At 54.5% G+C, this 57,671-nt stretch carries 48 protein-coding genes and 2 pseudogenes (2 of these 50 running past the window's edge); 37 read left to right on the forward strand and 13 right to left on the reverse strand.

The annotated features are described in order from the left end of the window. Positions 1 to 446: pseudogene (locus F1728_RS18110) on the reverse strand (SulP family inorganic anion transporter); it reaches 1,236 nt to the left of the window's first position. Between the two features lie 663 nt (positions 447 to 1,109). On the opposite strand from F1728_RS18110, the gene F1728_RS18115 reads away from it, so the two are divergent. From F1728_RS18115 to F1728_RS18125, 3 genes are all read left to right on the forward strand, one after another. Further along, complete coding sequence (locus F1728_RS18115; protein WP_155365274.1) at positions 1,110 to 1,376, forward strand: hypothetical protein; 267 nt, start codon at positions 1,110 to 1,112, stop codon at positions 1,374 to 1,376. Positions 1,377 to 1,396: 20 nt separating this feature from the next. After that, positions 1,397 to 1,621, forward strand: coding sequence for a hypothetical protein (locus F1728_RS18120; RefSeq protein WP_155365275.1), 225 nt, complete (start codon positions 1,397 to 1,399; stop codon positions 1,619 to 1,621). Positions 1,622 to 1,755: 134 nt separating this feature from the next. Then, on the forward strand, positions 1,756 to 3,345 hold the full coding sequence (locus F1728_RS18125) for a sulfatase family protein (protein ID WP_155365276.1): 1,590 nt from the start codon (positions 1,756 to 1,758) through the stop codon (positions 3,343 to 3,345). A gap of 1,574 nt (positions 3,346 to 4,919) precedes the next feature. On the opposite strand, the gene F1728_RS18130 is transcribed toward F1728_RS18125, so the two are convergent. Beyond that, positions 4,920 to 5,231, reverse strand: coding sequence for a hypothetical protein (locus F1728_RS18130; RefSeq protein WP_155365277.1), 312 nt, complete (start codon positions 5,229 to 5,231; stop codon positions 4,920 to 4,922). 1 nt (position 5,232) lies between these two features. Beyond that, positions 5,233 to 6,315: a DUF1559 domain-containing protein gene (locus tag F1728_RS18135; protein ID WP_155365278.1), complete on the reverse strand. Its 1,083-nt coding sequence runs from the start codon at positions 6,313 to 6,315 to the stop codon at positions 5,233 to 5,235. 871 nt (positions 6,316 to 7,186) lie between these two features. Here F1728_RS18135 and F1728_RS18140 point away from each other — a divergent pair. Together F1728_RS18140 and F1728_RS18145 are read left to right on the forward strand one after the other, a co-directional pair. Next, the gene (locus tag F1728_RS18140; RefSeq protein WP_155365279.1) at positions 7,187 to 7,483 is read left to right on the forward strand and encodes a hypothetical protein; all 297 of its coding nucleotides are present in this window, start codon (positions 7,187 to 7,189) and stop codon (positions 7,481 to 7,483) included. Between the two features lie 87 nt (positions 7,484 to 7,570). After that, positions 7,571 to 8,869, forward strand: coding sequence for an MFS transporter (locus tag F1728_RS18145; RefSeq protein WP_155365280.1), 1,299 nt, complete (start codon positions 7,571 to 7,573; stop codon positions 8,867 to 8,869). Between the two features lie 21 nt (positions 8,870 to 8,890). Here F1728_RS18145 and F1728_RS18150 read toward each other — a convergent pair whose 3' ends face one another. Next, positions 8,891 to 10,594 (reverse strand): LamG domain-containing protein, encoded by a 1,704-nt coding sequence (locus F1728_RS18150; RefSeq protein ID WP_155365281.1) that lies wholly within the window; start codon positions 10,592 to 10,594, stop codon positions 8,891 to 8,893. After that, a complete protein-coding gene (locus tag F1728_RS18155; protein ID WP_145442849.1) occupies positions 10,591 to 11,130 on the reverse strand; it encodes a sigma-70 family RNA polymerase sigma factor in 540 nt (179 codons plus the stop codon). Before F1728_RS18155 ends, F1728_RS18150 begins: the two co-directional genes overlap by 4 nt. A 295-nt stretch (positions 11,131 to 11,425) precedes the next feature. Between F1728_RS18155 and F1728_RS18160 the strand changes: the two genes are divergently transcribed. Both F1728_RS18160 and F1728_RS18165 read left to right on the forward strand, forming a co-directional pair. After that, positions 11,426 to 14,413 carry a PSD1 and planctomycete cytochrome C domain-containing protein gene (locus F1728_RS18160; RefSeq protein WP_155365282.1) on the forward strand — a complete coding sequence of 996 codons (2,988 nt, stop codon included), beginning with the start codon at positions 11,426 to 11,428 and terminating at the stop codon, positions 14,411 to 14,413. Positions 14,414 to 14,432: 19 nt separating this feature from the next. After that, a complete protein-coding gene (locus F1728_RS18165; protein WP_155365283.1) occupies positions 14,433 to 15,881 on the forward strand; it encodes a DUF1501 domain-containing protein in 1,449 nt (482 codons plus the stop codon). A gap of 105 nt (positions 15,882 to 15,986) precedes the next feature. Here the strand turns inward: F1728_RS18165 and F1728_RS18170 are convergent, their stop codons facing one another. Continuing rightward, positions 15,987 to 17,144 carry a DUF1559 family PulG-like putative transporter gene (locus F1728_RS18170; RefSeq protein WP_155365284.1) on the reverse strand — a complete coding sequence of 386 codons (1,158 nt, stop codon included), beginning with the start codon at positions 17,142 to 17,144 and terminating at the stop codon, positions 15,987 to 15,989. Positions 17,145 to 17,876: 732 nt separating this feature from the next. Between F1728_RS18170 and F1728_RS18175 the strand changes: the two genes are divergently transcribed. Both F1728_RS18175 and F1728_RS18180 read left to right on the forward strand, forming a co-directional pair. Next, positions 17,877 to 20,984, forward strand: a complete 3,108-nt coding sequence (locus tag F1728_RS18175; RefSeq protein WP_155365285.1) for a PSD1 and planctomycete cytochrome C domain-containing protein — start codon at positions 17,877 to 17,879, stop codon at positions 20,982 to 20,984. A 54-nt stretch (positions 20,985 to 21,038) separates the two neighbouring features. Continuing rightward, entirely contained in the window at positions 21,039 to 22,472 is a 1,434-nt protein-coding gene (locus F1728_RS18180) for a DUF1501 domain-containing protein (protein ID WP_155365286.1), read from the forward strand. Between the two features lie 83 nt (positions 22,473 to 22,555). On the opposite strand, the gene F1728_RS18185 is transcribed toward F1728_RS18180, so the two are convergent. After that, positions 22,556 to 23,500 (reverse strand): sugar nucleotide-binding protein, encoded by a 945-nt coding sequence (locus F1728_RS18185; protein WP_155365287.1) that lies wholly within the window; start codon positions 23,498 to 23,500, stop codon positions 22,556 to 22,558. 644 nt (positions 23,501 to 24,144) lie between these two features. Between F1728_RS18185 and F1728_RS18190 the strand changes: the two genes are divergently transcribed. The 10 genes and pseudogenes from F1728_RS18190 to F1728_RS18235 all read left to right on the forward strand — a co-directional run bounded on the left by F1728_RS18190 (position 24,145) and on the right by F1728_RS18235 (position 32,039). Beyond that, the gene (locus F1728_RS18190; protein WP_155365288.1) at positions 24,145 to 25,155 is read left to right on the forward strand and encodes a hypothetical protein; all 1,011 of its coding nucleotides are present in this window, start codon (positions 24,145 to 24,147) and stop codon (positions 25,153 to 25,155) included. 85 nt (positions 25,156 to 25,240) lie between these two features. After that, a complete protein-coding gene (locus F1728_RS18195) occupies positions 25,241 to 25,540 on the forward strand; it encodes a hypothetical protein (protein ID WP_155365289.1) in 300 nt (99 codons plus the stop codon). Positions 25,541 to 25,826: 286 nt separating this feature from the next. Next, a complete protein-coding gene (gene def / locus F1728_RS18200) occupies positions 25,827 to 26,417 on the forward strand; it encodes a peptide deformylase (protein WP_145044313.1) in 591 nt (196 codons plus the stop codon). 115 nt (positions 26,418 to 26,532) lie between these two features. Then, positions 26,533 to 27,525: a methionyl-tRNA formyltransferase gene (gene fmt, locus F1728_RS18205; RefSeq protein ID WP_155365290.1), complete on the forward strand. Its 993-nt coding sequence runs from the start codon at positions 26,533 to 26,535 to the stop codon at positions 27,523 to 27,525. Positions 27,526 to 27,654: 129 nt separating this feature from the next. Further along, positions 27,655 to 27,984: a hypothetical protein gene (locus F1728_RS18210; protein ID WP_155365291.1), complete on the forward strand. Its 330-nt coding sequence runs from the start codon at positions 27,655 to 27,657 to the stop codon at positions 27,982 to 27,984. Between the two features lie 53 nt (positions 27,985 to 28,037). Beyond that, positions 28,038 to 28,910: a DUF1570 domain-containing protein gene (locus F1728_RS18215; protein WP_145044310.1), complete on the forward strand. Its 873-nt coding sequence runs from the start codon at positions 28,038 to 28,040 to the stop codon at positions 28,908 to 28,910. 148 nt (positions 28,911 to 29,058) lie between these two features. Continuing rightward, the gene (locus tag F1728_RS18220; RefSeq protein WP_155365292.1) at positions 29,059 to 29,922 is read left to right on the forward strand and encodes a UbiA-like polyprenyltransferase; all 864 of its coding nucleotides are present in this window, start codon (positions 29,059 to 29,061) and stop codon (positions 29,920 to 29,922) included. A gap of 101 nt (positions 29,923 to 30,023) precedes the next feature. Beyond that, a pseudogene (gene mqnE, locus F1728_RS32605) lies at positions 30,024 to 31,168 on the forward strand (aminofutalosine synthase MqnE). A gap of 30 nt (positions 31,169 to 31,198) precedes the next feature. Further along, positions 31,199 to 31,615 (forward strand): VOC family protein, encoded by a 417-nt coding sequence (locus F1728_RS18230; protein WP_155365293.1) that lies wholly within the window; start codon positions 31,199 to 31,201, stop codon positions 31,613 to 31,615. Positions 31,616 to 31,850: 235 nt separating this feature from the next. Further along, on the forward strand, positions 31,851 to 32,039 hold the full coding sequence (locus F1728_RS18235) for a hypothetical protein (protein ID WP_145044306.1): 189 nt from the start codon (positions 31,851 to 31,853) through the stop codon (positions 32,037 to 32,039). A 284-nt stretch (positions 32,040 to 32,323) separates the two neighbouring features. Here F1728_RS18235 and F1728_RS18240 read toward each other — a convergent pair whose 3' ends face one another. Next, complete coding sequence (locus tag F1728_RS18240; protein ID WP_155365294.1) at positions 32,324 to 34,339, reverse strand: coiled-coil domain-containing protein; 2,016 nt, start codon at positions 34,337 to 34,339, stop codon at positions 32,324 to 32,326. Positions 34,340 to 34,530: 191 nt separating this feature from the next. Next, positions 34,531 to 34,857 carry a thioredoxin gene (gene trxA / locus F1728_RS18245; protein ID WP_145044304.1) on the reverse strand — a complete coding sequence of 109 codons (327 nt, stop codon included), beginning with the start codon at positions 34,855 to 34,857 and terminating at the stop codon, positions 34,531 to 34,533. Positions 34,858 to 35,351: 494 nt separating this feature from the next. Here trxA and F1728_RS18250 point away from each other — a divergent pair, with 494 nt between their 5' ends. Beyond that, positions 35,352 to 36,302 (forward strand): hypothetical protein, encoded by a 951-nt coding sequence (locus F1728_RS18250; protein ID WP_155365295.1) that lies wholly within the window; start codon positions 35,352 to 35,354, stop codon positions 36,300 to 36,302. 43 nt (positions 36,303 to 36,345) lie between these two features. Beyond that, entirely contained in the window at positions 36,346 to 36,984 is a 639-nt protein-coding gene (purN, locus tag F1728_RS18255) for a phosphoribosylglycinamide formyltransferase (RefSeq protein ID WP_155365296.1), read from the forward strand. Here purN and F1728_RS18260 read toward each other — a convergent pair. After that, complete coding sequence (locus tag F1728_RS18260) at positions 36,981 to 38,342, reverse strand: multicopper oxidase family protein (RefSeq protein ID WP_228030228.1); 1,362 nt, start codon at positions 38,340 to 38,342, stop codon at positions 36,981 to 36,983. The two genes, purN and F1728_RS18260, sit on opposite strands and share 4 nt — an antisense overlap. A gap of 62 nt (positions 38,343 to 38,404) precedes the next feature. After that, the gene (locus F1728_RS18265) at positions 38,405 to 39,910 is read right to left on the reverse strand and encodes a TolC family protein (RefSeq protein ID WP_194242425.1); all 1,506 of its coding nucleotides are present in this window, start codon (positions 39,908 to 39,910) and stop codon (positions 38,405 to 38,407) included. 494 nt (positions 39,911 to 40,404) lie between these two features. Between F1728_RS18265 and F1728_RS18270 the strand changes: the two genes are divergently transcribed. The 16 genes from F1728_RS18270 to F1728_RS18345 all read left to right on the forward strand — a co-directional run bounded on the left by F1728_RS18270 (position 40,405) and on the right by F1728_RS18345 (position 53,309). Further along, entirely contained in the window at positions 40,405 to 41,166 is a 762-nt protein-coding gene (locus F1728_RS18270) for a DeoR/GlpR family DNA-binding transcription regulator (protein WP_228030229.1), read from the forward strand. A 50-nt stretch (positions 41,167 to 41,216) separates the two neighbouring features. After that, positions 41,217 to 41,927, forward strand: coding sequence for a phosphate propanoyltransferase (gene pduL, locus F1728_RS18275; RefSeq protein ID WP_145191603.1), 711 nt, complete (start codon positions 41,217 to 41,219; stop codon positions 41,925 to 41,927). 127 nt (positions 41,928 to 42,054) lie between these two features. Beyond that, the gene (locus F1728_RS18280) at positions 42,055 to 42,354 is read left to right on the forward strand and encodes a BMC domain-containing protein (protein WP_145191600.1); all 300 of its coding nucleotides are present in this window, start codon (positions 42,055 to 42,057) and stop codon (positions 42,352 to 42,354) included. A 136-nt stretch (positions 42,355 to 42,490) separates the two neighbouring features. After that, entirely contained in the window at positions 42,491 to 42,760 is a 270-nt protein-coding gene (locus F1728_RS18285) for a BMC domain-containing protein (RefSeq protein ID WP_044238516.1), read from the forward strand. A 96-nt stretch (positions 42,761 to 42,856) separates the two neighbouring features. Further along, entirely contained in the window at positions 42,857 to 44,047 is a 1,191-nt protein-coding gene (locus F1728_RS18290) for an acetate/propionate family kinase (protein WP_155365298.1), read from the forward strand. A gap of 51 nt (positions 44,048 to 44,098) precedes the next feature. Then, on the forward strand, positions 44,099 to 44,410 hold the full coding sequence (locus F1728_RS18295; RefSeq protein ID WP_145044296.1) for a EutN/CcmL family microcompartment protein: 312 nt from the start codon (positions 44,099 to 44,101) through the stop codon (positions 44,408 to 44,410). A 26-nt stretch (positions 44,411 to 44,436) separates the two neighbouring features. Beyond that, complete coding sequence (locus F1728_RS18300) at positions 44,437 to 44,958, forward strand: hypothetical protein (RefSeq protein ID WP_155365299.1); 522 nt, start codon at positions 44,437 to 44,439, stop codon at positions 44,956 to 44,958. Between the two features lie 70 nt (positions 44,959 to 45,028). Further along, entirely contained in the window at positions 45,029 to 46,453 is a 1,425-nt protein-coding gene (locus tag F1728_RS18305; protein ID WP_155365300.1) for an aldehyde dehydrogenase EutE, read from the forward strand. Positions 46,454 to 46,492: 39 nt separating this feature from the next. Beyond that, positions 46,493 to 46,777, forward strand: a complete 285-nt coding sequence (locus tag F1728_RS18310; protein WP_155365301.1) for a EutN/CcmL family microcompartment protein — start codon at positions 46,493 to 46,495, stop codon at positions 46,775 to 46,777. 4 nt (positions 46,778 to 46,781) lie between these two features. Next, positions 46,782 to 47,138 (forward strand): hypothetical protein, encoded by a 357-nt coding sequence (locus F1728_RS18315; RefSeq protein ID WP_155365302.1) that lies wholly within the window; start codon positions 46,782 to 46,784, stop codon positions 47,136 to 47,138. Then, complete coding sequence (locus F1728_RS18320; RefSeq protein ID WP_155365303.1) at positions 47,123 to 47,470, forward strand: hypothetical protein; 348 nt, start codon at positions 47,123 to 47,125, stop codon at positions 47,468 to 47,470. The genes F1728_RS18315 and F1728_RS18320 overlap by 16 nt, the downstream gene beginning before the upstream one ends. Positions 47,471 to 47,516: 46 nt before the next feature. Further along, positions 47,517 to 47,798, forward strand: coding sequence for a EutN/CcmL family microcompartment protein (locus F1728_RS18325; RefSeq protein WP_145044291.1), 282 nt, complete (start codon positions 47,517 to 47,519; stop codon positions 47,796 to 47,798). Positions 47,799 to 47,857: 59 nt separating this feature from the next. Then, complete coding sequence (locus F1728_RS18330) at positions 47,858 to 48,748, forward strand: class II aldolase/adducin family protein (protein WP_145191580.1); 891 nt, start codon at positions 47,858 to 47,860, stop codon at positions 48,746 to 48,748. Between the two features lie 90 nt (positions 48,749 to 48,838). Next, on the forward strand, positions 48,839 to 49,765 hold the full coding sequence (locus F1728_RS18335) for a malate dehydrogenase (RefSeq protein WP_155365304.1): 927 nt from the start codon (positions 48,839 to 48,841) through the stop codon (positions 49,763 to 49,765). A gap of 73 nt (positions 49,766 to 49,838) precedes the next feature. Beyond that, positions 49,839 to 51,056 (forward strand): beta/alpha barrel domain-containing protein, encoded by a 1,218-nt coding sequence (locus F1728_RS18340; protein WP_155365305.1) that lies wholly within the window; start codon positions 49,839 to 49,841, stop codon positions 51,054 to 51,056. A 114-nt stretch (positions 51,057 to 51,170) separates the two neighbouring features. Then, positions 51,171 to 53,309, forward strand: coding sequence for a YfhO family protein (locus F1728_RS18345; RefSeq protein ID WP_155365306.1), 2,139 nt, complete (start codon positions 51,171 to 51,173; stop codon positions 53,307 to 53,309). On the opposite strand, the gene F1728_RS18350 is transcribed toward F1728_RS18345, so the two are convergent. Further along, complete coding sequence (locus tag F1728_RS18350) at positions 53,293 to 53,859, reverse strand: FHA domain-containing protein (protein WP_145442831.1); 567 nt, start codon at positions 53,857 to 53,859, stop codon at positions 53,293 to 53,295. The genes F1728_RS18345 and F1728_RS18350 overlap by 17 nt on opposite strands. A gap of 368 nt (positions 53,860 to 54,227) precedes the next feature. Then, positions 54,228 to 57,671 carry the 3' portion of a leucine-rich repeat domain-containing protein gene (locus tag F1728_RS18355; protein WP_155365307.1) on the reverse strand. It continues 333 nt past the right edge of the window, so 3,444 of the gene's 3,777 nt are visible here — the last part of the coding sequence; the start codon falls outside the window, past its right edge — the gene reads right to left on this strand; the stop codon is at positions 54,228 to 54,230.

Genomic DNA, 57,671 nt, shown 5'->3' on the forward strand with positions numbered 1-57,671 from the left:
AAACGTCATCGTTCCGTCAGAACCCAGTGTTTTGAAACTGCCGATCTGGGCCAGACCAATCACGATCGCCAGCCCATTCACAAATCCCAGCATCACCGAATGGGGCACCAGCCGGATCAGTTTCCCCATCCGCAACAGGCCCACCGTGATCTGCAGCAACCCGCAGAGAATTACCGCGGGAAACAGATATTCAATTCCGTGCAGTGCGACCAGCGATACGACAACCACGGCCATCGCTCCGGTTGCTCCCGAGATCATCCCCGGTCGGCCACCTGCCAGCGCACTGATCAGTCCAATCCAGAATGCCGAGTACAGACCCACCGTCGGGGAACACCCGCCACAAATGCAAACGCCACGGCTTCCGGTACCAGTGCCAGTGCCACTGTCAGGCCTGACAAGACATCATCCTTGACTGAAGCTTTATGCTTCGTGAAAAACTCTAACATCAATACTCCAGACATCTCTTTCAAAGTGGAATCCGCACGGTCAGTCTGGACGACGAACGTATTCGTCTGCAGACAGTCCATGCCGACATGGAACAGGGGCGCACAGGAAACAGTTCGCTCGAGTGCAAAAGCGGGCCCGCCTTCCCGTCCTGACCTCAAAAGATCCCGGAAAGACAGAGTTTCATGACACAATCTGTTATCTGTTTACTTCAAACAGAACCTTTCAAAGCCGCGCTGAATTAATTCAGGGAGCACATTGTGTGAAACGGGGTGGACGAGTTGATGCTATCAACTACCGGCTTCGAGGGACTACAATTTCCCGCGAAAGCGACTAATTCCACGTTTCTCTTGTAGTGAATTCCCCCCCTGACCACAACCCGAGCTCCAACATTACTTCCGATTTTGTCCTACATTCACGCATTGTTCATCACTTTAGACGACTCAAAAACGCTTGTTCTGACACTCCTTGCTCTCAAGCACACCGCCTGTAAAGTTTTTGAAACATCTGTGTCCATTTCTTCCTCCATTCAAAATCCCTCCGCAGTCTGCTCCTGAAAATCATGGCTCCAGCTTGTAAAATAAACTCAGCGCCTTGCAGTCTCTTGTTTGTCATTCCAGACCTCACTTTCGTATGGGAAAGTCAATATGCCTCAGGAACAGTCATTGGACAAATTCATTCAGCAGATGAAAAAGATCCGCAAACGAAACGCTATTCTGTTTGTGCTCTGGTACGTTGTCATGCTACTCATCTATTGTTCCTCCAGTGATGCCAACCTGACGACGCTCTCCCTCGTCAACCTCGGGGCAGTCATCGCTCTGGTTGGCGCGGAATTCTCAAGTCAGAGCACTTTAATCGCTGCGCTCAACCTGTTGAAAGAAACCCCGGACTCCACACCCGAACCAGATACCGAGGAGACCCAGGATTCCTGAGCAAGGAGGTCGATCGCACCATGCAACGCCGCAAACGAATTCTGCACCTTACGCTCTTCGTCAGCATTGGTCTCGCCAGCCTGGCGTTCCTGCTCTATCTCTTCTTCCAATTCGGAATGACCATTTTTATCTTCGCCACTCCTGACATTCCCGCTTACGCCATCTTCTTTGGCCTCTGCCTCATCATCCTGATTCCCATGTTCCTGGCCATCGTCCTCAAGGGGGATGACGACCCCACCGACTGACGCATTTCCTTAATCTCCCAAACAAATTCTCTCCCGGCTTCCCGCCGCATATCGACTGGCATCTGCTCCCGCCAGCCGCTATCCTGAAAACACCCGCCTCTATTTGGATATCGAAATTCTGCAAAGGTGCTTTCATGATTCGCGCGCTCGTGTTGCTCTGTTGTCTCGCTCTCCCGTCGCTGGCCCACTCGGCCCAGCGACCCAACATTCTCTTCCTCTTCACCGACGACCACGCACCCCACGCCATCGGTGCCTACAAGGGGTTCCTTGAGAAGATCAATCCGACGCCCAACATCGACAAGATTGCCGCCGAAGGCATGCTCTTCCAGAACAGCTTCTGCACGAATTCCATCTGCGGACCCAGTCGCGCGGTCATCCTCACCGGCAAACACAGCCACATCAATGGCTTCATGCGGAACGGCAACCGCTTCAACGGCGATCAGCAGACCTTCCCCAAACTCCTGCAGAAAGCCGGCTACAAAACGGCCATGATCGGCAAGTGGCACCTCACCTCCGATCCCCAGGGCTTCGACTTCTGGAAGATCCTCCCGGGGCAGGGCTACTACTACAATCCCGAATTCAAAACCGCCCTGGGGCGCGAACGCATCGAAGGCTACTGCACCGACATCGTGACCGACATGGCACTCGACTGGCTCAAGCAGAACGCCGACTCCGGTAAACCCTTCATGCTCATGTGTCAGCACAAGGCGCCACACCGTACCTGGATGCCCGCGCTCCGTCACCTGCATCTCTACGATGAAATCACCATTCCCGAACCGACCACCCTCTTCGACGACTGGAAAGACAACGCCAGCCCCGCCCGGCACGCCGAGATGTCCATCGAAAACTACATGAACCTGGTCTACGACAACTTCGGCCCCAAGCTGGAAGGCTGGGATCCCAACGCCGGCAAGTCGCTCGACAAGTCCGGCTTCCGCAATCTGCAGTTCATGACGCCCGCACAACTCACGGCCTGGAACGCCGCCTTCGATCCCAAAAATGAAGCCCTGCGTAAAGCGAATCTCACCGGCAAAGACCTCGTTCGCTGGAAATACCAGCGCTACATCAAAAACTACCTCCGCTGCATCAAAGGCGTCGACGAAAACATCGGCCGCATGCTCGCCTGGCTCAAGGAAACCGGACTCGATAAAAACACCATTATCGTCTACTCCTCCGACCAGGGCTTCTACCTCGGCGATCATGGCTGGTACGACAAACGCTGGATGTATGAAGAATCCTTCCGCATGCCGCTGATCGTCAAATGGCCCGGCGTCACGCAGCCCGGCACCGTCAACACCGACCTGGTCCAGAATCTCGACTACGCGGAAACCTTCCTCGACATCGCCGGTGCCGACATTCCTGACGACATGCAGGGCCGTTCCCTGGTTCCCCTGCTCAAAGGGGAAAACCCCGAGTGGCGCGATTCCCTCTACTACCACTATTTCGATTTTCCCAGCGTCCACAAAGTCGCCAAACATTTCGGCATCCGCACTCCCCGCTATAAACTGATCCGCTTCTACGAATTCGATGAATGGGAATTCTACGATCTGCAGAACGACCCCCAAGAGATGACCAACCAGTACGGCAATCCCACTTACCAGGACACGATTAACAAGCTCAAAACCCAACTCACCGACCTCCGCAAATCCTACAAAGACAACACCGACATCAGCGTGAAACCCAAGACCTGGCAAAAACAGTTCCGCCCCAACTCCGCTGATTAATTTCAATATGACATTCCCTGGGTGGTACCAGATGCAATCCGGGATTGCCGCAGGCAACAAGAGGTCCCAGCACAACACCTCCAAACCAGAACCAGCCCACCAACCCGCTTCAAAAAAATAAATAAAGATGGGGTGGGCCCGAATGCAATTCGGGCCGAGCGCAGCGAGCAGGAAACTGACAGTGAAAAAGTCGAATGCTGAAACAGGCCCCCAACCCTGAGCGGCAAGGCGCTAGCCGCCGGTAACTCAACCAACTTCACCAGCTCCCACAATCGAACACAAGTGATTTTCACTAGCAGGAATTTTCGTGGTACAAAAAAGATCCACCTGCGATCCAACTCCTCCCCCCACTGAAAATCCTCCACCACCGTCTGAACAGACTGACCTTGATCCACGCCTTCCAAATCGTATCCTGGTTCCCATCTGACTCGCGCGCGAGGCGCGTCTTCTGAGCACTGCATCTCCCGCACAACTCTCACATCTGCACCACCAGACTCCTCACTCTTCACCTGCGTTTCACCGGAACACTGCGCACTCCTGCGAAGTAATCGCCTGCAGAGCAGGGCACTTGCGGACAAACCCCGGCCAGAGTGGGACAAAATCCCGGACACACCAGGACAAAATCCGGCCACATTGGGACAAAATTCTGTCTTGACTCCTCCGTGCCCTTCAACAGAATCAGCAGTATGACAAGACAACAAAGCCATGCCCGACAGAAGGCGCAGCAACAAGAAAACAGCACAGGTTCTGTCCATGAGAATGCTCCCCTCACAACGAAGCTAAGTTCAGAAACGCTCCCAACCAGAGCAATCTGTTAACCCCGGTTGAAACGACTTCGGTATCTGCCAGCCGAATTCAGAAACGCGACCCGGCACCGGCAACGCGATCCAAACACAGCACAAACAGAAATCCTACGCATCGGCACCAGCGAGGACAGAGAAAATAAAACCAGTGCCAAACCAGCACCGGTGAAAAGAGAGGAGCGCCAGCAGCGATCAAAGAACAGCACGCCGGGTGGTCACAGCACAACTCGCTCAAACCAGACCCAGCCCACCAACCCTCTTCGTAGGGTGCGGACCCACGTGTCCGCCCGCCTGGCGAGTATCCAGATCGGTCAATTCCTCGCAAAAACAAAATTGACCAACCAACCTTGAGCGACAAGGCTCTAGCCGCCGGTAAAATCTCCAGCGCTGAGCTCACTCACCGGTGGCGAGTGCCATTCCGCTCACATAACCGGGTAAGCCCGAATGCAATTCGGGCCGAGCGCAGCGAGCAGGAAACTGACAGTGAAAAGGTTGAATGAATCAACAGGTCCCAACCCTGAGTGGCGAGGCACCAGGTAACGTTTTATTGTTCTCAGAACTACGACAACAGCAAAGCCAAATTAGCCGCAGGGCATTTGCCCCGGTTGAAAGTCGTTTGCTGTAGACCGTTCGAATTAAGAACACGACCAGGGCACCAGTAATGAAACGGCGCCCGTAATTCAACCCATCACAGGTAAATCACACCAACCAGAAATGTTCGTGTCTTTCGCGCTTTTCGTGGTAGAAAACAATTCCAGTTACGAACGGTTTTCATCGCCCCACCTGATCCTCCATGATCTGCCGGGACTCCCGTAAAGCCTCCTCCCATTCGCCTTCCTGCGCCTGTTTAATTATCCCGTTCAACCAGTCCGCCTCCCGCGAAGTGATCTCTTCCTGCTCCAGCGAACTCTGAATCAGCGCTTGCACTTTGACCAGCCGCTCGGTGCTCTTCTGGTTGCAGACCGAATACAGGGCCTTGGAAAGTTCATACGTCTTCGGCGAAACCTCCGGATACCCGCAGCCGGACAGCAGCAGGCTTGCGCAGAGTAACAACACCAGTGAGAAAATCATTTGACGTGGCATGTTAAAACTCTCCGATCAATTCACCCTCGTTCAGACTCGAGAGGGCCGCCCAGAGCAGCAGATCAATGTTCTCGGAAACAAACCGCACTGAACCATCGCCCAGGCAGATATGTCCGCCCCCCACATGTTCGGAATACATCTGCCCCACGTGGTAGGTCGGAAAGTTCACCGGATGGATAATCGGGAACCCGGTGATGTCCAGCTCGCCCCCCGAAGGTCCCGCATGCACCAGTGACAGTGTCGCCGCAGCGTCCGGTCCATTCTCGGGAGTCGAAAACTGGGGATGCGTAAACGCCCCCGGCACCACACCCACCCAGGTTTTATCACTCAGTCGCGAAGAATGTTCGCCCAGGAAAATCGTATTCGAGAGACCATCGGTGGCGTCCCGCATCCGTGTGCGTGAATTACGGAAGAACGGTCCATCCGCCACCTTCGAAGCATCGCCGTTAATTGTCACCGTCTTGGTTGTCTTGGTGTAAATATCCGTGAAGATCACGCCCGTCGTACTTGCCCCGCATTCCCCCCAGCACGATTCCTGACCGTGACTGGCGACATAATGCGACCGACCGAACAGCAGCTGCGCGCCCCCTTTCAACAGCGGACTGCCGGCTCCGTCCCGCACCAGGAACGGCTCATCACCGCCCGAAGCGGTCGGACACAGAAAGACCGGCAGCTTTGTCTGCACAGCCCCCGCATTCGCCAGGTTCCAGCAGGGCCGGTTGACGTCCAGCGTATTGTAGATATTCGCCTGATCCAGGTAAGGCAGCAGCATCATACTCCAGGACCAGCCCGGTGCCGCATCCCAGGTATTCGCATCAATCTCCGCCCAGCCCGGCCCCGAACCGTCGCTGGTTCCATACGAATAATAACCCGCGGGAAAACAGGAGTGCGTTTCGTGATAATTGTGTAACGCCAGCCCCAGCTGTTTCAGGTTATTCTTGCACTGACTCCGCCGCGCCGCCTCCCGCGCCTGCTGAACCGCAGGCAACAGCAGGGCAATCAACGTAGCGATAATCGCGATCACCACCAGCAGTTCAATCAACGTAAAACCCCGGCGGGACAGTCGGGCAGGCGGGTAGCTCATTGCGGTAAACCTTTACAGGGTAGGAGAATAGGTGTGTTTAAAAAGTAGCCGTGGCTACAAATTAGTGAGCGACAAAATGTAGCCGGGGCTACATATACTCTGGTATTGTAGCCAGTGCTACAAATGTGTCAATCAAAAAAAGAAAAAATCCTGGGGCGGGGTGGTCGCGGATGCTATCCATGATTGCCGCAGGCAACAGGAGGTCGCTGGGCAAATCTTCAATTGCGACCCAGCCCACCAACCCGTTCCGTAGGGTGCGGCCCCACGTGTCCGCCCGCCTGGTGAGCATCAAGATCCGTCAATCTCTCAAAGGAACAAAGTTAGCCAACCAACACTGAGCGGCAAGGCACTAGCCGCCGGTAAAATCTCCAGCGCTGATCCCACTCACCGGTGGCGAGTGCCATTCCGCTCACATAACCGGGTAAGCCCGAATGCAGCGAGCAGGAAACTGACAGTGAACAGGTTGAATGAATCAACAGGTCCCATCCCTGAGTGGCGAGGCACTAGGTAACGTTTTATTGTTCTCAGAACTACGACAACAGAAAAGCCAAATTAGCCGCAGGGCGTTAGCCCCGGTTGAAAGTAGTTTGCTCTAGACCGTTCGAATTAAGAGCACTACCAGGGCACCAGTAATGAAACGGCGCCCGTAATTCAACCCATCACAGGTAAATCACACCAACTAGAAAATTTCGTGTCTTTCGTGCTTTTCGTGGTAGAAAAACACAACGGTAACGTACCATTCCAACTCACCAATTTCGAACAGGCATTCCGTCTAGACCATGAAATCAATATTCCCCCACCACTTGGAATTACATAAACTACCAACGCTTCAAAATACTGCTCACGATCTCATTGGCACGGTACAATCCTTATGATTCGCAAATTATTTCTTGGAATCCTGACAGGTTGCTGTGTCTATGTGTCATCGTTCTTTATCGTGGTTCCTTTCGCATTTAAAGGCGAGCAGTCAGGCCTGGTATTTGATCGCATGTGGCTCATTCATGATCTCTATTTACCAGTATTTGAACTGGCAGAATCCAGTAACTCTTTTCACCTCATGGTGCGTCAGATTTATTCAACAATCGGCGATCCAGATGAGGTTTCTGTGCTGTGTTACTTTTATATATACCCTGATCTCCATTTAAATATGGGAGTGCCTGTTGAGTAACCGTGCTCCAACTGAAATTCATAAGGTTTGAAATTCCTGGTTAGAGAACGCTATTGCTGCAACCCCAATACAGAAGGTGAATCGTTCATGTCGACCGTGGCACAGGAAATCGATGCAGAGGCAACCGGAGGCAAAAATACGCGGGTGCTCGCCGCCGGTTTCATCGGGAACATTCTCGAATGGTACGACTTTGCCGTTTACGGCTTTTTCGCACCCACCATCGGTAAACTCTTCTTTCCCGCTGCCGACGCCCGCACCTCGCTGATTGCCGCCTTCGGTGCCTTCGCCGCCGGCTTCCTGATGCGACCGGTGGGAGCCGTCCTCTTCGGACATATCGGCGACCGTATCGGCCGCAAGAAAGCACTCACCCTCTCGGTCATGATGATGGCCGTCCCTACCATGCTCGTCGGTCTCCTGCCCACCCACGCCGAGATCGGAATCTCCGCCGCCATCCTGATGATCCTGCTCCGCATGATTCAAGGTGTCTCCGTCGGCGGCGAATACACCAGCTCGTTCGTGTTCCTCGTCGAGCACGCGCCACCGCACCGCCGGGCCTTCTTCGGTGCCTGGAGTATGATCGGCGCCACCTGCGGTATCCTGCTCGGCTCGGCCGTCGGTGCTCTGATTAATAGTTTCACGACCGACATCCAACTGCAGGACTGGGGCTGGCGAATTCCTTTCCTCGCTGGTGTTTTAGTCGCCTTTGTTGGTTATTTCATTCGGCACGGTATTCCCGATCAACCCCTGGCGGAAGAGCTGGCCGAACAGGAACCTATTTCGCCCCTCAAGCAGGCCTGGACTGAACATCGTACGGAAATGTTGCAGTCCGCTGGACTCAACATGATGAACGCCGTCACCTTTTACACCGTCTTCATCTACCTTTCGACCTGGCTGGTCGAAGAAGTTGGCGAATCCCGCGCCGAAGCCCTCGACATTAATACGCTCAGCATGGCCGCCCTCACCGTGCTGGTCCCGATCACCGCAATGCTCGCCGACCGCTTTGGACGTAAGCCACTGCTGCTCATCGGCTCGGCCGGCGTCGCGATCCTCTCTCCCGCGCTGCTCCGCCTGATGCACCACCACAATTTCGCGATGATCCTCACCGGCCAGATCGGCTTCGCTGTCCTCGTGGCCTGCTTCGCCGGGGCCATTCCCGCGACGATCACCGAACTCTTTCGGCGGGGCGTGCGGGTCAGTGCCGCCAGCATCAGTTATAATATCCCCTTCGCCATCTTCGGGGGGACCGCCCCGATGGTCGCGGCCTGGCTGGTCAAAGCAACCGGCAATCCACTGGCCATCGCCTGGTACCTCTCCGGCATCGCCGCGATCTCCTTCTGCATCATTCTCACAATCAAGGAAACCAAGGGTTGCTCACTGGATGAGTGAACCCGGCAGAGTTGCAGCTGATTAAAGCACCGGCTTGCCCGTCTCCGCGGAGAATTTCATCTTCTGTCCCTTGTGGATTAACAGGTAATCTTCCTGTTTTTCCTGGCGGAGGATGTCCAGAAACTGGCCGTCGAAATAGTCTTTACCCGCTTTGAAGAGACTGAAATGGGTCGCGATCGTGCCTGCATTGAGGGCATAGTCGTAGAAAGCGACTTCATCAATCACACCATTAAACGGTTCGCGGCCGACCAGAGTAGCCGATTGTGCTGAGATCAGGTTACCGATCACTGCGGGCGCTGCACCGCCGCTGATGATCATCGTCCCCACCGGGAAGCGATGGCTCATCCGCATGATGCCGTCGATGTAAATGGCTTTCTCACCCGTCCAGCCATTATAGGTGGCGACGATATGATGGGGCTGACCATCGCGCATTTCGGCCAGCGTCGGGCGGCCCTCTTTCCCGTCCAGAGGCATGTCCAGTTCGCTGTAACCCAGCCCGGACAGATAGAGTCCGAACGAGAGACAGGGGCCATCACCCACCTGCGGAATCTGTGTGATTCCTGCCTTGTCATCATTCTGAAAGCTGAGCAATATCCGATAGCTGCCATCCTCCTTGCGGAAGATTTCATCGTAATCAAAGGGAGCCTGGGTCTGAGGCGAGTCCGCTGCTTTCCAGTCCGAAACCACCAGCGCTTCGACGGTGATCCCGGTGGAGACCGCGTAATCGCCGGTTCCCACTTCCTGACCGCCGCCGTTCCCCAGCCGCAGACTCGCATCGGGACGGTTGTTGAACTGAATGGCTCCCGGACCAATCAGTCCCTGGACCCGCAGCGCGTTCTTCCCGGCCTGAACCGGACTCTGGTTCAACACATCGGACAGCGCGGTCTGGGGCGGCTCATCGAAGTTCCAGTAGAAGCGCGGCAGCCGACCGCGGGGTTTGACCGCGACCTGACCGTCCAGCACATGCACGAACGTCTCAGCCGCCTCATTCACACTGACTTCGTATTCTGTCCCCTGGTCGATTAACTCGATGCTCGGCGTCTCCAGCCGAAAGAGCGCCTTGCGATCGGAACGCTGCGTCGAGATACTGCCGGAAAACAGGGTTCCCTGGTCTTTCCGTTCAAAGCCAAACAGGGAAGGGCTGGCCACGTTAATATCTGCACCACCCGAAAAGGCAAACTCGACTTCGCCCGACGTCACTTTGACCGTGCCTGGCTGGAAGCGATCCGTGACAGCCGGACTGTTCCCCAGCAGTTCCCAGCGGGCCCGTGCGACCTGGTTGACGCTGGCGATTTCTTCCGGCGGCGAGGCGCTGTCATCGAAGTAATATTTGGAACGCTGCTGCAGAACCATCTCCGGTTCCCACAGCCCTTTGAAATCGCCCATCAACAGAAAGATGCCCACCGCGCCCAGGCAGATCGCCGAACAGACAATCGGAATCAGCATCACCAGGTAGCCCCGTTCGACGGGCTCGCTTGTATTGTCTGCGGCAGGTTTGACGCTCAGCGGTAATTCGGCTTCGGGATCCTGCAATACGCGCGCCTGGGCGGTACCCGCCAGTCCGATGTGCACGAAAACGTAATTCAGGTATTCGCGGCGGTACTCGGGATGCGCGGTGAGCAGACCCTCCAGTGTAGCGAGTTCGTCTTCCGTGATGATGCCCGCACACTGGGCGTCGGCCAGTTCCAGAATCTGTTCGCGGATGTCAGGATCGGGTTGGGTCACGATGAAGCCTCACTCGAAAGTCGACGGCTGACGCATTCGTGCAGCGCCCGCCTCAGTTTTTTAATTGTTTTATAAATCGCATGCACCGAACAGTTCCCCCGTTCGGCCAGCGTGGCCGCGGTCTGTCGATCGCCGTAATAGGAATCGAGCAGATCCCGCTCGGGGGACGACAGATTCTCCAGGCAACGGGTGAGTGCCAGTTGACGTTCGCTCTGTTCTTCTGCCATCTGGGACACATCCTCTGCCAGCACGGTCACCAGTGCATCGCTGAAAATCAGCCGCTGGTTCTGGAACGTCCGCCGGTACTTGCGAATCTGGTTAAAGGCGATGCCGTATGCCCAGTTCAGAAAACTCCGTTCCGGATCATAGCGGGGATATTCCTTCCAGAGGATCACGCACGTCTCCTGAAAAATATCTTCCGCAGCCGCCACATCGAGCACCAGCGCCAGAATGTATCCGTAGATCTTGCGGTCCGACTGGGAAAACTGGCGGAAAAAAGATTCGCTCGATTCAGGATGGTCTGTGGGAGTGTTCATTTCGTAGTTAAGTCTAACAATGGCAGGCGCTTCGGGGAATCATGCTGCAGGTGGAATCGTGATACAGGGCAGCTTGGTTTCTCCTTCTATAATAAATGGCGCTTCAACTCGCCGATTGGTACCCGAAAAACAGTGGATCCCGGGATTTTCTTAAAAAGAGGAAAAGTTCTGGTACCAATTCGCACGCCGGCGCGCCATATATAAATGAGGGCCGTTCGGTCAGGAGCCGCACGTTTCCTCGTATCGTCCCGCCAGAGAATTGACTCACCCTCTGAGAATAGATTGAATCGCCTGCATGTGCTCTCTCATTTCACGGAATCTGAAATTCGCACTCTCCCTGGTCTGCTGCCTGCCGATCATCGCGGCACCGACAGCTGCTGCTGAACCCGATTTTGAGAAAGACGTGCTCCCCCTCTTTCAGAAGCACTGCATCCGCTGTCATAACGAAAGCACGAAAGATGGCGGTCTGTCACTGGAAACTAAACAGAGCGCGCTCAAAGGGGGCGAGAATGTGCGGGTGATCGTCCCCGGCGTCGCCGCGGAAAGCATGCTGCTCGATTACGTCACCGGCCCCGAACCGGAGATGCCCAAAAAGGGAGCGCCACTCAACGAACAGGAAATCGCCACGCTGCGTAACTGGATCAAAGCAGGCGCAGTCTGGCCACCGGAACTGCGGATTCGCGAAGCCCAGCTCACCGCGAAAGACTGGTGGTCGTTTCAGCCATTGGAAAAACCAGCATTACCAGAGTTGACTGATAAAGAACGCGCGCTGGTGCGGACTCCCGTCGATGCCTTTCTGCTGGCCCGCCTGCGGAAAGAGGGACTCACGTTCTCCCCACTCGCCGATCGTCGGACCCTGATCCGTCGTATTTATTATGATCTGACCGGCCTGCCTCCTACGCCGACCGAAATCGACTCCTTCGTTAACGACCCCGATCCGCGGGCTTATGAAAAACTCGTCGATAAGCTGCTCGCTTCCCCCCGTTACGGAGAACGCTGGGCGCGGCACTGGCTGGACGTGGTCCACTACGCCGACACGCACGGCTACGACAAAGACAAGCTCCGCGAAAATGCCTGGCCGTATCGGGATTATGTCATCCGGGCTCTGAATGAAGACAAGCCTTACGCACAGTTCATTCAGCAGCAGATTGCCGGCGATGTGATTAACCCGCATTCACCAGACGGCGTGCCCGCGACCGGCTTCATCGTCGCAGGCCCCTTTGACTGGGTGGGCCAGATCGAAATCAGTGAAAACCTGATCGAAAAGAAAATCACCCGCAACCTCGACCGCGACGATATGGTGGCGACCGTCCTGAATACCACGGTCAGCCTCACGGTGCAGTGTGCCCGCTGTCACAATCACAAATTCGATCCCATCTCCCAGGCAGACTATTACGGTCTGCAGGCCGTCTTCGCCGGCATCGACCGGGCCGAACGTTCCTTTGATCCGGATCCCGAAACCGCCCGGAAACGTCAGACTCTGCTGACCGAACACGCCCGCGTTCAGAAACTCCACCAGGACCTCGACACAGCGATCCGAAAGCGAGGCGGGGCAGAACTGAAACGCATGGAAGCCGAACTCAAACAGGCACAGGAAGCCAAAGCAGGGCAGGGCGTCGCCTTTGGTTATCACAGTAAAATTGAAAAGTCCGACCAGGCAGCCAAGTGGGTGCAGCTCAACTTCAAGCAGCCGGTCTCCGCCGAGAAAATCACGCTGATGCCCGCCTTTGATAATTACAACAACATCGGTGCCGGCTTCGGATTCCCGCGACGCTTCAAACTGGAAATCTCAGACACCCCGGATTTCAAAGTATCCACCATCATTGCTGACCAGACCCGCGAAGATTACACGAACCCCGGCACAAAACCTTTGCACTTCGATCTGAAGGGCCAGAAAATTCAGTATCTCAGACTGACGGCCACGAAACTTGCCCCCCGCTCGAATGATTTCATTTTCGCACTCGGAGAAATTCAGGTCCTCGCACAGGACGAACGGAACCTTGCCGCTCAGGCCCAGGTCACCTCGCTGGATTCCATCGAAGCACCTCCCCGCTGGTCCCGTAAAAATCTGATCGACGGTAAATTTTATCAAAGCCTCGATTCCAATCAGGATCTCGCACAACTCAAACAGAAACGAGATGACCTGCTGGCCAGTCTGTCGTCCGAGGAAGAGAAACAGTCACTCCGCGACTGGTCCGCTAAAATCAAACGCGTGCAGTCTGAGCTCGGTAAACTTCCCCAGCAGAAAAAGGTCTTCGCTGCGGCCACCGATTTTCCCCGTCGCGGAAATTTCCGTCCGACGGAAGGCGAACCGCGTCCGGTCTTCTTGCTGAGTCGCGGCAGCGAAAAAGCACCGATACGCGAAGTGGAACCCGCCGTCCCCGGTCTGATTGAAGGCCTGGGGCAGAACCTGCATCTGCCCGATCCAGGAGACGAAGGCGCCCGCCGGGCAGCGCTGGCCCACTGGATTATCAGCCCCCGCAATCCGCTCACCTGGCGTTCCATCGTGAACCGCGTCTGGCTGTATCACTTCGGCAAAGGGATCGTCGAGACCCCCAACGACTTCGGTCGCATGGGCGCGAAACCCACGCATCCGGAATTGCTGGATTATCTCGCCAGTCGCTTCCGCGATGAAGGCCAGTCACTGAAACAACTGCACCGCTGGATCGTCCTCAGCACCGCTTATCAACAGTCTTCACAAGCCAACGAGCAGGGCGCCCGGATCGACGGTGACAATCGTCTGCTCTGGCGGATGAATCGACGCAAACTGGAAGCCGAGGCCATTCGCGACGCCGTACTGCAGATCAGCGGCAAGCTCGATCTCAACATGTACGGACCCGGAGATCGCCTGTTCGTCCTCGAAAAACCACAGCACTCGCCGCATTACCTCTACCAGAAATACGATCCCAAAACAGCAGAGACACACCGTCGTTCGATTTACCGCTTCATCGTCCGTTCCGTCCCCGATCCTTTTATGGAATCGCTCGACTGTGCCGATCCCTCGCAGATCACTCCCAAACGCATCCAGACACTGACCGCCCTGCAGGCACTCGCACTGCTCAACGATCAGTTCATGGTCAGCATGTCCGGGTTCTTCGCAGAGCAGGTCAAAGGCGATAAACGCGAACTGAAAACGCAGGTGTCCCGCGCATTCGAAACTGCACTGGGCAGAGCTCCCACGTCGGACGAGGTGAAGCTGCTCGTCGAAGTGGGTAAGCAGCACGGGCTGGCCAATGTCTGTCGCCTGATTCTCAACAGCAACGAATTTATCTTTATCGATTAACACACAGGAAAGTCATCTCATGGATCGTCGTGAATTTCTGCTGCATGCAGGCGGGGGACTGGGAAGCATCGCCCTGGCGTCGCTGCTCAAACAGGAACAACTGCTGAGCGCTGCCCCTGCCGGAACGCACGTCCTGCATCATCCGCCCCGTGCCAAACGAGTGGTCCAGCTCTACATGTCGGGAGCCGCGAGTCAGTGTGATACGTTCGATTACAAACCCGAACTCATCAAAGACAATGGCAACGAATGGGACCCTGGAGAAAAAGTGCAGCTGTTTCAGTCCTCGCCGGGCAAGACGATGCAGGCACCCTGGAAGTGGAAACAGTACGGCGAATCGGGGAAGTGGCTCAACGAATGTGTCGCCCCCCTGGGCGCCTGTGTTGACGACATGGCCTTCATTCACAATATGGTCAGCAAGTCGAACGTTCACGGCCCGGCGACTTTCATGCAGGCCACCGGTTTTATTCTTCCCGGCTTTCCCGGCATGGGGGCCTGGATCAGCTACGGTCTGGGTAGCATGACCGATAACCTGCCGACGTTCGTTGTGCTCCCCGATCCGCGCGGCTTCGCACCAAATGGCGCCGCCAACTGGTCCGCCGGCTTCCTGCCCGCCAGTAACCAGGGCACCATGATTCGTCCCAATTCCAGAACGCCCATCGCCAACCTGTTCCCATCCAACAATGATTTCATCACCCGCCAGAGCGATCGTGATGTGCTCGCAGCACTGAAACAGCTCAACCAGAAACATGAAGAACAACGAACCGGTGATTCGCGGCTGAATGCCCGCATCAAGTCTTATGAACTGGCCGCGAAAATGCAGCTGCAGGCACCCGAAGTACTCGACCTGTCCGGCGAGACTAAGAGCACGCTCAACCTGTATGGTCTCGACTCGGTCGACTTTGAAGTCCAGGAAGGCATCAGCGAGGCCGCTGAGATCGCCTACTTCGGTCGCAACTGTCTGGTAGCCCGGCGACTGCTGGAGCAGGGCGTCCGTTTCGTGCAGATCTGGTCGGGCGCGGACAACGGCTTCCCTCGGCGCAACTGGGATTCGCATGAAGATATCAAACGCGATCACTGGCCTTTAGGCCGGGGCATGTCCATCGGAGCTGCAGCGTTGATTCAGGATCTGAAGCAGAGGGGCATGCTCGACGATACGATTATTCTCTGGACGACCGAGTTCGGCAGAATGCCCTGCAGCCAGGGGAGCAAAGGCCGCGACCACAATCCGTTCGTCTTCACCAACTGGCTGTCGGGAGGCGGCATCAAAGGGGGCATGACTTATGGCGAGTCCGATCAGTGGTCCTTCAAACCCGCCGATCCAGCCAACCCCACGATGTGCTACGACGTGCATGCGACAATTCTGCAGCTGCTGGGCATCGATCACGAAAAGCTGACGTTCCGACACAATGGGATCGACCGCCGCCTGACCGACGTGCATGGTCATGTGATTAAAGAGATCATCGCCTGAAACAGCCCGCAAATTCGATTACGACTTGTCGGGCGCATAAAAAAAGAGTGACCGGTCATTGACCGGCCACTCGTAACATCTCTTATTCAGGTGATGCTTCGAAGCTTATTCGAAGTTACCTTTAGTCAGCTGAGCATCCAGCCAGGGACCGGAGAAGCACTCAGAAGGACGCAGTTCAACAGTGGCGTCGGTGTATCCAGAACCACCTGAAGCAGAACCGGTGAAACCGGGGTTCAGGAAGCCGTCACCGTTCAGGTCAACTATTGCTTTCACACTTCCGTCAGCCATCAGGATGTTGCAGATCTTGTTAGATCCACGGCCGTGCCATGCGTACCAGTCACGAGAATCCTGCAGCCAGAGGAAAGTATCTGGGCCGGGAGTACCAGCACGGTTGGGGTCGGGCAGTTCAGCAGGAATTGCTCCGACAACATTGGTACCAGCGGGCATCAGAGTGATGGCACCACCAGTTCCTGCAGTTGCATCCCAGCGGCCGGGACCGTCGTTGAAAGATTCAGCCAGACGCTCACCAGCGTCAACGAATCCGGGAATGGAGTTAGACAGAACAGCTTCGCCGACGTCACCAGGAGCTCCACAACCCATGAAAGCGACAGCTGAAGAAGCGACGCGGGAAGAATCCAGACGACGGATGGTCAAGGGACCCAGACTTCCGCCGAAACCTTTCAGACCGGATGAAGTTACGCCTGCAGAAGTCTTGGCTCCAGAACGTACGAGGAACCAGCTGGATGCGTAGTTCGTTCCGTAACCATCTTCCAGAAGTTTAGCAACCTGTAAGATACGGGCAGGGGTACCTTCTGTACCGGAAGTCCAGGTCGCACAGACACCATCACTCAGACGTGACAGTGGAGCAGAGTCTTTGTTACTGGTGTTGGCCACACCGATCATGTCGTTCAGTTTTTCTGAACCGAGCAGAGTCGATGAAGGGCACAGCATCTTCTGAGGAAGACCGGCACCACTGTTGACCATGTCAGCCACCCAGCCCCAGGTGTCAGGGCATCCGTCACGACGGAAGTCGTAAGCACCGGTGCAGTAGCGACCGCTGGGGTCAGTTGATGCGAAGGCGTGCATGGAAAGACCAAACTGACGCAGGTTGCTCTTACACTGTGAAGAGCGGGCAGATTCGCGGGCTGCAAAAACAGCTGGGATCAGCAGGGCAGCCAGCAGAGCGATGATCGAGATCACCACCAGAAGTTCGATCAGGGTAAAACCTGAGCGTTTCAGATTACGAGCACGTGATTTTTTCATTACAGTTCCTGTTAGTTTAAAAAGTTTGACAGTGACGCGAACAAATGAAGGCTAGTACGATTTACTTTTTACTTTTTTAAGAAACAGGTCATCCCCCATCACTCTGGCAATTGATGATGATCGAATATGATCTGCCCCCCTTGAACTCTCTTCTTTTCTTTTTACTCTCTTCGCTTCTGGTTGAATTCAACTCGGACTCGTGTGCAGAAATTTGCGGTGCCGGCTGCAAATCTCAGTTGGGAGTACAGTATCGAGATAATGTGAAGATCTTTCTCCCTGACATGTTAAGTAGAGATGAATAATGTGTGGCAGAATGAGACAAAACGGGCCTAGTGTTAAGGTTTGTTAAATATACGGACAGGTTTTGAAGGGGATCTTCATAAAAAGTGATCCGATTCCAACCGACTCTTTCAGGCAAAACTTGAATTCTCCCCTGCTGACTTCGTATAATGAACGACAAGATCTGCCAGGGAAAACTCCCACCTTGCCTGGCGCCTAAGTCACCTGCTCAAATGACTTTAGATGAAGTCGTGAGCTACCCCACTTTGGGTAAAGTGGCGGACCGGTATTCACTCGTGTCTGTGTTGAGACTCGAGAATCCTTCCCGTGCAGCAAAAAATTCCGGTTGGCAATGGTTGTGACCAGGTCTTTCCTGCTTAAAAAACTTTGCCACCCGGTTGACTGCTCACAGCGTCGGTTCTCGACTCAGAAAGAACGACCGAAAGCAGGATTATGGTCAAACAAACGTGCTCACTGTTCCTACTGTCTTGCCTGATGCTGACAGTCTCTCTTGGAAATTCCGCCTTTGCAGAATCAGGGGCAGCGCCTGCGGACCTTGATTTCGCTTCCGATATTCGTCCGCTGTTATCCGACGCCTGTTTTGCCTGTCACGGTCCGGATGATGAACACCGTGAAGCCGATTTCCGCATGGATCTCAAAGAAGGACTCTTCGGCAAAGCGGGAGAGCACGCATTGATTGTTCCCGGCAAACCGGAAGAGAGTCTGATCTATCAGCGCATGACCGCCGAGGATGAAAGTCTGCGGATGCCTCCTGCCGACTCGGGTAAAAAACTCTCTAAGGCAGACATCGAAAAAATCCGTCAATGGATCGCCGCCGGCGCTCCCTGGGCTTCACACTGGGCCTTTCAGCCACCAGTAAAACCACCCGTTCCCCAGGTGAAACAACAGTCGCTGGTGCAGAATCCGATAGATGCATTCGTCCTGGAAAAACTTGAACAGCGACGCCTCACGTTTTCCGAACCAGCAGACCGCATCACGCGTCTGCGTCGTTTGAGTCTCGATCTGATCGGCCTGCCTCCTACCATTGAAGAGGTCGATCAATTCGTCAACGATCCGAGCCCTTTAGCCTGGCAGAAACAGGTGACACGTTTGCTCGCGTCTCCCCACTATGGCGAACGCTGGGGTCGTCTCTGGCTCGATGCAGCCCGCTATGCCGACTCGAACGGTTATGAAAAAGATGCGCCCCGGAATGTCTGGCTCTATCGAGACTGGGTGATTGATGCCTTCAACGAAAACAAACCTTACGATCAGTTCATTACCGAACAGATCGCCGGTGACCTGCTGCCCCAGGCGACACAGGATCAAAAAGTCGCCACCGGTTTCATGCGGAACTCCATGCTCAACGAAGAAGGGGGCATCGATCCCGAAGAGTTTCGCATGGCGGCCATGTTCGACCGCATGGATACGATCGGCAAAAGTATTCTGGGGCTGACCCTGCAGTGCGGACAATGTCACACGCACAAATACGATCCACTGACGCAGGAGAATTATTACCAGATCTTCGCCTGCATCAACAACTCCTACGAAGCCAGCATTCGCGGCTATACGGATGAAGAACAGAAGCAGCGCACTAAACTGTTTCACAAGATCCATGCGATTGAAGAACAGCTGAAAGCACAGAAGCCAGACTGGGCCACAGAGATGGCTGCCTGGGAACAAAGTGTCAAGCAGAACCAGCCCCAGTGGCACGTTATGAAGCTCACGAACATCGACAGCAACTCGCAGCGTTACTTCGAACAACCCGATCATTCCCAGCTGGCACAGGGCTATGCACCGTCCCGCTTCACTTCGAATTTTGAAGCGACCGTCGATGCGTCCCAGATCAAGGCCCTGCGGCTGGAACTCTTGAATCATCCCAACCTGCCCGCAGGCGGACCTGGCCGCTCGACCGAGGGTTTGTGTGCTCTCACCGACATCAAACTCAGTGTCGAAAATCCTCAGGATGCAAAACAGAAAGCCAACATCAAATTCGTAAAAGCCTCGGCAGACTTTGCGAATGAGCGACAACAGCTTCAGAATCCCTATGCAGACAAAAAAGGAGAGCGCGGGTTTACCGGCCCGGTGGAGTATGCCATCGATGGTGACAACTCAACCGCCTGGGGCATTGATGGGGGCCCGGGGCGCATGAATCAGCCCCATGAAGCAGTCTTCAATGCTGAAAAACCATTTGGCTATGCGGCAGGAACGAAGCTGAAGATCAGCCTGGTCCAGATGCACGGCGGGTGGAACAGCGATGATAACCAGACCATGAACCTGGGACGTTTTCGCATCTCGTATACGACAGATGAGAACGCCGCCGCCGATCAAGTTCCCGATCGCGTTCGTGAACTGCTGACGATCTCCGCTGATCAACGCACACCGCAACAGCAGGCCGAAATATTCAGCTACTGGCGGACGCTCGTCCCGGAGTGGAAAACGCAGAACGAACAGATCGCCGCCCTCTGGAAACAGCACCCTAAAGGGACGACACAGCTCGTCTACCAGGAACGACCGGCACCGCGCGAAACACATCTGCTCGAACGTGGTGACTTCCTCAAGCAGAAACAGGTGGTCGATCCCGGTGTTCCCGACTTTCTGAATACACTGCCACAAGGGACGGAAGTCAATCGACTGACCTTCGCCCGCTGGCTCGTAGATCGAAAGTCCCCCACGACCGCGCGGGCCATCGTCAACCGCGTCTGGCAGGCGTACTTCGGTCAAGGCATTGTTACCACCAGTGAAGACCTCGGTTCCCAAGGGGCAGCGCCGACGCACCGCAAGTTACTGGACTGGCTGTCCGTCTGGTTTATGGATGAAGGTTGGGATCTGAAAAAACTGCATACACTGATTGTCACCTCCAACACTTATCAGCAGTCGTCCCGCGTTACTCCGGCACTCCTGGAGCAGGATCCCTACAACCGACTCCTGGCCCGCGGTCCCCGCTATCGCGTCGATGCGGAGATCGTACGCGACATCGCCCTCAAGGCCAGCGGTCTGCTCAATTCCGAAATTGGCGGCCCCTCTGTCCATCCCCCCGCGCCAGCCTTTCTGTTCGAAAAGCCGGCCAGCTACGGTCCCAAAACCTGGCATGTCGATCAGGATGACGATCGCTATCGCCGGGCCATTTATACCTTCCGTTTCCGTTCTGTCCCCTATCCCATGCTGCAGGCCTTTGATGCGCCGAACGGCGATATCGCGACGGTTAAACGCAACCGTTCCAATACACCACTCCAGGCACTGACCACGCTCAATGAAACACTGTTCATGGAATGTGCCACGGGTCTCGCGGAAACCACTCTGGCTGCTAAGGGCGCCTCCGATGCAGAGCGAATCGAAACTGCTTTCCGCCGCTGTGTCTCCCGGTATCCTTTACAGGCAGAAGTTCAACTGCTGACTCGCTTCCTGCAGAAACAACGCGACTATTTCGCAGCGCATCCGGAAGAGGTTAAGCAGATCACAACCACCAATAACAGCCCGGAACCTGCCACCGCCGAACTGGCCGCCTGGGTCGCACTTTCGCGTATCCTGCTCAACATGGACGAAACGATTACCAAAGAATAACAGAGGGAAGTGACCGGTGTTTCCGTCTCTTCCTGACCTCAACAGGTTATCATCATGAATCAAATACAACATCACGCACATCCGATCGCCAGACGCTGGTTTCTACAGCAATGCGGCGTCGGCGTTGGAGCGATCGCTACCGCACAACTGCTCCAGGAATCTGGTGACCTGCTGGCGAATTCCACGTCTGCACCGCAGGACCCGCTGGCACCTCGTGAGCCCCACCATTCGCCCAAAGCGAAGAACATCATCTTTCTGTTCATGGGAGGCGGACCCAGTCATCTGGAACTCTTCGACGATAAACCGGTGCTGAGTAAATTCGATGGCAAACTGCCGCCTGAAGAACTGCTCAAAGGTTATCGGGCCGCGTTTATCAATCCAAACTCGAAGTTCCTGGGGCCGAAGTTCAAATTCAAAAAGCATGGAGAATGCGGTGCGGAACTCTCCGAGATCCTGCCCCATCTGGCGGATGTCGTCGATGACATCGCCATCGTGAAAAGTATGAAGACCGATGCTTTCAATCACGCCCCCGCGCAGATTCAGGCACTAACCGGTTCTCAGCTCTTTGGTAAGCCAAGCCTCGGCGCCTGGACGCTCTACGGGCTGGGCAGCGAGTCAAAAAATCTGCCTGGCTTCGTGGTCTTCAGTTCCGGCAATAAAGGCCCCAGTGGGGGGAGTTCCTGCTGGGGCAGCGGATTCCTGCCCACAACGCATCAGGGAGTCATGTTCCGTGGCGGACAGGAACCGGTGCTCTACCTGAAAAATCCTCCCGGGGTTTCCAGTGAACTCCAGCGCGATTCGCTCGATACACTCAAAGCCTTGAATCAGCGTCATCTGGAGCAGGTGGGTGATCCCGAGATTGCCACCCGCATCAATTCCTTTGAAATGGCGTACCGTATGCAGGCCAGCGCACCGGATGTGATGGATCTTTCGCAGGAAACCAAATCAACGCTGGAATTGTATGGTGCAGAACCGGGGCAGACCTCGTTCGCCAATAACTGTCTGCTGGCCCGTCGACTGGTGGAACGGGGTGTTCGCTGCGTGCAGCTCTTCCATGAATCATGGGATCAGCATGGCGGCCTGGTAGGCGGACTCAAGAGTAACTGTGCCGCCACCGATCAGGCATCCGCAGCACTCATCAAAGACCTCAAACAGCGGGGATTGCTCGAAGACACCCTCGTTGTCTGGGGCGGCGAATTCGGACGGACGCCGATGGTGCAGGGGGGCAATGATGGTCGCGATCATCATCCCAACGCCTTTACCATGTGGCTCGCCGGCGGCGGAATTAAAGGGGGGACGACCATCGGTCGTTCAGATGATTTCGGCTTCAATGTGATCGAAGATGAAGTTCCCGTTTACGATCTGCACGCCACGATCCTGCATCTGCTGGGCCTGGATCCGCATCAGCTATCCTTCCGTTTCCAGGGACTCGATCAGAAACTGATCGGCGTGAACCCCGCGAAGCTCGTGACAAAAATCCTGGCTTAACAGTTTGTAGCAGTATCAAAAAAAAACAAACCCCTGGTGTCGATCCACCAGGGGTTTTGTCTTTGGTTTTAAACTGCTTCGCGTTACGCGGCAATTTCCTGCTCGTAATAACGCATCGGCTCGTTGTTCAGACGATTCAGGTAGCCGTTGGTCTGCTGGTCGAACAGACGCTGCAAGCCGTCATCCAGCATCGGCATCGAGATGCTCAGAGCCCGACGGATTTTGCGGGTGTGCAGAGAAGTTTCTCCGTTGGCAAAACCGGTAGCCCGTTCATTCATCACGGTAGCCCGGGGCAGCAGGGGAACAGTCAGTTCGAATTGCTTGGCCAGACGCTGGACGAATTCCAGCGGACTGATGCGTTCGCCACCAGCCACATGGAATGTACCTGTCAGACGTTCCTGGTAAGCGTGTTCGATAATCGCGGCCAGGTCGGTGGCCAGCAGAGGAGTGCCGTGCCGATAGCAGTCGAGGTCGGAATAACTTCCGTCCTGCAGAGACTGTACCAGCTGCTCAACCTGTCCTGTACCGTAGGCGGCGGGAGTCCAGCCGAATACGTTTGTGCGGATAATCAATGTATTGTTGCAGAGACTGACTTCACGTTCGATGGCCCGTACCAGTTCGGCTTCGGGGCTTTCGCACATGCCCTGGCAGTCCTCTTCGTGGAACATCCAGGGGCCGGTGAAGACGGCGTCTGACGAGATATGTGTGAATCGGGCGGAGTGCAGTTCCGCGGCACTGACCCAGTTACGTGCTGCCAGCACGGGGTCTTTGGTGGAAAACTTCGCAGGGTCAACCGACCAGGAAGAATTCGCTGCGACTCCACAATAGACAACCCAGTCGGGACGAACCACGGACATCCAGTGCTGTGTCGTTTCGACATCATCTTCCTGGTAAGTGTGTGTTTCGCATCCCTGCAGGGAAACTGGTGTAGCTGAAGTTAATCCGACAACCCGATATCGACTGGATAAGCAGGTTGCTATATTTGCTCCGGCAACCGTATCAAGTCCAATAACCAGAACTGTTTCCACGCCGCGCCTCCATGCTTAGACGTTGTTGTATTTCTGTCAGTAAACTCTAAATCATATCTGCTTTTCAATTTCAAATCTCTCTCAACTCATTGAGAGGGACCCATCATATAGATGATGGTGAAACTCAAAAGTCCGTCTCGCCCGTCAATCCATTTGACTCGCGAGAGGCGGATTATAGAGGGCACTCCCGATTTTCACCAACCCCAATTTGAGAGAGAATTTTTGCGACCGAATTCTCCCCTGATCAGCCCGGGGCAGAATGCGACTTGCATCAATCATTGCTGAATCATTTCCTTATCAGGAGCCGTCTGTTCCCGCTCTGAAATGACCTGAATTCAGTGGGTCTTATATGAGAAAACGAAAATATTTTTTTAAAAAGGATCTGAAATCAGAAAAAAGATTAAAGGTTTTTGGTTTGAGCGCTTTCTTTCGTATTGACCTCATTTTCAAAAAGCAATATCTTCCCGCCTCACATTCGTGATCACTGCGCCTGGTTCACAGGTTGATCACACACCTCCCACACTGATTCCCATCAATCGATTTCAGATTGCACTTCGTTTTTGTCAAAGTCGTGTTTCATTCACTCTCAAAATGAAACGCAGCGCGACACCATATTCGTTCTTACATATAAAGACTGTTTAATCATGTCTGTTTCGCGTCAACTACCGGATTACCCGATATTGCTGTCAGGAGTAGCTGCTCCTGTCGTGAAGGGTTTGCGCGAAATGGGACTGCCTGTCACAGAGCTGCATGATGACCTGGCCCAACTCTCAGGCTATCAGTCATCCAGCTGGAATCTGTTGCTGGTGGGGTCACAAAAAGCTTTCAACGTCCGAGATCGACAGTTGCTCTCTCACTGTCGGATTCCGTTGATTGACCTCGCGGAATTCACCAGTAAACAGGCGCAGGCACGCACCCGGGACGAAATGCATCAGAAATCGTCACACGGAATCGAACAATTCAATGCTGCATTTGTCATCCGACTCAAAGACCGGTTACAACAGACCGGCGGCGTCTGGATCCGACTCAGCGATTATCCATATCCCTTCCAGGGAGTCATCTGCTACGGTGAATCCGATCTGGGACGGGACTTCCTTGAATACACAAATGTGATGAGCCCCCTGCCGGTGACCCTCGATCACCTGCATCTGAATGCAGAAGCAGGCTGGTTGAACCGGGCGAACGAAGAATCGGCCCGCAAACTTCGCGTGGAACTGGTCAGCAGCTACCGTCAGGGACTGCCGGTCTCGCTGACCTCAATCGAATCGCAGAATCAACTCAAGACATTATTTGAAAACATCAATCTGGACCGCAAACAGATGCCGCTGGTCTGGGTGACTTCACTGACCACGTTTTTCCGCTGGTGGAACCTGCGTCGCGAACTCTCCGTGAGTATCAACCGCCGGAACACCTCCTGGGAAACGATTATCTCAGGTCAGTTTGAAGGCTTTCACCCCGGTCTGCAGATCTGGAAAGGGCGCCACTCCGCAACCGTGGCACTTTCGCGGGGCGTGAATGAAATCAGAGACGAACTACTCGCACTGGCGATGAATCAGGAACGTCATCCCGGTGGTTTTACAGCGCATTGGGCCGGCTCAAAGTCGAGCATACTCCCTCTGGGCTGGAATCGATCGGCGGCATCGGCTGCCTCTTAAGCGTAAGAACTATTCCACATCAAAGAATGATTATCAGCGATTGAATTTTTCAGTCGCTCCATTGTTGAAGAAAAGGATTGAACTCATGAAACGTTTCGGAATTACAATGCTGGGTATCGCATTGATCGCTCTGACAACAGGATGCCAGTGTGGACGTTACGGCAACTGCGGCAGCTGTAACTACGGTCCTTCCATGGCACCAGTCATGCCCTTTGGTGGCGGTGGATGCTCAACCGGTAACTGTGGTGTCGGTGCTCCGACTTACGCACCTCAGGGAGCCTACAACACCTACGATACTTATCAGTCCACAGCAGCTGCTCCTGTCATCCAGGGATCAGTACCAGCTACCGCTTCTGCTCCACTTGACCCGCTGCCCATGTATTAAGATGCATGTGATAGCGGCTGTGCAGTGGCGTCTGGTCGTCTCGGCCTGAGACGGGTCGACAGGCACGACAACACGTTCGTGGCCTGCGCCGCGGCTGACCAGACGCTGGAAAAAACGCGAACAATGCCATTGTTCGCGGGGATAAGGATTGTATCTCCCGTTCGGCCTTGCTATACAGTTAGTTATGTATATGGCGTCCCTCCCTGCGCGCTCTTCGCAGAGACTGGAGCACCGTCATCGACTGATTTCTGAACTGTGTATCATACCCCGCCGGGTACATCAAATTATGGCTGCGTTGCAAATCGTCAATTATCCCCATCCCGCCCTCCGCTGGAAATCCAAACCCATTAAAAGCATCACGCCTGAACTGCGCGATATCGTCAAAACGATGTTCGAGCTCATGTATCAGGCACGGGGCATCGGACTGGCAGCCAACCAGGTTGCACTTCCGTATCGATTGTTTGTGATCAACCTGACTTCCGATCCCGGCGAAAAAGAGGAAGAGTTTGTCTTCATCAACCCGGAAATTACCAAACGCAAAGGGACGGCCGAAGGGGAAGAAGGCTGCCTGAGTCTCCCCCAGCTTTACGGCGACGTCAAACGATCCGAAGAAATTACCGTGGAAGCTTACGATCTCAACGGACAGCTGTTTGAGATCACGCTCGACGATCTGGCAGCCCGCGCCGTACAGCATGAATACGATCACATCGAAGGCGTCATGTTTACGGATCGCATGGTTGAAGCCAAAAAGGCTGAACTGGAAGCCCAGATCGCCGACTTCGAAGCCCAGTTCCGTCATCAGCAGGATCGAGGCGAAATTGCTTCGGATGAAGAACTTCGCAAACAACTGGCCCAGCTCGAACTGGAACTGGATTAACACAGCCCCTCAACCGCAGCGAGATACTGTTTTCGCCCGGCTCCCTGTCTTTGATGCCAGTCGGCGCAGCATGGCGAGTGCAGACTGAGGCTGACTCATCAGGAGGAGATTTCCCGTGCCTTTAAAAGTAGTCATGATGGGGACCGGCACCTTCGCGATTCCCGCGTTTCAGGCGCTCATTGATTCCGAGCATGAGGTTCTGGCCCTGTATACACAGCCCGATCGGACCGGTCGCGGACATCACCGCCACAAAAACCCGATGAAAGAGCTCGCCCTGGAACACGAGATCCCTGTCTTCCAGCCGCCGAAAATCAATACCGCGGAAGCGCTCGAAGAACTCGACCAGTTACAGGCGGACGTGTACCTCGTCGCCGCGTACGGACAGATCCTCTCCCAGAAACTGCTCGATATGCCCCGCTGTGGTGCCTTTAATCTGCACGCGTCCCTGCTGCCAAAATATCGCGGCGCCGCCCCGATTCTCTACGCGATCCAGAACGGCGAGACCCGTAGCGGCGTCTCGGTCTTCCGAATTGAACGCGCCCTCGACTCCGGCCCGATCGCCGGCATGGTCGAAACCGAAATCGGTCCCAAGGAAACAACGGGACAGCTGCAGGATCGACTCGCCGACCTCGCCGCACCGCTGGCCATGCAGTTGCTTACCGATATTGAAGCCGGCACTCTCGTCGAAACGCCACAAAACCACGAGGAAGCCACCTTCGCCCCCACGCTGGACAAGCAGGTCGGCGCGATTGACTGGAACCAGACCGCCGAACAGATTTCCTGGCACGTCCGGGCCATGCAACCCTGGCCCAGCCCGTTCTCCTTCCTTCAGCATCCGGGGCAGGATCCCCTGCGTCTGCAGATTCTGGACGTCGACCCGCTCACTCCGGAAGATCTGGAAGCCCTCGAACCGCAAGTCGATCCCCAACAGGCCGCTCCCGGAACGGTTGTCTTCGCCGATAACAAACGAGTTGTCGTCAGTACAGGATCGGGGCTGCTGCAGCTCAACCAGATCCAGCCGCAAGGTAAGCGGGCCATGCAGGTTAAAGAATATCTCTGCGGTCGGAAAATCCATCCGGGGGACATTTTCGGTACTCCCGCCACTTAGGGTGGTCTTATGTATCGTCATTGCGACTGAATCCTCAGGTTCACTCTTGCCGCATTTGCCGGTTTCTGAGATGATCCCGCCCCTGATCAGCAGGCGAACCTGGATTTAACACACAAGGAAGTGAGTGAGATGCGCCGAATCGTAGCCGCTTTGATTTTCATGATGATCGGAGCGGGTGGCATGTATGCCGCATTTGAATATCACATCGTACAGTCAAAGGAAGGCTGGCACCTGGTCCCCAAGTCACAGGCCGGACTCCACGATACTTACGCTGACATCAGAAAATGGCAGGCGACCACCTGGAAAGACCATCCCCGGCTGGCCCAGTCACTGATTGATGATGGAAAAGGGAACCTCATTATTCAGTCCGCATCGAATGGATTCTTCGACGGTCTGTTTCCCGGTACGGATAAGCAGCGCTCTGCCGCCAATCCGGAATCCTCCCAGAAACGTTTATAACTGCGACTTACTGACAGATACTATCCCCGCTTACTGAGACCCGACTGCTCACCGTGAAAACCGAATTACCCGTCAGCCCGGATCAGACTCCCCACCGGAAGTCATGGCCCGCATTCAAAGCCCTCGCTCTGAATGTCTGTCTGACACTTTGTCTGTTCTCAGCCCAGGGCTGCCGGACCGCAGCGAAAAATCAGGCCGTCCATCTGCCCGCACGACACAGCGTCAGTGCCGAACAGCTGATCGTGCTCAGCGATTTCAAACTGGGGCAGGAACATCCTCTGTTTCAGGATCTGATCCAGCTGCGGGAAGATGTTGCCGCCACCCTGAATATTCCCTTGAACAGCGAGCAGGTCACCGTCTACCTCTTTTCCAATCAGGAAGAGTATCGCAACTATCTCGATCTGACTTACCCGGGGCTGCCTCCGCGTCGCGCTTACTTTGTGGGTACTCCCAAAGAGCTCGCCGTCTACACCTTCTGGGGTGACCGCATCCAGGAAGATCTCCGCCACGAATTTACACACGGACTCCTGCACGCCAGCCTGAAGACCGTTCCGCTCTGGCTCGACGAAGGTCTCGCGGAATACTTCGAAGTCGCCGGCAATACCCCCGGACAGATCAATCGCGATCACGCGTCCCGACTCACCGCCGCCCTCAACAACGGCTGGAAGCCCGATATGAAACGCCTGGAACAGCTCGAGAAGGTCTCGCAGATGCAACGCGTCGATTACCAGGAAGCCTGGGCCTGGACGCATTTCATGCTGAACAGCACGCCCGAAGCCCGGGATGCACTGCTCGCATATCTCTCGGAACTGAAGACCAACGAATCTCCCGAGGTCCTCAGTGCCCGGCTGCCTCGCGACATTCCCGGCGTCGAAGATCGCTTCGTGAATTATGTCGCTTCGCTGAACACTTTTCCCAGCCGGTAAGGTCGGAAACCTCCGATTCCTGCCTCTGCGCCTGAGTTTCCCGTCTCCCTGACTTGGGTGCCCGCAGCACATCAGCTAAGATGAAGCCAGCGATCGTATCCTGTGATCAACCCCGACCGCTCAACCCTCCTCTGATGAGATGAATTCAATGCTGGCCCGACTGCGCCTGTTACTCGAACTGATTCGCTTCAGCCATACTATCTTTGCCCTCCCGTTCGCACTGCTCTCCGCAGTACTGGCCTGGCGCGGTCAGACCGTTCGCTGGCAGGAACTGGTGGGGATTCTGCTCTGCATGCTGTTTGCCCGATCGGCAGCCATGGCCTTCAATCGACTGGTCGACCGCGATATCGACGCGGAAAATCCGCGAACCGCAGGGCGACACATCCCGGCAGGACTCATCAGTGTCCGCGCGGTAACCATCTTCACCCTGCTGACTTCACTGGCCTTTATCGCTTCGACACTCCTGTTTTTACCCAATCGCTGGCCCCTCTACCTCTCGGTGCCGGTGCTCTTGTTTCTGCTGGGCTATTCTTACGCCAAACGCTTCACCATCTGGTGCCATTACTGGCTCTCGACAGCCCTCATGCTCTCACCCCTGGCCGCCTGGATCGCCATTCGCGGGTCGCTCTCGCTGGAACCCATTCTGCTCGGAGCGGTCGTCTTCTTCTGGGTCGGCGGTTTCGATATTATCTATGCGTGTCAGGATGTCCATTTTGATCAGGACAAGCGGCTTTCCAGTATCCCCTCCCGCTGGGGTATCAAAAAAGCCCTGCGTTTCGCGATGTTCAGTCACCTCATGACCATCGTCTGCCTGTTCAGCCTCTGGTATGTCGCCGCGTTGGGCATCCCCTTTCTGATCGCCGTCCTCGCGGTCGCGGGACTGCTGATCTATGAACACCTGCTGGTCAATCCGGATGACCTGGGACGCGTGAATCTGGCCTTTTTCCACGTGAACGCCGTGATCAGTATTGGTTTGTTCTTTGTGGGATTGATCGATGTCTGGCTCGCATAAGCCAGCCTGAAACGTCATAATGAAGAAGTCCTGCTGCGCGGTCGGCAGGTCTGTCTAAACACCATTATTCTGATACGCGAAACGAATCAACAGACAGTCTGATGAATCTGAATCAAAACGAACAGGAACAGCTCGCAACCATCACCCGCAAAGTCGAAACCGGCGAGCGGATCACCTTCGACGAAGGTGTTTTTCTGGACGAGAAAGTCGATATCCTGACGCTAGGCGGCCTGGCCAATCAGGTCCGTGAACGCAAGAACGGGAACTTCGCGTTCTACAACACGAACATCCACCTGAACCCGACGAACGTCTGTGTTTATCGCTGTAAGTTCTGCGCCTTCCGGGCCGACCTCAAATCAGAACGCGGCTACACCTTCACCGAAGACATGATTCGCGAACGTGTTCAGGAAGCACGCGTCAGCGGCGCCACGGAAATCCACGTCGTCGGCGGGCTGCATCACCAGAAAAATTCGACTGGTACCTCGACGTCGTCAGCACCATTCACGACGAATATCCCGAGCTGCACATCAAGGCCTGGACGCCCGTGGAAATCAACTGGTTCAGCTTCATGACCAAAAAGCCGACCCGCTGGGTGCTCGAACAGATGATGGAAGCCGGCCTGGGCAGCATGCCCGGCGGTGGTGCTGAAATCTTCCATCCCGAAGTCCGCGAAAAAATCTGCGAACACAAAGCCGACGCGCAGAGCTGGATCGACATCCACCGCGAAGCTCACAACCTCGGACTGCGGAGTAACGCCACCATTCTCTACGGCCACTACGAAGAGGCCAAACACCGCGTCGACCATCTCTGTCGTCTGCGGGAACTGCAGGATGAGACCGGCGGATTCCAGACGTTTATCCCGCTGGCCTTCCATCCGGAAAACACCGGGATGTCAGAAATTCCCAAAGCATCCGGACTCACCGACCTCAAGATGATCGCACTCTCGCGGATCATGCTCGATAACTTCGATCACATTAAAGCCTACTGGATCATGCTCGGCGAAAAGACCGCACAGACCGCCCTCAGCTTTGGTGCCGACGACCTGGACGGAACCGTGGTTCACGAACTGATCTATCACGATGCCGGAGCCAAAACGCCGGAAGGGCTGACCGTCGAAATGCTGCATCGCCTGATCAAGGAAGCAGGCCGCATCCCCGTCGAACGCGATACCCTGTATCGGCACATTGTCCGCGACGGTGCTTCCTGGAGCATCGGGGAACCGATTCTGGCCTCCTCCGTTTCCTGATCAGCAACCTGAAACAAGAAAGGCGAATTCATGTCCGATGTTGACCCCACAGAATGTGTGCAGGTTCAGGCCTTCGATCACATCACTCTTGTGGTCAAAGATCTGGAAGCCGCGCGTAAGTTTTACGTCGATTTCCTGGGTATGGACCAGGTGCCCCGGCCCGCGTTTTCCTTCGAAGGCCACTGGTACCAGATCGGCGGACAGCAGATTCACCTCATCCTGGAACACGATCAGTCTGGCGCAGCCGGCCAGGCCGATGTCGAACCGAACACCCGCACACACCATTTCGCCTTTCAGGTGCAGAATGCGAATCAGGCCTACGCACAGGCGCTCCAGCAGGGAATTCCCATTGTTTCGCCTCCCAAACCCAGGCCCGATGGAGCTACTCAGACCTTCGTCAACGATCCGGACGGACACATTATTGAGCTCTGCTCGCTCGGATCCTGAAGCCTCGGCAGGTGTCGGCTGGCACTGTTATAACGGTTTTTCAGGTCTCGCAGATCGCAGCGGGGCAGGGTTCAACGACGCGAGGAATCAGTTCTCAGAATCGACTGGAAATTCCACCAGAGGATAAGGTATACTTGGAACGAGAGTGCTCATCGAAGCTCATTTCAATCAGACGAGTACAAGACATCCATTAAGCAGACAGCTTTGACAGAGGTAGAGAGAGACGAGGATCTTAATGTCAGATGCACCCAAAAAAATGATCATGGGCTCGATGGCCGCTTCAGGAATCGTGGCGGCCCTCGCACTGGCTGATATCGCGATAGGCGTCCCCTTTCGCGGCAGCATGATGATGGACATCATGTTCCTGGTCTCCGCCGGCCTGGTACTCTTCCTCTGCTGGGATGCCTGGAAAGACCTTCGTTAATCCCCGGTCATTTTCTGATACCGGCTGCCACAGTTGGCTCGACCAACTGTGCTCGCACAATGCTACTTCCAACCAGGAATCACGGGTAAGCCCGAATGCAATTCGGGCCGAGCGAAACGAGCAGGAAACTGACAGAGCAAGATTCCGAACGCTCCCGCAAAATTACGTTTTCTATAGGACCGGGTGGTCCCGGATGCAATCCGGGATTGCCGCAGGCAACAAGAGGTCCCAGAGCAATCGCTCGATCCAGAACCAGCACACCAACTGTGCTCAAGCGACGACCGCTAACCCTCGTCGCGCAGATCCAGCTTCGTCTCCGCATCAAACTCTTCCGCAGATGCTTCCGTTTCCTCATCTGCTTCGAGCGTCGCTTCTTCCTCAGCCGCTGCCTGCAGAGCCGTCGCCTTCAACGTGCCTTCGATACCCGTCAGGTCGGTCAACTGTTGCAGCAGGTCACGAATAATCTGTTCCGCCTGAACTTTCTCCTGCAACCACAGTTCCCGTTTCTGACCCCAGGCCGCATCGCGTGTTGCCAGCTGCTCTGCTTCAAACCGCAGCTGCTCACTCCGCAGACGTAACTGCTCATCCCGCTCGGCAATCCATTCGGACAAGGCCTGTCGTTCCTGGCGGAATTCATCTCGGTGTCGATGAAACAGTTCCTGCGAATGATCCAGTTCCTGCCGCTCCACCGACAGTGATTCGCGTAATTGCCGGTAATGTGAAGCCAGCGCATCACGGGCCTTCTCCAGTCGCAGGCGAGCCGCTTCCTCACCTTCCGCCTGGGTCAGCTGCGCCCAGCCCTCTTCGAGCGCCAACCGCATTTCGAGCGTACCGCGATGTGTCTCTTCGACTTCCGCCCGCAGGGTGTCCAGCCGCTCGCGTCGACGTTCCAGGTTCTCTGCATGCAGAGCCAGCATGTCGTGCTGACGGCGAAGTTCCGCCTTTTGCGACTCGCGTTCCTTGTGCCAGGCTTCGTACTCGTCGGTCATCCGCTGTTTCTGGTTCGTCTCATACCGTTCGACGGAGCGTCGTAGTTCGGTATGCAGCGCCCGTTCCTTACTCAGCGACTGCTCGCGCTGCTGCAGTAAATCGCGGAAGCGGTCCAGCTGTTTCATCCGCAACAGGTGAATGCGTTCATTCTGCTCGTGTTGCTGCTGCTGGATCTGTTGCTGACGCTGGAATTCATGCTGTTCTTTTTCGACCTGGGTCCGCAGTCGCAGCAGGTGGTTTTCCTGGAACTTGATTCGGTTCTCGATCAGCGTCCGTTTCTGGTCAAACTGATCCTCCCGGGAACCGTACTCGCGCTCCAGGTCCTCGCGCTGAATGGACAGCTGGTGTTCGATCTCTTCCGAACGGATGACGAAGTCCCGTTCGCGTGTGGCCAGCGCCTCTTCCTCGGCGTGACGCTTCGATTCCCAGTCCGCCTGGCGGGTTTTCAGTTCCAGTTCGAATTTTTCCCGGCGGGATTCGAGTTCCGCTTCGACCTTGCGAATCGTCTCTTCGTGCAGTTCGCGTTCCCGCTTCAGATGATTCAACTCGGTCTGCCGCACGCCCCGCCATTCGTCCTGATCGTGTTCCAGTTCGCGCCTTTGTTCGGTCAGGGTTTCCAGGACTTCCTCGCGAATCCGGTTCCGTTCGTTGATCAGATCCAGACGCTGGCGCTCCAGGGATTCCCGCTGTTCTGCAAATTCCATCAGGATCAGGTCACGCATTTCGCTGCGTTCCTGTTCAATCCGATCCTGGGCTTCGAAGACTTTTTCCTGTTCGTGCTGAACCGTTTTCGCCAGCTTCTCGCACTCGACTGCTTTGCGGATCAGCTCGGTTTCTTTATCCCGAATACTGGCTTCCCGCTCGTCGTATTGCTCTTCGATCTGCGAGACCCACATGCGAATCTTACGACGTTCGTTATCGATTTCACCCAGCTGACTGTTGAGCGTCTGTTCTCGTCGACTGATTTCGGCGAACTGGGTTTTCAGGTAGTTTGCAATTTCACCCGCCTGGGTCAGCAGCTCTGCGCCGGTCAGTGAGGTTCCCGATTCACTGGCGCCCTGGCTCTGTGTCTCGCCCGCACCCGCAGCATGGGAGAGGCTTGCTTCCAGCGCAGCCTGTTTCTCTGCACTGAAACTGGAGTCAGCTTCCGAGGTGAGTTCGGAATTGCGATGCGGAACGTCCAGGCGACGCTGGATTCCGTCAGGGCCGGGCAGGGGATGAGATTCTTCAGGTTCCGGCGCAGGAGGCTTGAAACCCGCAAAAGGCGGGGAAGTCTGAGATTTCTGATCCGGGCTGGTTTCTTCGCTCATACCGGGATTCCTTTCCCTGAGAAGCGTCTGACTGTTGCTCCCGTGTGAAACTGATGCTGTGAAATCCCTTTCCACTATGCATTCAGTTCGACCGGGAACGCTCGTCGGTTCAACGACAAAAAGGGCAGAAAGGGAGGATCAGCTCCTCCTCTCTGCCCACATGAGTTCAATAACCACTCAACACACTGTGGTTACAGCTGGCTGTCCAGTGATGCTGCGAAACGTTCTTTGGGAGTCACACCCACAAACGTTTCAACCACTTGACCACCTTTATAAAGTTTTACGGTCGGGATGGCGCTGATGCTGCTTGCGGAAGCAATACCGGGGTTTTCATCGGTATTCAGCTTTCCAACTCGCACACGGCCTGAGTAGTCGCTGGCAATTTCTTCGATAGTTGGCATCATCATTTTGCAGGGACCACACCAGGGCGCCCAGAAGTCGACTAATACAGGTTCAGATGCTTCCAACACTTCAGACTGGAAGTTGGCATCAGTAAATTCCAATACGTTTTCCGCCATTACTGGTTGTCTCCGTTACTATTTGGATTCGGTTGGTACTTTAAAAAAAGCAGATAATATCAGTATGACCTTAGGTCCCTTGATCCTGAATTAACAGGGGGTCGACGCCAGGTGAGTTACTCCCACAATCCAGTGGAAGGTTTCAGGCAATCTCAGGTCACTCCAGGTCTGATAAGACTTTACCCTGCAATGACATCACTGGTACACTCAAGGATCGGATTGATCCTCAAGAATCACAGCAGAAAACCCCGGTTGCGCTCAGTCAAATTCTAGGGAATTATAGAGATACTCTGTTTTGTGTCAATGCTCTCTCTGAGGCGTAAAAGACCAAAAACTCTTATCAAATAAGGGATTACGCCACGCATTACCACTCGGCTGTGAAATAATTTAAGCTCGACAAATTGCCCCTGGGACGACAAAATAGGGCTCACAGGCAATTGCCATAATACTGTTATATTAAAGAACTTATTGAAGTGAAACCCTGGGAGCAAAATATGCTGTCTTCTCGCCGAATCCGGACGCTCGTCGGACTGGTCAGTCTACTGGCCCCGCTGACACTCCTGGCGGATGAAAAAAACGGCGAAGATCCCTTCAAACCGTTTCCGGAGCAATTGCAGCCTTCCCTGTTCAACGAAGTCGAAGACAAAGCCCTGGGCGGCGTGCTGGATGACGAGGAGACACTCTACTACTACGTCCTCAATCACCTCCAGGAAACCAGTCTTCAGGATCAGAAGCAGGCCGCGGAATTCAATCTGCAGAACCGCCGCTCAGAACTGAAAACGTTCCGCGAGCACCCCGAGCTCAAGCTCCCCCTCTTTCCCGATATCTTCAAAAATATGAAACGCTGGAAAGGGCGGCTGGTCACACTGACAGGTCGTGTCCGCAAGCTGGTACATTATCCAGCTTCTGAAGATAACAAGTTCGGCATTAAGACACTCTACGAAGCCTGGATGTTTACCGACGATTCGCAGCAGAATCCCGTCGTGGTCATCTGCACCGAAGTCCCCCCGGCTCTGAAAAACGGACTTCCGGAAGGGACCGATGTGATCGATCATGTCACCGTCACCGGTTATGTTTTCAAAATGTACCTCTACTCAGCCCAGGATACCTCGCGCATCGCACCGCTGATTCTGGCACAACGACTCGAATGGACGCCCCCCAAAACCGATGAAACGGGCGGGCAACTCTTCGTCGTGATTCTGGGAACGACGTTCATCCTGCTGATCGCAGGCGTCGGGATTACGATGTGGCGAAATAATCAGCGGGATAAAGAGTTTCGCGAGAAACGACTGAAAACCAGCCAGGGGGAAGTCAGCTTCGACCAGCTTTCCTCCGGGACCACATCTGCGGAGACAACGCCCCAGATCAAACCACCGGCGAACGAAACCGGATCCGCGCGCGATTCAAAATCAGACTCGTCGCCCCCCGATTCGCCACGGTCCTGAAAACTTACACTGACAACATTTCAACAGCACGAAAACGGAATTGATGACTTCACCTGTTCTGAACCGTCCCCTGAAACTGGCCGTCCTGATTTCCGGTGGCGGCACCACACTGACCAACTTCCTCGCACAGAAAGCCGCCGGCCAGCTCGATATTGAGGTTCCCCTGGTGATTGCCAGTCGCCCCGGTTGTGGCGGGATTGCTAAAGCAGAAGCCGCGGGCCTCAACTGCGAAGTCATCGCCCGTCGTGATTTTGAGAACATCGAAGCCTTCAGTCACGCGATCTTTGAACGGTGTCGCGCCTGCGAAGTCGATCTGGTGACGCTCGCCGGTTTTCTTTCGCTGATTCACATCCCCGAGGATTTTCTGTACCGCGTAATGAATATCCATCCCGCGCTGATTCCCTCTTTCTGCGGGCATGGCTATTACGGCCACAAAGTGCATGAAGCCGTCGTTTCACGCGGCGTAAAGGTCAGCGGTTGTACGGTGCACTTTGCCGACAACGAATACGACCACGGTCCCATCATCGCCCAATCCGCAGTCCCCGTGAAAGGGACCGACTCGCCCGATGATGTCGCCGCCCGGGTCTTTGAAGCCGAATGCGAACTCTATCCCGAAGTGCTGCGTCTCTACGCTGCCGGAAAAATCAAAGTCGTCGAGCGTCGTACCGTCATCGCAGATTAAAGCGACTGACTCCCCGGCGGGGGACCTTTGGGTGTGCTCGAGAAGGGCGGAATGGGCTCATGGGTGTGCATGACCTTGTCGTACAGATCCGGGGGCAGCACCCGCATGACGGTAAACAGACCGTGCACGCCATGATACCAACCCTCTCGCATGCCTTGTGTCTCGCGTCTACTGGTCAGTTTGTGAATGTCTTCCTTCGTCAGTTTTGCACTCGACATCATCTGCGGAAAGCCGGGAACAATTTCTTCCGCGTCTTTCCACTTCTCGCGCACAATCGGTCCGACCTGGGTCACCATATGGTTCATCATGTGATGGAACATGTGGCAGTGCAGCACCCAATCCCCCGGGTTATTGGCAATGAACTCGACATCCCGTGACTGGGCCACGCCAACAATCACGGTGTTTCCGGGAATCCATGCCGACTCCGGAATGCGGCCCCCCTCCGTTCCCGTCACCCAGAACGTGTGCCCGTGCAGGTGCATCGGATGCTGGTGCAGCGTACTGAAATTCAGGAAACGGATTCGTATCCGCTCGCCCAGTTTGCAGACCAGTGGCGTCGTATAAGGACCGCAGCGGCCATTGATGGTCAGGAAGTTCCAATCCATCGAAGTCGTGTTGGGAATGCTGGCGTTCGGCATCATGGAGAACTGCTGTGTCATCAATACGAAATCCCGATCCACAACCGGTTCGTATGCCACCTTGGGGTGAATGATGAAGGGCACTACCATTCCGATCGCCTCCTGCATTGCAACGTGCGGATGCAGAAAATAACTCCCTTCCTGGTGCACGTCGTACTCATACACGAACGTCTGCCCGGGTTTGACGAGGGGCTGTGTGACAGCAGGGATCCCGTCCATGTAGATCGGCAGTTCCAGCCCGTGTGAGTGCAGCGTCGTGGCTTCGGGGAGATCGTTTTTGAACACAATCCGCACCCGCTCTCCCTGGTACATTTCCAGAGCGGGTCCAGGAAACTCCCCGTTGTAACCGTAGGCATCCATCCAGATCCCCGGCAGGACTTCGCGACGGACGGGCATCGCGTGCAGATGAAACTCGCGAACCCCATCGATGACTTTACCGCTGGTGGTCTTCAGGTCCGGTGCGATAATTCCTACGGGAGGCTCGCCGGTCTTCCCCAGGCCCGGCACCAGTTTGCCCCGGTCAGTCGCGCTGCCAATCGGACCACCCAGCCCCGGATGCAGGCGGGGGTAACCATCATTACTCTGATCCGCATTCTGCTGTTCAGTCGTCGCGAATGAGTCGTTCTGCTGGCCCAGTACCGAACGGGTCGCGAACAGACCTGCGGTCGCTGCCGCACCCTGTGCCAGAAAATTTCTGCGATCGTGGGGAGTTGTCATCATTCCTCTTTCATCAGGCCGGCTCGCCTGGTTTTGATTCACTTTAACTGATGGTTCCGTTCGCTTTAGCGGGGCTTAGGCACCGCGTCGATGTGTCCGCCACCCATGGGGGCCGGCGGTATGTTCAGTCCACCCGTCAACAGCATTCCGCGAATCGCTACTTCCGTTTCCTGGTTCTGTAACTGGCTGCGGATGTAATCCTGCTGCAGATTCAAATACATCTTCTGCGCCATCAGCACGTCCATCCAGGGAGCCCGTCGTTTGTAATAACTGTCATGGGTGACTTCGTAGGCCTCTTTAGCCTTAGGCAACATACCATCCCGGTAAGCTTCCACATGCTGACGGGAGGTCCGGTAATCGCGATAAGTGTGCGAAAGTCGGCTCATCAGCGAGAGTTCTAACCGCTTCACATTGGCCCGCGACTGATTCAGGTCGGCCAACGCCTGGTCCACCGTCCCCTGGTTCCGGTCAAAGATCGGGATCGGCAGCCCGACCGACACGCCCGCCACCGAGTTGTCCGTTTCATAGTTGTGACCAAAGTCTACATTCAACAGGACATTCGGAATCGGCTGGACCTTTTCCCGTTCTACGGTGATCTCATCATGCTGCACCCGTTCCCAGGCAGCCACAATCTCCGGGCTGCTTTCCAGCAGTTGATTGAGCACCATATTCCAGTCCAGCAGTTCGCTCTGCGGTTCCAGCGAACCAACCAGGGTCGTGCATGCGAGTTCGGGGACACCCACCATCGCTACCAGCTTACGCCATTCCTGCTCCAGATCGTTCTCTGCAGTCTGCAGGTTGAGACGCGCCTTTTGCAGATCCACCTCGGCCCGGAGTAGTCCCGCCTGATTGGTCTGTCCCAGGTTGAACATCTCTTTGTGGGTCTGCAGGTTATCTTCCGCATTCGCCAGCAACTGCTTCTGTACCGCCAGTAACTGCTGCGCTGCGAGGGTCCGGTAGTAATGGATCTGCACATCGTTGAGTACCCGCGTGCATTGTGCCTGCAGGTTCGTTTCAGCGATACACATCTGCTGCGTCCACTTGGCGCGACTCAGCTTCAGCTTGCCACCGGTCACGATCTCCTGTGAGACAAACCCACCCTGCAACTCGCCGGGGGTGCCTTCGATGCCGATCTGGTCCGCTTTATAACCCATCACCGGATTTGGCTTCAGGCCGGCCTGATAGGCGGCACCCCGAGCAGCATCCACCTGAGCCTGGGCTTGAATCAGGGTCGGGTTGTGTGCCTGGGCCAGTGCTTCGAGTTCCGCGAGAGAACAGGAATTCGCGGGGAACGCTGTCGTGTGAGCGGGTTTGGGGGGCAGGGGGGCAGCGATCTCAGAGAGCGGCAGCTCCACCGGTTCTTCATGAGCCACCAGTTTTGTCTCAGCAGCCTGCTGCGTTTCTGGTGCGGGGGAGGTCTCTTCTTCGTCCAGGGAAAGTGTGTACGACGCCTCCTGTTTTTCAGCCGCGGGAGTTTCAGACTTCCGGGCCAGATAGGAGGCGGGACCTGCAGCGCAACCGTAGAGCGTGCACGTGAGCAGTGAAACGGCTATCGAAGATTTGACTTTCACTCCGGTCCTCCCTGAATCCTGTTTCCACGCGATCCTCGCGCAGCCTTCCATGGGAGGTGATCGACGTGAGCAGGGGGCTGAGTGATCACCAATTACTGAAACAGACAGCAAATGTGCAGATCAGAATCGTTGAAACCGGGGAACCGCTAGAACTGACAGAACCCGTCCCACTGGCAGTGACCGGTATCCAGGGTGAAGAAACAGAGAATTCAGGCCCTGAAATGTCTCCAAAAAGCGACCCAAGTCCCGGTTCTGATGTAAGTTTGGGACATAGACTTCCGTCAAACCAGGTAAGCAGGCGGGACTTTAGCGAATTCCGCTCTCAGATGAATATTTGCTTTAGGAAAGATGAAGTCTCTGGGAAATATCAAAACAACTGACAGTTTTTGATTGAAAGTGAAATATATTGAGTGTATTTTGAAGATAAAGATTGAAAGAAAGCGCTACGAGAGGCATATTCTTTAGGGAAATAGATCGTCTCAGGAGGAGTTTGTATGTCAATGTTACTTGACGAAAGACGGGAAAGCATCCTAAAGATTGTCGAAAACAAGGGGTTTGTCTCCCTTGTGGATTTGATGGATTCTGTCGGTGCCTCGGAATCTACGATTCGGAGGGATTTGGAGTATCTTGACGGAATCGGTCAGATTCGTCGCACTCGTGGTGGCGCTGCTTACGTGGGAGAGTCATTAGCCACTTTTGAAGATCGGTCTTTTATGTCGTCCAGGCAAAAAAGGCTGGTAGCACAGGCTGTGGCAGATCTGATTGCTCCCGGAGAGGCTGTGCTGATGGATGGAGGCACAACCACTCTCGAAGTCGCTCGTCAACTGGCGGGCAAAGAACTACAGGTCGTCACCAATTCACTGCCGATCGCCAATCTGCTGGTCAACCAGCCCAAGGTCGATCTGATGTTGATCGGAGGCTTCCTGTTTCCCAAAACCGGCGTCGCGTTGGGGAAGACTGCTGTGGAATCGCTGAAAAGCGTTCATGTGCGTCGCCTCATTATCAGCGTTGGCGGAATCACTGAAGATGGGCTGTACAACAGCAACATGTTACTGGTGGAAACGGAGCAGCAGATGTTTGCCGCTGCAGAAGAAGTGATCGTGGTGACTGACAGTACCAAATTCGGGCATTCGGCTCTGGCCTACCTCTGCCCGCTGGCGGACGTCGATCACATCGTCGTGGACGACGGGATCACGGAAGAGTGGCAGCAGGTACTCCGCGATGCCGGCATCAAACTCACGATTGTCGAAACCTGACAATTCTGAATCGATCATCGAGACCATACAATAAATTGAGATCAGATATTATGACACAACTGAAAAATTCCATCTCTCGCTCGCAGGTAGAACAACTGGTTCGTCAGGCTTTATCTCAACAACTCCCGGGCACATCAGCTCCGGGACTGCAGACGGCCCCGAACCCCCTGGTTGTGAATATCTCAGCACGACACGTGCATCTCTCTCAGGAACACCTGGAAGTCCTGTTCGGTAAAGGTGCTGAACTCGAAGTCCAGAAAGACCTCTACCAGGATGGCTACTTCGCCGCCACTCAGACCGTGGCGATTGTCGGCCCCCGCCGCCGGATGATTCCCAACGTTCGCGTTCTGGGACCTTGCCGTGGCGATACTCAGGTCGAACTGGCCTACACCGATTCGATCTCTCTCGGACTGGATCTGCCAGTCCGCATCAGTGGCGACATCAAAGGCACACCCGGTTGTGTGCTGATGGGACCCCAGGGAGTCGTCGAACTCGATTTCGGCGTGATCCGGGCTGCCCGTCACGTCCACATGTCACCAGCTGACTGTGCTTACTACGGTTGTGCCAACGGCGACAGCCTGCACCTGCGGGTCGATTCCCCCGGCTGCACCACGGTCCTCGAAGATGTGGTCGTACGCGAAAACCCGGACGTCAAACTGGAAGTCCACATCGATACCGACGAAGGCAACGCCGTCGACCTCGATCATGCGACTTCGGTCAAACTCTTCGTCCCGGAATCCTGTAAATGCAAACACAGCTGATCCTCAACAGATCAGCCACCGGTGCGTCACGCGGATGCATCGCTTAATTCCTGTTGCGGATCCGGGTGCCGGGTCCGTAGAAATCACGAACTGTTTTTTTACTGTCTCTAACAAGGAGAACTGACTCATGGCGAAAGCAATGGAAGCCCTGGGAATGGTGGAAACAAAAGGGCTGATCAGCCTGATTGAAGCCGCCGATGCAATGCTCAAAGCAGCCAACGTACAGATGATTGGCTGGGAAAAAGTAGGTAGCGGTCTGGTAACCGGTTTTGTTGTCGGTGATGTCGCTGCTGTCAAAGCTGCTGTCGACGCCGGTGCCGCTGCTGCCAGCAAAGTTGGCGAAGTTGTCAGCGTACAGGTCATTCCTCGTCCGCACGAAGAACTGGCTAGCGTACTGCCCAGCAAGACTGCCGCTGCTAAGAAATAATAACGGGTTCTGAACTTTGACAGCTGAAGTCCCTGAATCTGAACGCTTTGAGGATGAACATAACCAGTTGACGTTCAACTGGTATGAAGCAACACAGGATTCAGCTCAACCCATTACATTGAAAGAGAAAAACATAATGAGTTCTGAAGCAATTGGTCTGATTGAAACAAAAGGTCTGGTCGCTCAAATCGAAGCTTCCGACGCCATGCTGAAAGCTGCCAACGTGACTCTGGTTGACCAGATTCAGATTGGTGGTGCCTACATTACCACCGTGATCCAGGGTGATATCGGATCGGTTCGTGCTGCTGTTGACGCTGGTGCTGCTGCCGCTTCTCAAATCGGAGAACTGGTTGGTGCACACGTAATCGCACGCCCCTCCGAAAGCCTGATGTCACACTTTATGTAAGAGACGTACTGTTGGTTCTTCCCGAAGTTCGCTGTTGAACAGAGGGAAAAGGGAAGTCGAAACACCAGTCCTCAAGTCACAGAATGGATTCCTGCAATGAAAGTACTAGTTGCCAATTTAGGTTCTACCAGTTTCAAATATCGCCTGTTTGATATGCCCGCAGAAGTGCAGCTCGCACGCGGGGGCATCGATCGGATCGGCGGCGAACAGTCGCACTGCTTCGTTGAAATTGGTGAGCATCGGGAAGAGCACGAACAGAACGTGCCCGACCATGCAGCCGCCGTCAACCTGTGTCTGTCTCAGTTGACCAACTCCGAATGGGGTTGTCTCGAGTCAGCCGACGAAGTTGCCGGCATTGGTTTCAAAGCGGTCTTTGCCGGAAACATGAGTGGCGTACGCCTGGTAGAAGAAACCCTGCTGACCAAAATGGAGGCCCTGTCCGACATCGCGCCGGCTCACAATCCTCCGTATGCCCGGGCTATGCGACAACTGCGTCAGGCGTTCCCTGAAATCCCGCTGGTTGCCGCACTCGAAACCGCCTTCCATGAAACCATCGCGCCGGAAAATCGTACCTACGCCATCCCGTTCCAATGGGACGAAGAGTACGAAGTCAAACGCTGGGGGTTCCATGGTGCCAGTCACCGGTATATCGGCTCACGTATGGCCGAACTCACCGGTAAAGACGATCTGAAGGTGATTTCCTGCCACCTGGGAGGCAGCAGCTCTCTCTGTGCCATGCACGGAGGTGTCTCTAAAGCCAACAGTCTGGGTATGAGCCCTCAGACAGGATTGCCCCACAATAACCGTGTGGGTGATTTTGATCCGTTTGCTCTGCCGGTTCTGCAGAAGGCCACCGGAAAATCTCTGGAGGAACTTCTGGAAGACCTGTCGAGTAAGGGTGGTCTTTTGGGAATGAGCGGATTGAGTGGCGACTGTCGCGATCTGGAAGAAGCGGCCGCCAACGGACACGAGCGGGCCCAACTGGCCCTGGGCGTGTTCCACTCAGCCATCCGGCATTACCTGGGAGGTTACATGACGGTTCTGGGCGGCGTGGATGCGATTGTTTTCACGGGTGGAATCGGTGAGAACAGTGTCAGCCTGCGAGAAAAGGTCTGCAGCAACCTGGAATGGGCGGGAATTCGACTGGATCCGGAACGCAATCAGAATGCGTCCGAGGAATCACAGATCCAGGCGGACGACAGCAACGTGCAGATCTGGGTCGTGCCTACCAATGAGGAGATTGTCGTAGCACGGCAGACAGTAGAAACCATCGAAGGGCGTGCGTAACGCCCCGAGAATAGAAGTATCCTTTCACGGGATTAAACAGGAGTTGGTTCGATGTTTGTAGGACGTATCACCGGAAGCGTCGTTTCGTCTCAGAAAGTCGATGCGATGGTCGGTCAGAAACTGTTGATTGTCGAACCGTTGCGCGTCAATGAAAAAGACCAGAGTGATCTGACTCCCACAGGACGGTCGTTTATCGTCGTCGATACCGTAGGGGCAGGGCAGGGTGAGGTCGTGCTGTGTGTGCAGGGGTCGTCAGCCCGCTTCACACCGGAAACCAAAAAACTGCCCATCGATGCAGCCATCATCGGCATCGTCGATCAGGTTCACATTGGCAACCGGGAGATTTTTAACTCGAAGGACTGAAGTTCGTTCTGAACCGGAATCAAATCATGACCAGACAGTTACCACAGGCAACGCCAGAGCAGAGACACCGGACGATGTTCATCATCTGGTTTGCCCTGATCATGGGTGTGGTAACCTTCGGAGTGGTCGTGGTCGGAATCCTGGGAAAGGACGAAGCACCCGGCGACGATCTGCCGCTCCTGACATATGTGGGACTGGGTGCTACAGCGGTCATGCTGGTATTACGCACCTTTGTGCCGGATCTGGTAGGACGCAACATGTTCAACCAGGCCATGGAGAGAATTAAAACAGAGAATATTCAGGACGAAGACGAGGTTCTGGCATCCTACGATCAGATTTTCATGACTCGGCTGATTGTGGGACTGGCCTTACTGGAAGGAGCGGCGATGCTCAATCTGGTGGCCTACATGACAGAGAGCCAGGTACTTTCGCTTGTGGCTGTCGGCATATTGCTGCTGGTCATGATTGCTTCAGTACCGACCAAATCAAAACTGGAAGCATGGATTCGCAACCAGATGGAAAACTATAACCTGGAAAACCAAAACTGAAATAAAACAGACTGAGTCCGCTACAGGAAACACTCGCTTTCACAGCCGGCGACTCGGGGAGAGATAGATTATGCAGGCGACAGAAGAAGCCATTCGCAGTGTCGTTCAGGAAGTGTTATCGCAGCTCAATAACCGGGGTGGCTATGGTTCCGCACCCGCGGGCGGCGATGGCGACTGGGGCGTGTTCAACAGCGTCGACCAGGCGGTAGCCGCTGCCACCGCAGGTCAGCAGCAGTTGCTCAAGGCCACTCTGGAAGACCGGGCCAAGGCACTCGAAATCGTGCGGCAGATCTGTGATACCCAGGCGGAAGAACTGGGCCGCATGGAACTCGAAGAGACCAAAATCGGTCGCCTCGATCACAAAATCGAAAAACTGCATCTGATCAAAAGCATTCCCGGCATGGAATTCCTCAAGACTGAAGCTGTCTCCGGGGACAACGGGATCAGCCTCACCGAATACGCCCCCTTCGGCGTCATCGGTGCCATCACTCCGGTAACACACTCCCTGCCGACTCTGGCCTGTAACTTCATCAACATGGTCGCCGCCGGCAACACGCTGGTCGTCAACCCGCACCCCAGCGGAGCGAAAATCGCCTGCGAAGGAGTGCGTCGCTTCAACCAGGCCATCTACCAGGCGACTGGCCTGCAGAACCTGGTGACCATCGTCGGCAACCCGACCCTGGAAACCGCAGACGAAATCTTCAATCACCGCAGTATTCCGCTGCTCGTTGTGACCGGGGGACCGGGTGTAGCCCGTGCTGCTCTGGCCGCTAAGAAGCGGGCTATCGTCGCCGGACCGGGGAATCCTCCCGTAGTCGTCGATGAAACCGCCGATCTCGACAACGCTGCCAAATCGATCATTATCGGGGCGGCCTACGATAACAACCTGCTCTGCATCGGCGAAAAAGAAGTCTTCGCCGTCGAAAGTATCTTTGACCAGCTGATGTCAGCCATGGGACGTCATGGCGGATTCCAGCTGAACGCTCAGCAGGTCGCACAACTCACATCGCTGGCCTTCGCTCCTCCCAAAGAACCGGGCGGACACGCTGTACTCAACCGCGACATGATCGGCAAAGACGCCGCTGTGCTCGCCGGAATGATCGGTGTTAACGTGCCAGCAGGAACTCAGTTACTTTACGGCGAAACCGATACGAACAACCCCTTCGTGCCTGAAGAGCAGATGATGCCCTTCGTGCCTTTCGTTCGCTGTCGCAACGCCGATCACGGAATCGAGCTGGCCAAAGAATTCGAACACGGATTCCGGCACACCAGCATGATTCACTCACGCAACATTGAAACCATTACCAAAATGGGTCGCGTCATGGACACCACTCTGTTTGTGCAGAATGGTCCCTGTGGAGCAGCCTTGGGCAACGGTGGTGAAGGCTATGGTTCCTTCAGTATCGCGACACCCACCGGGGAAGGGGTCACCAACCCGCTGACCTTCACCCGCTTCCGTCGTTCCACCACCGTCGGACATTTACGAGTTATCTAAGTCACGTTTCGCGGATCACCGCTTCAGGATTGAAATCATATGTTGACAGGCAGAGTCATCGGACGGGCAACCGCCACTGCAAAGCATCCCAGTCTGGCAGGCTGGCGACTGCTGCTCGTCCAGACACTGGATATTGATGGCAACGCTGATGGATTTCCTGAACTGGTCATCGATCAACTCGGGTGCGGCAAACACGATCTGGTGCTGTTGACATCAGACGGGGCTGCCGTCCGGGACATGGTGGGGGTCGACAATACTCCCATCCGCTGGGCCACCATGGGTGTGCTCGATGAAGATCAGGTGTCTCCGGGGAAAAAGAAATAAACCAATGCAGATTTCTGAAGAACTGGTCAATCAGGTCGTTGCCGATGTCTTGTCGACCCTCTCCCGTCAGGGACAGGTCACACAGGCAGCAGGCAGCGGTATGACCCCGGTCAGGAACAGTTCCTCAGTCATCCTGTCAGAGAAAGTCATCACGGCCGACCTGCTCGCAGAGAAAGCCAAAGGACAGACCGTCATCGGCGTCACCGCAGGGGCCATTCTGACCCCTTCGGCTAAAGATTATCTGCGGGAATACAAAGTCGAGATCCAGCGTGCAACAGCCGCTGCTTGCACAAAAGCGAAGCAGGGGGGACCTGGCGGGCGATTGTTCTTAATCGGGCTGGCGTGGTGGAACAGGCTCTGACGAATATCGAACAGCAGACCGGCGCAAGCTGGTCACAGGAACTGGCAGGTTCTCTGGACGAAGCGGTCCAGGGGGCGGTCAGCAGTTTATGTCGTGCCGATGCTACAGGCGTGGTCCTGTTTGTCTCGGCAGCAGAGAAAGCAGCCTGCCTGGCGAATCGGAATCAGAAAATCTGTGCCGCCGCCATCCAGGATGTGAATCACCTGCGAACGGTTGTGTCGCAAATGAGTCCAAACCTCGTTTGTATCAACCCGGACCAGAAATCGTTTATTGAATTGAGAAACCTGATGAAGGCCTTTGTCTCCGCCGGCACTCCGCATCCGGAAGTCTAAGCGGGCTGCAAAGTCGAATTCAGGGAACAACACAGGGAACCAGATTATGAAAATCGCAGAAGTCATCGGCAAAGTGACACTGTCACGCAAGCATCCGAGTCTGGACGGCGCGCGGTGGATTATCGGGATTCCCTTGAAGAGCGACGAACTGAACACAAACAAGAAAAAGAAAACGGAACCGTTTGTGATCTACGATGAGTTGGGTGCTTCACCTGGCAGCCTGATTGCTGTCAGTGAAGGAGCGGAAGCAGCAGCTCCCTTTAATCCTGATACCAAACCGATCGACGCCTATGTGTCGGCCATCCTGGATCAGGTTGAAGTTTACTAATGACCAGTCACACAAACTGAAAACACATACTTTTTAAATTTACGTTGGGAGTCAAAACCATGTCGAGTCAATGGAACAGTGGAATTCACGACCGGAAACTGAAAGAAGAGATCTGCGAAATCGGACGTCGCGTCTACAACAAAGGCTTCGCGGCTGCCAACGACGGTAACATCTCGATTCGCGTCGGCGAAAACGAAGTACTCTGCTCACCCACGATGATCTGCAAAGGTTTCATGAATCCCGAAGACATCTGTGCGGTTGACCTGGATGGCAACCAGATCGCCGGTACCCGCAAGCGTACCAGCGAAATCCTGTTGCACCTTTCGATCATGAAAGAACGTCCCGACGTCAAAGCCGTCGTGCACTGTCACCCGCCTCACGCGACTGCCTTCGCTGTTGCCCGCGAGCCGATCCCACAGTGTGTGCTGCCCGAAGTCGAAGTCTTCATGGGCGAAGTACCTATGGCTCCTTACGAAACACCGGGCGGACAGAAATTTGCCGACACCGTACTGCCTTTCCTCAAAGGAGGCACCAACACGATCATCCTGACCGGCCATGGTACCGTCAGCTTCGGTAAGTCTCTGGAAGACGCTTACTGGAAAACCGAAATCCTGGATGCGTACTGTAAAATTCTGCTGCTCTCCAAGCAGCTCGGACGCATCAACTACTTTACGGAAAACGAAACCCGCGAACTGCTCGACCTGAAGCAGAAGCTCGGTTTCGATGATCCCCGTTTCCACGTTGAAGACTGTGATCTCTGTGGCAACAGCGCCTTCCGGGAAGGTTATACCGAAGGTCTACCGCAGCAGAAAGCGTTTGAGCCAGCTCCCAGTTACCCGGGATACCTGCAGAAACCATCGACCCAGCCCGCAGCAGCACCTGCCGGCGGCAACTCAGATCAGCTGATCAAAGCGATCACCGATCAGGTCATGTCAGCCCTGGGACAGTAATCCCGGGCAGTCGTCTCGGGTAAATCACCTGGGCAAACGTTTGCAGAATTACTCACAGCTCACTTCGTCATAAATAGAAAAGATTTGATCATGAATGTCAGTATTATCGGTGGTGGGGGACTCGTCGGTTCCTGTGCTGCCTTTGCATTACAGGCCGGAGGCATTGTCCGGGAAATCGCTCTGGTAGACGTCAATCAGGAACTGGTCGAAGGCCAGGCCCTGGACCTGCTGCACGGCAGCTCTCTGACCGCAGATCAGAAGATTTATGCGGGGGGCACCGAACTGGTGAAAGACAGCGATGTGATCGTCATCACCGCCGGTCTGCGTCGTAAGCCCGATGAAAGCCGCCTGGATCTGATCAACCGCAACGTTGAACTCTTCAAAAACATTCTGGCTGACGTCAAACGCGTCGGTACCAAACCCGGGGCGATTGTCTTCGTCGTTTCCAACCCGGTCGACGTGCTGACCTACCTGGCCATGAAAGAACTCGGATTGCCGCCTCAACAGGTCATCGGTCTGGGGACCGTTCTCGATACCACCCGGCTTCGCAGCATGCTGGCAGCCCGTCTGGATGTCCCTCCGACACAGGTTTCCACCCTGATTCTCGGCGAGCACGGTGACAGCATGGTTCCCGTCTGGTCAGCTGCTCAGGTCGGCGGACTCCCTCTGGATAAGTTCCCAGGTGTGAATGCTAGTCTGATTGCCGAAGTCGAAAAGAAAACTCGTGGCAGCGGAGCTGAAGTCATCAAGAAAAAGGGCGGAGCTGGTTTCGCTGTCGGCGTGAGTATCGCCGATGTCGTGCACTGTATTGCCCTCGATCAGCGTCGCATTCTGCCGGTTTCATCTCTGCAGGATGGTGCCTTCGGTCTGCGGGATGTCTGTATTTCGGTTCCGACCGTCATGGGACGCACCGGCGTCATGCAGCACCTGGAAATCGAACTCTGGCCCAAAGAACAGCTGGCTCTGACTCAGTCCGGCCGGGTTCTGCGGGAAACCGTCGACAAAGTCCTCGGCTGATTCTCAGCCGGGTGACCACCTGAAGTGTTATATGCGTTCTGCTTTTGCGTTTTGTTTTTGAAATGATTGTGTGATGGAAAAATCTCTCGACAGGAAGCTTCAGTCAATTCACGCTGACCCCAGCGGCTCGAAAGAGTTTATCATTGCTGATGCCAAAGACGCCGACATGGCCTTCGGCATCGGTGCCCCTGGACTCTCTCCGGAACGGCACGACCAGGAACTCAAATACAAAACGCTGGCAGAATACCGTCAGCAGATTCGCGAAGTCATCAAGCAGGAAGTGGTCGACATCGTCCTGATGTCTGCCAGCACCAGCGAAAAACTGACGATCGACGAGCGTCTGTTCGACAACTCACCGATCACACCCGCCGCCCGGGCGAATGACACGACCGACGTGCACGTTCCCCGCGGAGGTAAACTGCATCTGCCGCCGGCCAAGCCATTCCGGTCGGCCAGCCTGGATCACATCCAGTGTGGACATCTCGATTGTAAGCCTGAAGAACGCGCCTACGGTGCTGACTTGGGTCTTTACTCAGTAACCTTTAATAACAATCTCGAAGAAGACCTCGCGACCCTTGAACGCTACAAGGAATTTCGCGAAGAAGCCGAACGCAAGAAGTTCCGCCACTTCCTGGAGATTTTCGATCCGAACATCAGTAACGCGGTCGCCGCAGATCTGGCCCCCGGTTTCATCAACGACCTGATCGCCCGGACTCTGGCTGGCGTCGCTTCGCCGGGACGCCCCGTCTTTCTGAAGATGGTCTACCACGGTCCGCGGGCCATGGAAGAACTGGTTGCCTATGATCCGCACCTCGTTGTCGGTATTCTCGGCGGTTCAGCAGGGACCACGCTTGATGCCTTCCAGCTGATCTACGATGCCCGGAAATACGGAGCCCGTGTCGCCCTCTTTGGTCGCAAGATCAACCAGGCCGAACATCAGCTCGCCTTCATTCAGTTTCTGCGTTACCTGGTCGAAGACAAAATCCAACCCGCAGATGCCGTCAAAGCCTATCACGGCGTTCTGCAGGAACTGGGCATTAAACCGCACCGCGATCTCGAAACCGATCTGACTTACCAGACCGCCGTGATGAGCTATGGCGGTGAAGACGGCAAAACCTTCAGCTTTCCGGAGAAGAAAGCAGGTGGCAAGCCAGCGACCCCATCCGCAGAGAAACCAGCGGCTACACCCGCAGCAGGGAAGACTCCGGAAGCTCCGAATTTCGCAGCCATGAGTTCCGCAGAAAAGCTGGCCTATCATCAGGCACGCCTGAACCGCATGTTCGGTAACTAACTTCCGGACGCAGTCTGTTGAGACATCAGAGCAGGCGGCTTAGAATACACGCAGGTATTCAGCCGCCTGCTTTTTTATTTCAGACAGTATTCAGTCAACACAAGGTCCAGTCGCTTGAGTCGTTCCCCCCAGAAGAAAGCCGAACCCGCCCCCTCTGCGGAAACAAAACCGCTCGGCACACCCCTGTTTGCCGGCATCATTCTGATTATGGCCGTCGCACTGACGTGGGTCTTCTGGAGCGGTCTCTGGTCGGGTGGGGGCCTGATTGGTGGCGACCTCTATACTTATTTCTTCCCGCAGAAAACCTTCTTCGCAGAACGCCTGCAGGCCGGCGAATTCCCGCTCTGGAATTCTTACATCGGTCATGGTTTTCCCCTCGTTGCGGAAAGCCAGACCGGCGCCTTTTATCCGTTCAACTATTTCGCCTACCGCTTTCTGCCCGTGAATACCGCTTATAACTTCGTACAGCTTCTGCATTACATCCTCGCCTTTGTCTTCACGGCTCTGTATGTCAGGCGGATTGGTTATTCGATCGCAGCAGCACTCTTCGCGGGGCTGGTCTACACCTACGGCTGGTTTCCCTCAAGGATCTGCCTGGAATGGGCCATCATCGGCGGGGCCTGGCTCCCGTTGACGCTCTGGTGTGTGGAATCATTCTTCCAGACCCGCTACTGGCGGTACCCGATTCTGCTCTGCTTCGCACTCAGTATGCAGATCCTGCCCGGCCACTTTAACCTGGCCTTCATCACTCAGCTGATGCTGCTGGTTTATATTCCCGCCCGCATCTGGTTCAGTCGTGATGAAACCACAGACGCACTCAAACCCTACCGCAGACGCACGGTCATCCTGCTGCTGCTGGCCTTTGTTTCAACCTACGCACTGTCGGCAGTTCAACTGGCGCCGACCTGGGAACTCAAACAGCACAGTCAGCGGGCCGAGGTAGGCGAACGTTCGCATAAGCCCGGCTATGGTCATATTCCCGTCTGGTACCTGTCGCAAATCGTCGCTCCCTGGGCCTGGTATCCCTATGAAGTCAATCTTGATGCAGGGCTGGCTCCCGGTTCGGAAGCCACGAATCAGGTAGAAGCACATCTCTACTTCGGGATTGCCGCACTGCTGCTGTTGATTTACGGAACATTTTCCGGAGCCTGGACACGTGACCGACGGCTGATCTTACTGGCAATCATCGGTTTTCTGGCGCTCCTCTATACGCCCGGCTGGTTAATGCCGATCACCAGACACATCCCCGGCTTCAGTTTCTTTACCGGACCCGGACGGTATGGCATCGTCACGACATTCGCGGTTGCAGTGATCGCGGGCGTTTGTCTGGAGCGTCTCATCTCGAACTGGAAACCCGCGATTCAGATTGGTGTGGTGACGTTAGTCTGCCTGTTTACCACGGCGGATTTCTGGGTCGTCAGCCGCTACGTGACCTATGCCACGATCATCCCGAATCCACCGATTAACAATGTCGATAAGAGTGCACTGCGGGAGATTACCAGCAAGTACGGTCAGCCGGTGCGGTTGTTTGCCCCGGGCGCAAACCTGCCGACCTTGATCGGCGTGGCATCCACGCCCGTCTATCTGGGCATCGGCCCCGAGCAGTATTTCGACCCCGCGGTGGCCATGCCGGACCCGCTGCCTTTTAAAGAACCAGCCACGCCGGAACAGATTGAATGGCTGAGAAAAGCAGGGGTGACACACATCCTGAGTCAGCATCCGCTGGACCTGAGTCGCTGGCCGGTCAAACCGGTGTGGAGTGACTTCGATGCCGTGATCAATCCCGCCTGGGGCCGCTTCGATGAACCGGTCTACTTCTATGAACTCGAAGGTTCCCGTGGTCGTGTTGCCTGGTCACATCCCGTGGCTGATCAGCAGGCAGAGATTAAGTCCTACCGGGCAAATGAAATTGTCATTGAGGCAGAGACGCCGGAAGAAGATACGCTGATCCTGACCGATCTCTTGTATCCCGGCTGGTCGGTCTACGTGGATGGTCAGCCTGCAGAAGCGGAACTGGTGGATGGCATGTACCGGGGCGTGAAGCTTCCCGCGGGGCAGCATGAAGTGATCTGGGCGTACCAGTCAGGCTGGTTTCTGATTGGTGGGATCATCAGTTGTATCACGCTGCTGGTGATCATGACGATCGCCCATTTTCGGTTCTGGCACCCGCTGTTATTTCAGATGAAAAATCGGGGGAGGCAGATTCCTCCTGCTGAGCAGACCGGAGTAGAAACGCCTACGACGAAGAAATGAACTCGACGTTCGAGCCGTGTCCCTCAAAGCTGTCCGAGTAATTGCCTTCTTCATCTTCATCATCAGCGTCCAGCTCGTGGCTGTCCAGATTCTCGTTCGCTTTCACGTTCTGGCCGCTTTCGGAAATCGCGACGGGGAACTGCTGAGAGATGTCGATGTCTTTCCCAGGCTTTTTGAAGTGCTGTACAGAAGGAGCCTTGGTCGGGGAGTCGTCGGAACTGAGGGTATTCTCCTTCGGTTCCTGCTTCTTCTTGTCGTCCGCACCGATGTTTTCCAGGTGGTAAGCGACGTTACCGATCTTGATTTCGTCGTGCAGCTTCAGCCGAACTTCTGAATCAATGCGGGTTCCGTTGACGTAAACCCCGTTCATACTGCCCAGATCTCGGATCACCGGGCGATCATTGACAATCGCCAGGCAGCAGTGTTTGCGGGAAATCTTTGGGCTGTCGTTAATGACGATATCGCAGTCCGGATGCCGTCCAACAAGAATGATCGCCTTATCTAACACAATGGGGCGACCCTGGTTCACGGGGACTAAACAGACTGCCATAAATGACTCCAAATACAAACGTAGCTTACTTCTAATGAATCTTAATTATACGGCTGGCCCTGAACTAAGTAAAAGAAAAAAGTCATCGCTCAAACAAGAGGGGACGATTTCTGTCCCACGACCCGCATATTTTATATGCGAGCCGGTTTTGTTAATTCTTTATAAATATCGACCATTTATAGATATGCACACGATGTTGACCACCAGTTTCTCTCTGAAATCGGTGAGATCACCCGAAAAAATCTTTTCACTAATTCCCACACTCGACGTGGACACTGTGTCTTACAATTGATACCAGCGGTATAACCGTACCGGTGTATACGCTTTTGTGTAGGTGCGAGGAAATGTTAATACCGCGGGCGTGTTGGTTATTCTTCGGTTTTGAGTTTAATGTGACAGTTAGGTAGCGCCTGACTGAATTCTGTGAGTTGCGAATTCGAAACCACCAGATGAGTCAGAGACAGGTTTCTCAAATGCTGCAATGCTTTTAAAGAATCGAGCGACGCCTCCGTCACTTTACTCTGGTTGAGTTCGAGCTGATTCAACCGTGGCAGAGTCAGCTTAACCAGATCGGTAATTCCTTTATCTGAGATTTGCGTATGATTCAATTTCAGAATTTGCAGGTTTACCATCCCCTCTAATTCCTGGATCCCCGAATCAGTAATACGGCTCCCGGTCAAATCGAGCTCAGACAGGTATTTTAGATTTTTGATACGTTTGAGTTTCGCATCGTCGAACTCAGGCCAGTGAATACCCAACTCTCTCAACTCTTTGAGTGCCGAGATCCGTATCAGACAACTGTCGAGCACTTGTGCTTTATCTGTTCGGTCATCAACGGTGAAGATACCTTTGACGGGATTCCGAAAATACACGGAACCAATTGCCTGGTGATTCCCCAGTTTGATTAAGCTGACATCAGCGCCCGCTTCTTTCAGTTCCTGCACAATGTTTTGCAGAGTCGATGCGACAGGTGTTGTGTATTCAATCTGGCATTTTGGCAAGAGACGCTGAAAGTTCTTAACTCCCTGTTCCGTGACATGCGTGTCATTCAATTTAAGTCGATACAATCCCCGCAGCGTTTCCAGATCTTTGAGCCCTCTGTCGGAGATGTAGGTGGATTCCAGTGATAACATCCCCAGCGAGTTCATCTTCCTCAAAAGCTGTGTTCCGCCGTCTGTAATGGTTGTTCCATTGAGAATTAATGTCCGTAGCCGCGGTAGAGTGATCAGATCTTGCAGTCCCTGATCGGCCACGCGAGTCCCTTCCAGGATCAGACCTCTGAGGTTTTTGAGGGAAGCAAGATGTACCATGCCGTCGCTGTAAATCCGGTTCTGGCTCAGATTGAGTCCTTTGAGATTTGTGAGGCCTGAAAGATGTTTGAGGCCGTGTTCTGTAATCTGATTGCCACTCAGGACCAGTGTTTCCAGTTGAGTCATGTCCTTAAGCTCTACCAGTTGCTCATTAGTGATGCCCGCATTCTGAATCTGCAGCAGATTCAGTTTTTTGAGCTGGGCTACCTGTTTCAATCCCTCTGCAGTCAGCTTACCAGCATTAATTCGTAGAGTTCTCAGTTCAGGAACATGCTGAAGTTCTTTGAGGCCCAGATCGGTCAAATTGTTATCGGAAATTTCCAGCTCTTCTAACGTCTTAAGCCCCTTTAACAGTTTCAGACGTTCATTGATGGGAGGCAATTCGGTTTGGTTTCCCAGTCGAGGATAGAACCGGATCGTAAGCTGCTCTGTCCCATCATCTCGTAGTCGGCGAACACGATAAGCACCCGCTGCTTTCAGTTTGGCGAGTATCGCTTCAATGTCAGAATCCAGGGGCGGTGATACCTGTATCTGACAGTCCGGGAATTCCTGCTTAAGTGTTTCCAGTCCGGTTTTTGTAATGCGCGTGCCATGTAAGTTGAGATCTGTCGGTTTGATAACTTTATTCTTGAAATGGAGCACGCCTGCATCTGTCACCTGAGTGCCGTAAAGATCCAAACTGCGTAAGTGAAAGAGGGAACTGAGAGTTTTGAGTCCCGAATCATCAATGGCTGTCTCTCTTAGCCCTAACTTATAAAGCTGCGTGAGTGATTTCAGGGGATCGAGACCCGCGCTTGTGATCTTCGTGTGATTCAGATTCAGTGTCTTCAATGCTTTCAGTTTTGAAATATGAATCATCCCGACATCTGTCACCAGTGTCTTTGTAAGATTCAATGAGCTGAGATTTGTCAGATTGGCGAGAGGTGGCAGGGCAGCATCGTCGAGTTGGGTATAATCGAGATTCAGGTATGTCAATTTTGTCAGCGGTGCGAGATGGGAGACCCCGGTACTTGTGATTTTCGTTTTTGTGAGGGAGATGCTTTGTAACTGGTGTAATTCACTAACTGTTTTTAATCCGTCATCATTGAGTGGAGTGAGGGATAAATCCAATGTCTTAAGTTTTGACAGTGGCTTCAATTCATTCAGGGTAGATCCGGTAATTCCTGTGCTGTAAAGCTTCAGTGTCTCCAGGCTTGATAGTGTTTTTAAATGTATCAGGCCTTTATCTGTGATCCGAGTTCCTCCCAGGTTCAGTGATTTGAGTTGAGGCAGTTTGTTTAGCGAAACCAGTCCCAGGTCGGTGATGCCCGTACGATTGAGATCCAGACTTTGGAGATTCTTTAAATCACTCAGGTGCGATACACCTTTGTCAGTAATCGCAGTGCCTGATAACTGTAACTGTTCCAGTTCTGATAAAACGGAAAGATATTCCACGCCCTTGTCGGTAATATTCGTTTGATTAAAAGTAACGACTTTCAAACGGGGAATCATTTTTAATTGTCGGAGCTGCTCGTCAGTGATCCGATTTCCAAAAAATCGGATCGAGGTAAAATACTCCGAAGTGTATTTTCCATTCTTATACTCCCTTTGATTCTGAATGTGCGCTCCCAATGCCTTGAGGGCGGCAATTTCTGCTTGCCCCTGCATGGAAACGTCAGTGCTTCCGCCAGTTTCAACTTTACATTTCGGCAATGCGGCCTTGATTTGCTTAATGCCAGCAGAGGTGACTCCGGTATTGATTAAATATAATTTCTGCAAATGCTTGAGGCCCAGGATGTGTTTCAGCCCGGCGTCGGTAACTGCTGTTCTCGACAGATTTAATTCTGTTAAGCGGGAAAGCCCTGTTAAATGTGACAGGCCTTCGTTTGTGATGGGAGACTGCATGAGGGTCAGCGAGGTCAACCCCGTCAGATCTTTTAAGTTTGACAGACCCTGGTCACTGACATTGGTCTGATTCAACGTCAGTGATTTCAACCCAGACAGACCTTTCAGGCAGGAAAGGCTGGCGTCGTTGATTTGAGGACCACTCAGACTGATTGTCGACAATATCCGGTGCGCGTTCGCATCTCGATATCGTACAAATCCTTTTAACTGTTTCACCTCCTCAGCCACTTTGAGATGCGCAGGCAGGATCGGTCGGTCAAATGAAATTTTGCAATCCGGGATCTGCGCCTGAAGCCTCTCAACAGCAGTACTACTGACTTGAGTGAGCTTTAAATCCAGGTACTTCAGCTTCTTCAGACCTGACAAATGAGCCAGGCCGGCATCACTGACTTTGGTCTCATAGAGGTTCAGCGAGCTTAGTTCTTTTAAATCTTTCAGATGGATCAGTCCTGCATCTGTTACTTTGGTCGAGACCAGCCACAAACTCTGCAGTTGCTTTAATTCCTGCATGTGTTTGAGGGCCTCATCACTCAGCTCGGCATTACGAATGTAGAGGTGTTTTAATGCCGGGAACTGTTTGAGATGCACCAACTCAGCATCTTTCAGAGGGCAGCGTAC

It is taken from the genome of Gimesia benthica, from assembly GCF_009720525.1.
GTDB lineage: Bacteria > Planctomycetota > Planctomycetia > Planctomycetales > Planctomycetaceae > Gimesia > Gimesia benthica.

Coding starts and splice junctions, on each gene's coding strand:
- F1728_RS18330 (WP_145191580.1), top strand. CDS start 47,858: ATGTCGAGTCAATGGAACAGTGGAATTCACGACCGGAAACTGAAAGAA.
- F1728_RS18155 (WP_145442849.1), bottom strand. CDS start 11,130: ATGAACACTCCCACAGACCATCCTGAATCGAGCGAATCTTTTTTCCGC.
- F1728_RS18220 (WP_155365292.1), top strand. CDS start 29,059: ATGCTGGCCCGACTGCGCCTGTTACTCGAACTGATTCGCTTCAGCCAT.
- F1728_RS18125 (WP_155365276.1), top strand. CDS start 1,756: ATGATTCGCGCGCTCGTGTTGCTCTGTTGTCTCGCTCTCCCGTCGCTG.
- F1728_RS18295 (WP_145044296.1), top strand. CDS start 44,099: ATGTTTGTAGGACGTATCACCGGAAGCGTCGTTTCGTCTCAGAAAGTC.
- F1728_RS18195 (WP_155365289.1), top strand. CDS start 25,241: ATGAAACGTTTCGGAATTACAATGCTGGGTATCGCATTGATCGCTCTG.
- pduL (WP_145191603.1), top strand. CDS start 41,217: ATGACACAACTGAAAAATTCCATCTCTCGCTCGCAGGTAGAACAACTG.
- F1728_RS18210 (WP_155365291.1), top strand. CDS start 27,655: ATGCGCCGAATCGTAGCCGCTTTGATTTTCATGATGATCGGAGCGGGT.
- F1728_RS18165 (WP_155365283.1), top strand. CDS start 14,433: ATGGATCGTCGTGAATTTCTGCTGCATGCAGGCGGGGGACTGGGAAGC.
- F1728_RS18175 (WP_155365285.1), top strand. CDS start 17,877: ATGGTCAAACAAACGTGCTCACTGTTCCTACTGTCTTGCCTGATGCTG.
- F1728_RS18120 (WP_155365275.1), top strand. CDS start 1,397: ATGCAACGCCGCAAACGAATTCTGCACCTTACGCTCTTCGTCAGCATT.
- F1728_RS18325 (WP_145044291.1), top strand. CDS start 47,517: ATGAAAATCGCAGAAGTCATCGGCAAAGTGACACTGTCACGCAAGCAT.
- F1728_RS18135 (WP_155365278.1), bottom strand. CDS start 6,315: ATGAGCTACCCGCCTGCCCGACTGTCCCGCCGGGGTTTTACGTTGATT.
- F1728_RS18160 (WP_155365282.1), top strand. CDS start 11,426: ATGTGCTCTCTCATTTCACGGAATCTGAAATTCGCACTCTCCCTGGTC.
- F1728_RS18340 (WP_155365305.1), top strand. CDS start 49,839: ATGGAAAAATCTCTCGACAGGAAGCTTCAGTCAATTCACGCTGACCCC.
- F1728_RS18280 (WP_145191600.1), top strand. CDS start 42,055: ATGGCGAAAGCAATGGAAGCCCTGGGAATGGTGGAAACAAAAGGGCTG.
- F1728_RS18170 (WP_155365284.1), bottom strand. CDS start 17,144: ATGAAAAAATCACGTGCTCGTAATCTGAAACGCTCAGGTTTTACCCTG.
- F1728_RS18285 (WP_044238516.1), top strand. CDS start 42,491: ATGAGTTCTGAAGCAATTGGTCTGATTGAAACAAAAGGTCTGGTCGCT.
- F1728_RS18310 (WP_155365301.1), top strand. CDS start 46,493: ATGTTGACAGGCAGAGTCATCGGACGGGCAACCGCCACTGCAAAGCAT.
- F1728_RS18305 (WP_155365300.1), top strand. CDS start 45,029: ATGCAGGCGACAGAAGAAGCCATTCGCAGTGTCGTTCAGGAAGTGTTA.
- F1728_RS18180 (WP_155365286.1), top strand. CDS start 21,039: ATGAATCAAATACAACATCACGCACATCCGATCGCCAGACGCTGGTTT.
- F1728_RS18240 (WP_155365294.1), bottom strand. CDS start 34,339: ATGAGCGAAGAAACCAGCCCGGATCAGAAATCTCAGACTTCCCCGCCT.
- F1728_RS18140 (WP_155365279.1), top strand. CDS start 7,187: ATGATTCGCAAATTATTTCTTGGAATCCTGACAGGTTGCTGTGTCTAT.
- F1728_RS18250 (WP_155365295.1), top strand. CDS start 35,352: ATGCTGTCTTCTCGCCGAATCCGGACGCTCGTCGGACTGGTCAGTCTA.
- F1728_RS18315 (WP_155365302.1), top strand. CDS start 46,782: ATGCAGATTTCTGAAGAACTGGTCAATCAGGTCGTTGCCGATGTCTTG.
- F1728_RS18190 (WP_155365288.1), top strand. CDS start 24,145: ATGTCTGTTTCGCGTCAACTACCGGATTACCCGATATTGCTGTCAGGA.
- F1728_RS18335 (WP_155365304.1), top strand. CDS start 48,839: ATGAATGTCAGTATTATCGGTGGTGGGGGACTCGTCGGTTCCTGTGCT.
- F1728_RS18130 (WP_155365277.1), bottom strand. CDS start 5,231: ATGCCACGTCAAATGATTTTCTCACTGGTGTTGTTACTCTGCGCAAGC.
- F1728_RS18290 (WP_155365298.1), top strand. CDS start 42,857: ATGAAAGTACTAGTTGCCAATTTAGGTTCTACCAGTTTCAAATATCGC.
- F1728_RS18230 (WP_155365293.1), top strand. CDS start 31,199: ATGTCCGATGTTGACCCCACAGAATGTGTGCAGGTTCAGGCCTTCGAT.
- F1728_RS18300 (WP_155365299.1), top strand. CDS start 44,437: ATGACCAGACAGTTACCACAGGCAACGCCAGAGCAGAGACACCGGACG.
- F1728_RS18270 (WP_228030229.1), top strand. CDS start 40,405: ATGTCAATGTTACTTGACGAAAGACGGGAAAGCATCCTAAAGATTGTC.
- purN (WP_155365296.1), top strand. CDS start 36,346: ATGACTTCACCTGTTCTGAACCGTCCCCTGAAACTGGCCGTCCTGATT.
- F1728_RS18145 (WP_155365280.1), top strand. CDS start 7,571: ATGTCGACCGTGGCACAGGAAATCGATGCAGAGGCAACCGGAGGCAAA.
- F1728_RS18350 (WP_145442831.1), bottom strand. CDS start 53,859: ATGGCAGTCTGTTTAGTCCCCGTGAACCAGGGTCGCCCCATTGTGTTA.
- F1728_RS18235 (WP_145044306.1), top strand. CDS start 31,851: ATGTCAGATGCACCCAAAAAAATGATCATGGGCTCGATGGCCGCTTCA.
- F1728_RS18260 (WP_228030228.1), bottom strand. CDS start 38,342: ATGATGACAACTCCCCACGATCGCAGAAATTTTCTGGCACAGGGTGCG.
- trxA (WP_145044304.1), bottom strand. CDS start 34,857: ATGGCGGAAAACGTATTGGAATTTACTGATGCCAACTTCCAGTCTGAA.
- def (WP_145044313.1), top strand. CDS start 25,827: ATGGCTGCGTTGCAAATCGTCAATTATCCCCATCCCGCCCTCCGCTGG.